Origin of the sequence: Streptomyces sp. NPDC052020, assembly GCF_040680575.1 — a bacterium.
In the GTDB taxonomy this organism is placed as follows: domain Bacteria; phylum Actinomycetota; class Actinomycetes; order Streptomycetales; family Streptomycetaceae; genus Streptomyces.
Genome location: NZ_JBFAWY010000001.1, coordinates 57,672 through 114,281 on the forward strand (window position 1 = coordinate 57,672; position 56,610 = coordinate 114,281).

Sequence of the window (56,610 nt, forward strand, 5' to 3'; positions counted from 1 at the left end):
CCAGCGCGTCAACCTCGACCAGGTGCCGCACGAGATCACCGCCCACTACCCGCGCTCGGGCCGGCGCTTCTTCGACCGCCTGCGGTACGCCACCGCCTACCGCGAGACGGTCGGCATCACCGAGGCGCCGGTCGCCGCCGACGGGGTCCTGGCGGCCACGCCCGCCTACACCCTGGAGGCGCGCAAGCTGTCCCACCCCGTCGAGTCCTACGGCTACCGGCTGATCGAGCCCGACGGGCGCCGCATGCTGCCCGAGCGGCTGGCCGCGCACGGCGTCAAGGGCCCGGACGTGGGCCGCCTCCAGCGCGAGGGGTCGCTCGGCGGCGTGCGGCTGGAGGACGTCAGCGAGGTGCGGCGCGGCCAGCGGTTCGCGTTCGTCATGGACACCCGGCTGTGCGACGGCGTGCACGCGCTGGCCGAGGGCTGCGACCTGCTCGTCATCGAGTCGACCTTCCTCGACGAGGACGAGCCGCTCGCGGTCGAGCACGGGCACCTGACCGCCGGGCAGGCCGCGCGGGCCGCCCGGGACGCCGGGGTGCGGCACCTCGTGCTGACCCACTTCAGCCAGCGCTACACGGACCCCGAGGAGTTCGAGCGGCAGGCGCGGGCGGCCGGATACGAGGGCGAGCTGACGGTGGCCCGCGATCTGCTGCGGGTACCGGTTCCGAAACGTCGGTGAAACGGCCGTACCATGCTCTGATGCCCCTGCCCAAAGCTGAACTGCACCTGCATATCGAAGGCACGCTGGAGCCCGAGCTGGCCTTCGAGCTGGCCGCGCGCAACGGCGTGCCGCTGCCGTACGCCACCACGGACGACCTCCGCGAGGCGTACCGGTTCCAGGACCTCCAGTCCTTCCTGAACCTGTACTACGAGCTGATGGCCGTCCTGCGCACCGAGCGGGACTTCGAGGAGCTCGCCGACGCCTACCTGGCCCGCGCCGCCGCGCAGGGCGTGCGGCACGCGGAGATCTTCTTCGACCCGCAGGCCCATCTCTCCCGCGGGGTCGCCATGGGCACCGTCGTCGAGGGGCTGTGGCGGGCGCTGGGCCGCGGCGAGGACAGGCACGGCGTCTCCACCCGGCTGATCCTGTGCTTCCTGCGCGACGAGTCCGCCGAGTCGGCCCTGGAGACGCTCCGGGCCGCCACGCCGTACCTGGACCGGATCACCGGCGTCGGCCTGGACTCCGCCGAGGTGGGGCATCCGCCGGCGAAGTTCCGCGAGGTCTACGAGGCCGCCGCCGCCCTCGGTCTGCGCCGGGTCGCGCACGCCGGTGAGGAGGGCCCGCCGGAGTACATCACCGAGGCCCTGGACGTCCTGGGTGTCGAGCGGGTCGACCACGGCCTGCGCTGCATGGAGGACCCGGCCCTGGTCGAGCGGCTGGTGCGGGACCGGATCCCGCTGACGCTGTGCCCGCTGTCGAACGTCCGGCTGCGCACCGTCGCCGCCCTCGCCGACCACCCGCTGCCCGCCATGCTGGACGCCGGGCTGCTGTGCACGGTCAACTCCGACGACCCGGCCTACTTCGGCGGCTACGCGGGCGACAACTTCGACGCCGTGCGCCAGACGCTGGGCCTGGACGAGAAGTGGCTGCGCGAGCTGGCCCGCAACTCCTTCCTCGCCGCCTTCCTGGAGGACGACGAGGAGCGGCGGGAGCGGTACCTCGCCGAGGTGGAGGCGTACGACTTCGACGCCCGGCGCTGAGGCGCTAACCGATGCCGGACCCCGGCGTGGCCGCCGCCTGCCGGGGTCCCGCCGTGTCGTAGGCGCGCTGGGCGGGCACGGCCGGGGCGTCGACGGTGATCTCCACCACCGGCTGCTCCCGGGCGCCGATCTCGGGGACCGCCCCGGCGGGCGTGCCGGGGGAGGCGGCGACCACCGCCGCCGCCGTCCCGCCGCGGCGGCGGACGGCGCCGGGCAGCGGCGGGCGCCCGCCGGTGTGCAGGGCGACGGCGGTCATCGGCACGGCGACCAGCAGCAGACCGGCGCCGAGCACCGCGCCCATCACCGGGAACCCGGCCTGCGCGGAGAGCACGCTGCCGGTCAGCGGCCCCGCCGCCGTCCCCAGCGAGGACGCCGAGCCGACCAGTACCGCCCACCGGCCGCGCGGGTCGAGCGAGGCGGCGAGGCCGATCAGGTACGACAGCACGATCGGGTACAGCGTGTTCCAGGCGATCTCCCCGGCCGCGAAGGTGCCCAGCCCCTGCGCGGAGGCGCTCAGCGCGATGCAGCCCGCGATGAGGACCGTGCCCGCCCCGATGGGCAGCGCCCGTCCCAGCCGCGCCCCGAGCGCCCCGGCCGCCAGCACGCCGAGCAGGCCCGCGCCCAGCGCCACGGCGAACACCACGCCGATGGCGGCCTCGCTCAGGTGCGCCTGGGACAGGCCGATCCGGCCGCTGACGCCCCACAGGGAGTTCTGCGCGAGCGACCACAGCGGCATGACGGCGACGAGGAGCAGTCCGGAGCGGCGGTGGGGCAGCGGGGCCTCGGCGGCGCGCGACCGGGCGGCGCCGGTGCCGGAGGGCAGCCAGCCCGTGGCGGGCCACACGGCCAGCGCGGTCAGGGCGAGCGCGGCCAGCGGCAGGCCGTGGCCGGGGCCGAGGTGCGGGACCGTCAGGTAGACGGCACCGGCGAGGCCGGAGACGCTCAGCAGCCCCAGGGTGGAGGCCCGGTGCGGGTCCCGCTGGGCGGCGATCCGGGTGGCGGCGACCGTGGTGGCCGTACCCGATCCGAAGCCGCCGACGACCGCGCCGGCGACGACGGCCGGGACGGCGGTGGTGAGCGCGGCGCCGCCGTAGCCGAGGACGGCGAGGACGAGGCCCGTCCGGGCCAGGGCGCGGGCGCCGACGCGTTCGACGCGGGAGGCGAGCAGGAAGCCCGCCGTCGCCGAGCTCAGCAGCAGCGCGCTGCCGACGGCGCCCGCCTGCGTGGCGGAGAGCGGAAGCCCGGAGTCGAGCCGGCCGACGGTGGTCGGCAGCAGATACGGGGCGAGGTACCCGGCCGTGAACAGGGCGACGAGGGGCCAGGGGGTGGTGCGGGGGGCGAACACGGGCGTTCCCAGGGCATGCGAAAGAAGCGGTTCGAGGGGGGAAGGGGCGCCGACCGTCGACGGACAGGAACGCGCGGCCAATTTGTATCAAGCGGCGACAGGGCGCGGGGGCGCGGGGGGTGTGATGGGCGCCACGGCAGCGTTTGGTGGCGCGGGCAACCGGGTAAGAGGGTGCGCCGCCGGTGCCGCGGGGCGGGGCGAGCCCGCCGCCGCCCGTGGACCGAAGGCCCGGCGGGCCCATTGACGGCCCCCGTCCGCCTCCCTAGCCTCCATCTGCATACGTGGACACCATCCATAGGCAGAGACGGGGAGACGGGGAGATGGGGATGAGGGCCGTGGACCGGACGCCGGCGCGGGAGAGGACGGGCGGCCCCGAGGCCCCGCCCGCCGCCGGACCCCACCGCGCGGGAGCCGCCCGGTGAACCTCACCGTCGAGAGCGTCCGCCTGACGCCGGTCCTGGTCGCCGATCCGCCGCTGTTGAACACCCAGGGCGTCCACCAGCCCTACACGCCCCGGCTGATCGTCGAGGTGGTGACCGCCGACGGGATCACCGGCGTCGGCGAGACCTACGGCGACACCAAGTACCTGGAGCTGGCCCGCCCCCTCGCGGAAAAGGTGACGGGACGCCGGGTCAGCGACCTGAACGGCCTCTTCCGGGACGCCGACGAGGTGGCCGTCGACGCCTCCCGGGTCCTGGGCCAGGCCGACGTCGGCGGCCTGCGCGGCGTCCAGACCGCCGACAAGCTGCGCCTGTCCGTCGTCTCCGCCTTCGAGGTCGCCTGCCTCGACGCCCTCGGCAAGGCCCTCGGACTGCCCGTGCACGCCCTGCTCGGCGGCAAGGTGCGCGACGCGGTCGAGTACAGCGCGTACCTGTTCTACAAGTGGGCCGGCCACCCGGCGGGCGTGCCGTCCGAACGGGACGACTGGGGCGCCGCCCTGGACCCGGCCGGCGTGGTGGAGCAGGCCCGGATCTTCACCGAGCGGTACGGCTTCACCTCCTTCAAGCTCAAGGGCGGTGTCTTCCCGCCCGAGGAGGAGATCGCCGCGATCCGCGCCCTCGCCGGCGCCTTTCCCGGTCACCCCCTGCGCCTGGACCCCAACGGCGCCTGGTCGGTGGAGACCTCCCTGAGGGTCGCGGCGGAACTCGGCGACGTCCTGGAGTACCTGGAGGACCCCGCGCTCGGCACCCCCGCCATGGCCGAGATCGCCGCCCGCGCCGGCGTGCCGCTCGCCACCAACATGTGCGTGACGACCTTCGCCGAGATCCCGGAGGCGTTCACCCGCGGCGCCGTCCAGGTCGTCCTCTCCGACCACCACTACTGGGGCGGCCTGCGCAACACCCAGCAGCTCGCCGCGATCTGCCGCGCCTTCGGCGTCGGGGTGTCCATGCACTCCAACACCCACCTCGGCATCAGCCTCGCCGCCATGACCCACGTCGCCGCGACCGTCCCGGACCTCCACCACGCCTGCGACTCCCACTACCCCTGGCAGTCGGAGGACGTCCTCACCGAGCGGCTGGTCTTCCGGGGCGGACGCGTCGCCGTCTCCGACGCCCCCGGGCTCGGCGTCGAACTCGACCGCGACCGGCTCGCCTTCCTGCACCGGCGCTGGCTCGACGACGACGGCGCGCTGCGGGACCGCGACGACGCGGCCGCGATGCGCGCCGCCGACCCGGCCTGGGCCACTCCTTCCGTCCCCCGCTGGTGACCCGCCGGCCGCCGGGGCGCGCGGGCGGGACCGGCGGCGGCACCCGGTGACGTGACCGGAGCGCGAGGGCGACTCCACCGCGCTGTCAGTACGGTGGTGCACACTGGCTGGACCCGCATCTCCTCAGGGAGCGCACCGTGACAGCGTCCGCCGTGTCCACCGCGTCCGATGTTTCCGCGACGACGTCCGCCATGTCCGCCATCTCTTCCGTGACCGCCCTACCGACCGCCCCCAGGGCCTCCGGCCTGCCCGCCGGGCCGGGATCGCACGGCCACGCCCAGGTCGACCCCCTGGGCGCCCTGCGCACCCCGGCCGACCCCACCTGGGACGTGTACCTGACCGGCACCGTCTTCCTCGACATCATCTTCACCGGGCTCGACTCCGCCCCCGTGCGCGGGACCGAGTCCTGGGCCCGGGGGATGGGGTCCAGCCCGGGCGGCGTGGCGAACATGGCGACCGCGCTGGCCCGCCTCGGCCTGCGCACCTCGCTCGCCGCGGCCTTCGGCGACGACCACTACGGCGACTACTGCTGGGACGCGCTCGAACAGGGCGAGGGCATCGACCTGAGCCCGTCGCGCACCGTGCCCGGCTGGCACTCGCCGGTCACGGTCTCCATGGCCTACGAGGGAGAGCGCACGATGATCTCCCACGGCCACGAGCCGCCGCCGGAGGAGCCCGCGCCCGACTGCCTCCCGCGCGCGCGTGCCGCCGTCGCCTCGCTGACCCCCGGCCGGCCGGCCCCCTGGATCGCGCGGGCCGCGGCCCGGGGCACCCGCGTCTTCGCCGACGTCGGCTGGGACGAGACCGGCGCCTGGGACCTGGCGGGCCTGGCCGACCTCGCCCACTGCGAGGCGTTCCTGCCCAACGCCGAGGAGGCCATGCGCTACACCGGCGCCCGCTGCCCCCGGGCCGCAGCGCACGCCCTGACCGAGCACGTACCGGTCGCGGTGGTCACCCTCGGCGCGGAGGGCGCGTACGCCGTGGACCGGCGCACCGGCGAGAGCGCCGAGGTGCCCGCCATCGCCGTCGAGGCGCTGGACCCCACCGGCGCCGGTGACGTCTTCGTCGCCGGGTTCGTCACCGGCTCGCTGGCCGGCTGGCGGCTCGCCGACCGGCTCGCCTTCGCCGGCCTGACCGCCGCCCTCTCCGTCCAGGAGTTCGGCGGCTCCCTGTCGGCGCCCGGCTGGACCGAGATCGCCGCCTGGTGGCGCGAGGTCCAGTCCGTCGACAGCCAGGACCCGGCGGCGCTGCGCCGGTACGCGTTCCTGGCGGACCTGGTCCCCGGCGAACTGGTCCGCCCGTGGCCCCTGCGCCGCGCGGTCCCCACCATCGGCTTCCGCTGCCCGGCCTGACCCCGCGCCGCCCCGCCCGCCGCCGGTTCCTCCGGCGGCGGGCGCCCCGGCGCCGGACCGGCGCCCGCGCGGCCCGCCGCGTCCCCGCCGGCTTGCGGGCCCTCGGCGGGGGACGGGCCCGCGGGTGCCTGCCGCGCGCTCTTCGGCGGCCCCGGCGGACCGCCCGCCCCGGCGGGCTCAGCCCTGGCCGGCGCCGGCCGCACCGGCGGCCGGGCGAGGGCGGCCGGACGGCCTGGCGAAAAGCCCTTCGGTGTTGTCACCCGCCCGTCGTACCCTGGGAATCGCGAGGCCGCCCTCAGCCGTGCGGCCGTGACGAGGAGGAACCGCAGGCCTTAAGCGCCGGCCCATGACTCAGACACCCACAGCTCACACCCCCGCGCAGGGGCAGGCGAAAGTGCAGTTCACCGTCCCCGCCCAGCACCCCATGGTGACCGTGCTGGGATCCGGTGACTCGCTTCTGCGCGTGATCGAGAAGGCTTTCCCGGCGGCCGACATCCACGTCCGGGGCAACGAGATCAGCGCGATCGGCGACCCCGCGGAAGTCGCCCTCGTTTCGCGCGTGTTCGACGAGATGATGCTCGTGCTCCGCACCGGGCAGCCGATGACGGAGGACGCTGTGGAACGCTCGATCGCCATGCTCAAGGCGAGCGAGACCGGGGAGGGCGACGGCCAGGAGACCCCGGCCCAGGTACTCACCCAGAACATCCTGTCCTCACGCGGCCGTACGATCCGGCCCAAGACGCTCAACCAGAAGCGGTACGTCGACGCCATCGACAAGCACACGATCGTCTTCGGCATCGGCCCGGCCGGTACCGGCAAGACGTACCTGGCGATGGCCAAGGCGGTGCAGGCCCTCCAGTCCAAGCAGGTCAACCGCATCATCCTGACCCGCCCGGCGGTCGAGGCGGGCGAACGCCTCGGCTTCCTGCCCGGCACCCTGTACGAGAAGATCGACCCGTATCTGCGCCCCCTGTACGACGCGCTGCACGACATGCTCGACCCGGACTCGATCCCGCGGCTGATGGCGGCGGGAACGATCGAGGTCGCGCCGCTGGCGTATATGCGCGGCCGTACCCTGAACGACGCCTTCATCATCCTCGACGAGGCCCAGAACACCAGCCCCGAGCAGATGAAGATGTTCCTCACCCGCCTCGGCTTCGACTCGAAGATCGTGATCACGGGTGACGTGACGCAGGTCGACCTGCCCAACGGGCAGAAGTCCGGCCTGCGACAGGTCCAGGAGATCCTGGAGGGCGTCGAGGACGTCCACTTCTCCCGGCTGTCGTCCCACGACGTCGTACGGCACAAGCTGGTGGGCCGTATCGTCGACGCGTACGAGAAGTACGACAGCGAGTTCGGCACCGAGAACGGCGGGCACAAGAAGCGTGGTACGCCCGGCGCCAAGGGATCCAAGGGGAAGTAGACCAGCACGACCATGTCGATCGACGTCAACAACGAATCCGGAACCGAGGTCGACGAGCAGGCGATCCTCGACATCGCCCGCTACGCGCTCACGCGGATGCGCATCCACCCGCTCTCCGAGCTCTCGGTGATCGTCGTGGACGCCGACGCCATGGAGCAGCTCCACATCCAGTGGATGGACCTGCCGGGGCCCACGGACGTCATGTCCTTCCCGATGGACGAACTGCGTCCGCCGTCGAAGGACGACGACGAGCCCCCGCAGGGCCTGCTCGGCGACATCGTGCTGTGCCCCGAGGTCGCCGCCCGGCAGGGCGCCGAGGCGCCCACGCGGCACACCATGGACGAGGAGCTCCAGCTGCTCACCGTCCACGGTGTGCTGCACCTGCTCGGCTACGACCACGAGGAGCCGGACGAGAAGGCCGAGATGTTCGGCCTCCAGGCGGCCATCGTGGACGGCTGGCGTGCGGAGAGGGGCCTGACCGGCCCGTCCCCGGCCCCGACCGTGTCATGAGCCTCGGGCTCGTCTCCGGCGCCGTCGCCCTCGTCGTCGTCGCCTGGCTCGCCGCCTGCGCGGAGGCGGGCCTGGCCCGCGTCTCCAGCTTCCGGGCCGAGGAGGCCGTACGGTCGGGGCGGCGCGGCGCCGCCAAGCTGGCCCAGGTCGCCGCGGACCCGACCCGCTACCTGAACGTGGCGCTGCTGGTCCGCGTCGCCTGCGAGATGGCCGCCGCGGCCCTCGTCACCCACGCCTGCCTGAAGGAGTTCGCCGGCACCGGCCAGGCGCTGGTGGTCGCCATCGCGGTCATGGTGCTGGTGTCGTACGTCGCCGTCGGGGTCTCCCCGCGCACCATCGGCCGCCAGCACCCGCTGAACACGGCGACCGTGGCGGCGTACGTCCTGGTGCCGCTGGCGCGGATCATGGGCCCGGTCCCGTCGCTGCTGATCCTCATCGGCAACGCGCTCACCCCCGGCAAGGGCTTCCGCCGCGGGCCGTTCGCCTCCGAGGCGGAGCTGCGCGCGCTGGTGGACCTGGCCGAGAAGGAGTCGCTGATCGAGGCCGACGAGCGCCGCATGGTGCACTCGGTGTTCGAACTGGGCGACACCCTGGTGCGCGAGGTGATGGTGCCGCGCACCGACCTCGTCGTCATCGAGCGCTACAAGACCATCCGCCAGGCCCTCACCCTCGCCCTGCGTTCCGGCTTCTCCCGGATTCCGGTCACCGGTGACAGCGAGGACGACATCGTCGGGATCGTCTACCTGAAGGATCTCGTCCGCAAGACGCACATCAGCCGCGACGCCGAATCGGAGCTGGTCTCCACGGCGATGCGCCCGGCGTTCTTCGTGCCCGACACCAAGAACGCGGGCGACCTGCTGCGCGAGATGCAGAAGGAGCGCAACCACGTCGCCGTCGTCGTCGACGAGTACGGCGGCACGGCGGGCATCGTCACCATCGAGGACATCCTGGAGGAGATCGTCGGCGAGATCACCGACGAGTACGACCGGGAGCTGCCGCCCGTGGAGGACCTCGGCGGAGGCCGCTACCGGGTCACCGCCCGCCTCGGCATCGGCGACCTCGGCGAGCTGTACGGCCTGGAGTCCTACGACGACGAGGACGTGGAGACGGTCGGCGGCCTGCTCGCCAAGGCGCTCGGCCGGGTCCCGATCGCCGGCGCCTCGTCCGTCGTCGAACTCCCCGACGGGCGCGGACTGCGCCTGACGGCGGAGGCCGCCGCCGGCCGCCGCAACAAGATCGTGACGGTGCTGGCGGAGCCGGCCGCCCCGGAGGACTTCGCGCCGGACGAGGAGGAGCGGGCGGGATGACCCCGGGGGAGCTGCGCGCGCTGTGCCTGTCCTTCAACGCGGCGGTGGAGGACTTCCCGTTCGACCCGGAGCTCTCCGTCTTCAAGGTCGGGGGCAGGCTGTTCGCCCTGACCAGCCTCGACGCGCGGCCCCTGAAGGTCAACCTCAAGTGCGACCCCGAGGACGCGATCCGGCTGCGCGCCGAGCACCCCGGCCTGATCGTCCCCGGCTGGCACATGAACAAGCGCCACTGGAACACGGTGACGGCCGGCGGCGGCCTGCCGGACGGCCTGGTGCGGGAGCTCGTCGAGGACTCCTACGACCTGGTGGTGGCGGGGCTGCCGCGCGCGGAGCGGCTGCGGCTCGACCGTCCCTGAGGGAGCCGGTCACGGGTACGGCCCGGTCCGGCGCGGTGTGCGCCGGGCCGGGCCGTACCCGTGACCGGGTCAGCGGGCGCGGCGGCCCAGGCCCACCGCCACCAGCAGCGCCGCCGCCAGCACGATCGCCGTGTCCAGGACGATCACCGTGCGCACGCCGGACAGCAGGTCCGCGGAGGTCGTGGCGAGGACGCCCAGCAGCGGGATGCCGACGGTGACGCCGACCTGCTGGGTGGAGGTGACCAGGCCGGTCGCCAGGCCCTGCTCCTCGTCGGGGACGCCGGAGGTGACGGTCAGGCCGTAGGAGACGATCGCGCCCAGGTGGAACATGCTGGCCAGCGACACGGCGGCGGTGGCGAGCCACACCGACGGGCCGCCCTCGCCGAGACCGAGCAGGGCGGCGGTCAGCACGCCCTGCCCGGCGAGGGAGCCGACCAGTGTGCGGCGGGCGCCGATGCGGCCGATGACCTTCGGCGCGACGGCGCCGGCCACCACCGACAGCACGCCCTGCACGCCGAAGACCAGGCCGGTGGCGAAGGCCGACAGACGCAGGATCTCCTGGAGGTAGAGGGTCAGCGCGAAGACGACCGTCGACATCATCGAGAAGGTGACCAGGCCGCCGAGGTTGCCCCACGCCACCGTGCGGCGGCGCAGCATCGGCAGGGAGACCAGCGGCGCCTGGCTGCGGGCCTCGACGACCGCGAAGGCGGCGAGGAGCAGGACGCCCGCGACCAGGGTGACGAGGACGTCGGCGCGGCCGAAGCCGTGCTCGGCGGCGGTGGACAGGGCGTAGATCAGGGCGAGCAGGCCGCCGGTGACGGTGATCGCGCCGGGGACGTCCAGGCGCGGGCGGTCGGGGGTGCGGGACTCGGGCAGCAGGCCGGGGGCCAGCGGCAGCACGATCAGCGCGAACAGGGCGAGCAGGCCCATCGTGGAGCGCCAGCCGAGGGTGTCGGTGAGGACGCCGCCGGCCACCATGCCGACGGTGAAGCCGAGGGAGAGCAGCGTGCCGGAGATGCCCAGGGCCCGGTCCCGGGCGGGCCCCTCGGGGAAGGTCGTCGTCAGCAGGGACATGCCGGTCGGTACGATCGCCGCCGCGCCCACGCCCTGGAGGGCACGGGCGGCGAGGAACGACGCCGGGTCCCAGGCGAACGTCGCCAGCACCGATGCCGCGCCGAAGAGGGCGAGGCCGGACAGGAACAGCCTGCGGCGGCCGTACAGGTCCCCCATGCGTCCGAAGAGCAGCAGGAAGCCGCCGGACGGCAGCGCGAACGCGGTCACCGCCCACTGGAGGGCGGAGTGGCCGAGGCCCAGATCGGCGCCGAGGACGGGCAGGGCCACGTTCAGGACGGAGAAGTCGAGGGCGACCATGAACTGGGCCGCGCACAGCACGAACAGGACGAGCTTGTCGCGGGGCGACAGCGGGGCGGCCGGGGCCGGCTTCTTCCGCGTGGGGCTGGGGGTCGGGGTGGAGGTGTCGATCGCCATGGGCATGATGCTCCCGGCGCCGGAATAGCCGTGGGGAGCGGCCAGTTGTGCTGGTGGTGCCACCACCAGGCACGCCGCCGGGCGGGCCGAGAACAGGGGGAGTACGTGCCGGACGTGATCGAGACCGAGGCGGGCCGGAGGCACCGGCGGCGCGAGCTGCGGGAGTTCCTGATGAGCCGCCGGGCCCGGGTGTCACCGGCCGAGGCGGGCCTGCCGGAGGGCGGGGGGCGGCGCCGGACGCCGGGGCTGCGCCGCGAGGAGGTCGCCGTGCTGGCCGGGGTGGGCGCCTCCTGGTACCAGTGGCTGGAGCAGGGCCGGGACATCTCGGTCTCCCCGCAGGTCCTCGACGCCGTCGCCCGGGTGCTGCGGCTGAGCGACGCCGAGCGCCGCCACCTGTACGTCCTGGCCGGGCTGAACCCGCCCCCGCCCGAGGTGGAGCCGGCCCGGCGGGACATGTGCGACGGGCTGCAACGGCTCCTGGACGCCTGGATGCCCTACCCGGCGCACATCATGGACCGCTACTACAACTTCGTGATGTACAACGACGCGGCGGTGACGGTCCTCGGCATGCGCTCCGACGTCACGCACAACTGCCTCCTGGACTTCTTCACCGACCCGCTCTACCGCTCCCGCTCCCGGAACTGGGAGCACAACGCCCGCTCCGTCGTCGCCCAGTTCCGCGCCGCCTGCTCGGCCTGCCCCGGCGACGAGGGGTTCCAGGAGGTGCTGGCGCGGGCGCGGGCGGCCAGCGAGGAGTTCACGCGGCTGTGGGAGGAGCGGGACATCGAGGACCCGGGGCAGATCCGCAAGGAGCTGGACCACCCGCTGGTCGGGCTGCTGTGCGTGGAGGCGACGGCGCTGAAGGTGCCCGTCCGGCCGGACCTGACGATCGTGCTGCACACCCCGCTGGACGAGGCGAACACGGCGGCGAAGCTGGAGTGGCTGGCCTCCCCGGAGGGGCGGCGCGGGGCGATGTACCCCGTGGCGGGATGAGCGGCGGGCCGCTCCGTATGCTCACCTCATGACCGACACCAGCGCGCTCGACCCCGAGGACCGCAAGATCGTCACCCTGGCCCGTTCCGCCCGGGCCCGCAACGGTGTGCCCGAGGGGGCCGCCGTACGGGACGAGACCGGACGGACGTATGTCGCCGGCACCGTCGCCCTGGAATCGTTGCGGCTCAGCGCCCTGCGTACGGCGGTGGCGATGGCGGTGGCGTCCGGGGCGAAGTCGCTGGAGGCGGCGGCCGTGGTGACCGAGGCGGAGTCCGCGCCGGCCGAGGACCTGGCGGCGGTACGGGACCTGGGCGGGCCCGGGACGCCGGTGCTCGTCGCCGCGCCGGACGGCACGGTGCGGGCCACGGTGGACGCCGGCTGAGGAACGCGGCGGCCCCCCGGGTCCCGTCGCGGCGGGGCCCGGGGCCGGTACGGGGGCGCGGTGGTACGGCGGTGCCCTGTGGATCAGGGACAATGGGCGCCATGAGCGTTCGCAGTCAGTCACCCGAGCCGTCGGAAACGTCCGAGGATGGGGGCACGTCCCACGCCCGTCAGGCAGTGGGGGACCACCGGGCGGGCTTCGCCTGTTTCGTGGGCCGTCCCAACGCCGGGAAGTCCACCCTCACGAACGCTCTGGTCGGCCAGAAGGTGGCGATCACCTCGAACCGGCCGCAGACCACCCGGCACACCGTGCGCGGCATCGTGCACCGCCCGGACGCGCAGCTCATCCTGGTGGACACCCCGGGGCTGCACAAGCCGCGCACGCTGCTGGGCGAGCGGCTGAACGACGTCGTGCGCACCACGTGGGCCGAGGTCGACGTGATCGGCTTCTGCCTGCCGGCCAACGAGAAGATCGGCCCCGGCGACCGGTTCATCGCCAAGGAGCTGGCGGGGATCAAGAAGACCCCGAAGGTCGCGATCGTCACCAAGACCGACCTGGTGGACTCCAAGACGCTGGCCGAGCAGCTCATCGCCATCGACCAGCTCGGCCGGGAGCTCGGCATCACCTGGGCGGAGATCGTCCCGGTCTCGGCGACCGCGAACAAGCAGGTCGACCTGCTCGCCGACCTGCTCATCCCGCTGCTGCCGGAGGGGCCCGCGCTCTACCCGGAGGGCGACCTCACCGACGAGCCCGAGCAGGTCATGGTGGCCGAGCTGATCCGGGAGGCCGCGCTGGAGGGCGTGCGCGACGAACTGCCGCACTCCATCGCCGTCGTTGTGGAGGAGATGCTCCCGCGCGAGGACCGCCCCGCCGACAAGCCCCTGCTCGACATCCACGCCAACGTCTTCATCGAGCGGCCCAGCCAGAAGGGCATCATCATCGGCCCCAAGGGGCGGCGCCTGAAGGAGGTCGGCATCAAGTCCCGCAAGCAGATCGAGGCGCTGCTGGGCACGCCGGTCTTCCTGGACCTGCACGTGAAGGTGGCCAAGGACTGGCAGCGGGACCCCAAGCAGCTGCGCCGGCTGGGCTTCTGAGCCACGGGAGCCGCGCCCCGGGCCCGGCTCCCGCACGCCGCGCGGAAGCCGGGGGAGCCGGGGTCAGTCAGGCGCCCTCCTTCAGCACTCTGGAGACCAGCGTGCGCTGTTCCTCCGTCAGTCCGGGATCGGCGGCGTACACCGTGGTGCCGTCCACCGTGATCTCGTAGCCGAACCCGTCCGGCACGCCGACGGGCGGGGCGCCCCGGCCGGCCGCGAGCGCCCGCTCGGCCAGGGCGTGCCACTCGGCGGCGTCGGGGCGCTCCGCGGTGTCCACCTCCGCGTGGCGCTCGATGCCCGCGAAGCCCCCGGTGCGCGTCACCTGAATCCTCATGGGTCGTGTCTAGTACGGAACTACGCCGTCCGCACCCCGACGTGCTCCCACGCCTTGCTCACCGCGTCCAGCTCCTCGCCCTCCCCGTACCGCTCCCGGGCGGCCTTCACGGTCAGCGCGGCGAAGTCCCTGAACCGCGCGTCCTGCTCCAGCTCGCCGCCGGTCAGCACGTCGTACCAGATCTGCCCGGCCCGCTCCCAGGCGTTGCCGCCGAGCACGACGGCCGCCCGGTAGAAGGCGTGGTTGGGGATGCCCGAGTTGATGTGGACGCCGCCGTTGTCGCGGCTGGTGTGGACGTAGTCGTCCATCGTCGCGGGCTGCGGGTCCTTGCCGAGGACGTCGTCGTCGTAGGCCGTGCCGGGCTCCTTCATCGAGCGCAGCGCCTTTCCGGTGACGCGCGGGGCGAGGAGTTCGGCGCCGATCAGCCAGTCGGCCTCGGTGGCGCTCTGGCCGAGGGAGTACTGCTTGACGAGGGAGCCGAAGACGTCCGACACCGACTCGTTGAGGGCGCCGGACTGGCCGTAGTACGTCAGGTTGGCGGTGTACTGGGTGACGCCGTGGGCGAGTTCGTGGCCGATGACGTCGATGGACCGGGTGAAGTCCAGGAAGATCTCCCCGTCCCCGTCGCCGAAGACCATCTGCTCGCCGTCCCAGAAGGCGTTGTTGTACTCGCGGTCGTAGTGGACCGTCGCGTCGAGGGCGAGGCCGGAGCCGTCGATGGAGTCGCGCCGGTACGCCGCCAGGAACAGCTCGAAGGTGGCGCCGAGGCCCGTGTAGGCGCGGTTGACGGTGGCGTCCGCGCTGGGCTCGTCGCCCTCGCCGCGCACCTTGGTGCCGGGCAGGTCGGTGCCGTTCCGGGCGTCGTAGATCGTGCGGTGCGGCTTGCCGGCCGCGGCGCCGGCGCGCGGTGCCACGGCCGCGGCGCCGGCGACCGCGGTCAGGTGGCGCCGGGTGCGGGCCGAGGCGTCGCGCTGGAGGGTGCGGCGGGCGGGATCGGCCAGGCGCGGGTCCTCGTGCTGCGCGAGCTTGTCCAGGACGTGTGGCGGGACGATGGTGCAGAAGACGGGCTGGAAGCCCCCGAAGCTGGTCATGTTCGCACCATCGCACCGTGTGACAGTGTTGTCACCCATTGCAACTTTTTGTAACCATGATTGGTGAAATGCCATGAAGAGAGGGGCCGCTGAGCGCGGAGAAGTGGTATGCGGCACTCTTTGTCCCCGTTGTCTCCCGGGTCCCGCATACTGATACGGACCCGCGCATCCGGTGGGGCTCGGCTAGGCTGCGGAGCATCATGCGTTTCGGGCTGCTTCTCCTTAGCTGCCGCGGCGAGGGCCTGTAACCGAGGCCGGCACCCTCCCCGCGGAGCTTGGCGTTGCGTCGTCGGCCGTCCATCGGACACGCGGACACCGCGGACATCCTGAGGAGCCCACGCGATCATGGTCAATCGCCAGCAGCCCAGTTCCATGCCGATCCACAAGTACCGCGGCTACGAGCAGGTCGACCTCCCCGACCGCACCTGGCCCGACCGGCGCGTCACCGCCGCCCCCCGCTGGCTCTCCACCGACCTGCGCGATGGCAACCAGGCCCTGATCGACCCCATGTCGCCCGCCCGCAAGCGCGCGATGTTCGATCTGCTGGTCAAGATGGGCTACAAGGAGATCGAGGTCGGCTTCCCGGCCTCCGGCCAGACCGACTACGACTTCGTACGGTCCATCATCGAGGACCCCGGCGCCATCCCGGACGACGTGACGATCTCCGTGCTGACCCAGGCCCGGGAGGACCTGATCGAGCGCACGGTGGAGTCCCTGAGGGGCGCCAAGCGCGCCACCGTCCACCTGTACAACGCCACCGCCCCGGTCTTCCGGCGGGTCGTCTTCCGCGGCTCGAAGGACGACATCAAGCAGATCGCCGTGGACGGCACGCGGCTGGTGATGGAGTACGCCGAGAAACTGCTGGGCCCCGAGACGGAGTTCGGGTACCAGTACAGCCCCGAGATCTTCACCGACACCGAGCTGGACTTCGCCCTGGAGGTCTGCGAGGCGGTCATGGACGTCTGGCAGCCCGGCCCGGGCCGCGAGATCATCCTCAACCTGCCCGCCACGGTGGAGCGTTCGACGCCGTCCACGCACGCCGACCGCTTCGAGTGGATGCACCGCAACCTGTCCCGGCGCGAGTACGTCTGCCTCTCCGCGCACCCGCACAACGACCGCGGCACGGCGGTCGCGGCGGCCGAGCTGGCGCTGATGGCCGGGGCCGACCGCGTGGAGGGCTGCCTGTTCGGGCAGGGCGAGCGCACCGGCAACGTCGACCTGGTCACCCTGGGCATGAACCTGTTCTCCCAGGGCGTCGACCCGCAGATCGACTTCTCCGGCATCGACGAGATCCGCCGTACGTGGGAGTACTGCAACCAGATGGAGGTCCACCCGCGCCACCCGTACGTGGGCGACCTGGTCTACACGTCCTTCTCCGGCTCCCACCAGGACGCCATCAAGAAGGGCTTCGACGCGCTGGAGGCCGACGCCAAGGCGCGGGGCAAGACGGTCGACGACATCGAGTGGGCCGTGCCGTACCTGCCCATCGACCCCAAGGACGTCGGCCGGTCCTACGAGGCCGTCATCCGCGTCAACTCGCAGTCCGGCAAGGGCGGTATCGCCTACGTCCTGAAGAACGACCACAAGCTGGACCTGCCGCGCCGGATGCAGATCGAGTTCTCCCGGATCATCCAGGCGAAGACCGACGCCGAGGGCGGCGAGATCACCCCGAAGGACATCTGGGCGGTCTTCCAGGACGAGTACCTGCCCAACCCGGCCAACCCCTGGGGCCGCATCCAGGTCAAGAACGGCCAGACGACGACCGACCGGGACGGCGTGGACACGCTCACCGTGGAGGCGACCGTCGACGGCGTGGACACGGTGCTGACCGGCTCCGGCAACGGCCCGATCTCCGCCTTCTTCGACGCCCTCCAGGCCGTCGGCATCGACGTACGCCTGCTGGACTACCAGGAGCACACGATGAGCGAGGGCGCCCTGGCGCAGGCCGCCTCGTACATCGAGTGCGCCATCGGCGACAAGGTTCTGTGGGGCATCGGAATCGACGCGAACACCACGCGCGCCTCGCTGAAGGCGGTCGTCTCGGCCGTCAACCGGGCGGCGCGCTGACCAGCCGTATCGGTGGTTTGCGGTCCCGTCCGCCCGGAAACGGCGGGCGGGGCCGCGTCATATACCGGCCATCCGCGCCGCGAGGTCACGGAGAGGTCTCGTCCGGGGTACTGACTCCACGTCGGCGATGTGGCTAACATCACGCCATCGCGGCGAGGGTGCCGCGGGGTTACGGAGGTGCGACGTGCTGCCTGGACAGGGACGAGACGGCCGAGCTTCCCGGTATGCCCGCATCCTGGGCACCCGTACCGCGTGGACGCCCATGGGGGACGGTGAGTTCTTCTGCCCCGGCTGCGGGGGCGACCGCAACTACCAGCGCCTCACCGGCCGCCGCCGCTTCACGCTGCTCGGCGTGCCGGTGGTGCCGCGCGGCGAGACCGGACCGGTCGTCGAGTGCGCGGCCTGCGAGGCGCGCTTCGGCACCGAGGTCCTGGACCACCCGACGACCACCCGCTTCTCCGCGATGCTCCGCGACGCCGTCCACACCGTCGCCCTGGCCGTCCTCGCCGCGGGCGGCGCCGGTTCCCGCACGGCGCTGCACACGGCGGCCGTGGCGGTGCGCGCGGCCGGTTTCGAGGACTGCACCGAGGAGCGGCTGCACGCCCTCGTCGAGGCGCTGGAGGCGGACACCGGGCGGTTCTACGAGGAGCCGTGCGTGCCCGGCCTGGCGATAGAGCTGCACGAGGCGCTGGACCCGCTCGCCCCGCACCTCGCCCCCGCCGGCCGGGCCTCGATCCTGCTCACCGGCGCGCGCGTCGCCCTGGCCGACGGCCCCTACACGGCCGCCGAGCGGGACGTCCTGGCGACGGTGGGCGCGGCCCTGACGATCCCCGCCGAGGACGTGACCCGGCTCCTGACGGAGGCGCGTACGCCGTCTTAGGCGAGTCACCGCACCGGCTCCGGGTCAGTCGCAGCGCACGTCCCGGGCGGGCCGCTGGCCGGTGGCCAGGAAGCGGGAGACCACGCGGTCGCCGCACGCGGTGCCGTTGGCCAGGTAGGCGTCGTGGCCGGTCGCGTCGTTGGTGACCATGACCGCGCGCCGGCCGAGCGCCTCGCGGAGCTTCAGGGCCCCGGCGAGCGGGGTGGCCACGTCCCGGGCGTTCTGGACCAGGAGGATGTTGGACGGCCCGCGGCCGGTGATCCGCACGGCCGGCTCCCGGGGCGGGTACGGCCAGGCGGCGCACAGCATCGCGCTGCGCGGCATGCCCGCGGTGAGCGGGTACGTCGCCCGGCTCTCGGCGACGTCCTTCTCGTACGCGGCGGCCGAGGCGGGCCAGGCCACGTCGTTGCAGATGGTCCCGGCGCCCACGGCGGTGACGTTCTGGAGCACGGCCTCGGGCGGGGCGGCCGGGGCGGGCGGCACCGTGCCGTCGCGCGCCGCCCGGATCAGCCTGGCCAGGACCGGGTAGCGGCCGGGCTCGTAGAGGCTCTCCAGCATGGTGTGGCGCAGCACGTTGCCGTTCAGTTCGCCCAGGTGGGCGCCGGGCCAGGGGATCGGTTCCCGGTCGAGGCGGGCGGCCAGGCGCAGGACCAGCGGCCGTACGTCGGCCGCCCGCCGGGCCACCCGGTCCGGGTTGCCGGGCGCCGCCGCCCACGCCGCGAAGTCGGGGAAGGTGTCCTCCACGCCGCGCTCGTGCGCGGCGAGCCAGGCACGGGTGACGCGGGCGGGGTCGGGGTCGTTGTTGCTGTCCAGGACCACCCGGTCGGTGCGGTGCGGGAACAGCTCGCCGTAGACGGCTCCGACGTACGTGCCGTACGACACTCCCCACGCGGAGACGCGGCGCTCGCCGAGCGCGGCCCGCACGCGGTCGATGTCGCGGGCCTCGTTGGCCGTGCTCAGGTGCTTGATCAGCTCGCCGCCGTCGCGGACGCAGGCGTCCGCCATGCGGCGGGCGTCGGCGAGGTTTTCGTCGATCGAGCCGTCCGGGGCAGGCCAGGGCCGCAGCCGGAGGGTGGAGAGGTCTTCGGGTCCCAGCCCGCAGGTGACGGAGGTGGAGGGGGCCATCCCGCGCGGGGCGAAGCCGATCAGGTCGTAGGCGTCCCGGACCTCCTGGGGCAGCTTCTGCCCCTTGCCGGACGGGTCGCCCAGGCTGGAGCCGCCCGGCCCGCCGGGGATGAGGAGGAGCGCGCCCCGCCGGGCGGCGGGCTTCTCGCTCGGGATGCGGGAGACGGCGATGTCGATGCGCGGACCGCCCGGGTCGGCGTAGTCCAGGGGGACCCGGACGGTGGCGCACCGCTGCCGGGGGTCCAGCCCGCTTCCCGCGCACGCCGACCAGGCCAGGGACGGCGTGGCGGTAGCGGAAGGGGCGGCGGAGGCGGTCAGCGGGGTGGACAGGCTCAGGAGGGCGGCGGAGGCGGTGGCGAGGGCGGCGGCCGCTCTGGTCTTCTTCATGTCCAGAGCATCGCCGGGCCCCGCCGCCCGCCCCATCCGGCCAACTGCCTTGTACGTACGGGGGCTTACCCCCGCCTCAGGCGACTCCGGCGGGCGCCCGGGTCACGCGGCGGCGAGCCAGAGGTCCGGCCCGAACACCTCGTAGTGGACGGCCGAGGCGGGCACGCCCCGGCGCAGGAGGTCGCCGCGCGCCGCGCGCATGAACGGCAGCGGGCCGCACAGGTACGCGGTCAGGCCCTCGGGCAGGTCGAGCGCGCCGAGGTCGGCCCGGCCGCGCGCCGCCCCGGGCGCGTCCTCGCCCGGCTCCTCGTACCACAGGTGCAGCCGGGCGTCCGGGAGCGCCTGGACGAGACGGCTCAGCTCCTCGCGGTGGGCGTGGTCGGCGGGGGTGCGGTCGGCGTGCGCCACGATCACCGGGCGGCCGGTGCCCGCACCGGCGAGGTGGTGGAGCATCGACAGCATCGGCGTGACGCCGATCCCGGCGGACGCCAGCAGCAGCGGCCCGTCGCCCTCCGGGAGGACGAGGTCGCCGAACGGGGCGGAGACGGTGAGCACCTCGCCGACGCGGGCGTGCTCGTGCAGCCAGGAGGACACCTCGCCCTCGGGGCCCGCCCCGCCGCGCACCCGCTTGACGGTGACGCGCCACTGCCCGGCGTCCGGGGCGCCGGAGAGGCTGTACTGGCGTATCTGGCGGGCGCCGTCCGGCAGCTCGACCCGGACGCTGACGTACTGGCCGGGACGGAATGAGCCGGCGGGGGCGCCGTCGGCGCGGCGCAGGACGAGGGAGAAGGACTCGGGGGTCTCCTCCCGCCGCTCGACGATCTCCATCCGGCGCCAGGTGACGCCGTCGGCGGCACCGGCCTCCTGGTAGTGCCCGGCCTCCAGGGCGATCAGCGCGTTCGCCATCAGCCAGTAGACCTCGTCCCAGGCGGCGGCCACCTCGGGGGTGACGGCGTCACCGAGGACCTCGACGATGGCGGCGAAGAGGTGCTGGTGGACCAGCTTGTACTGGTCGGCGGTGATGCCGAGCGAGGCGTGTTTGTGGGAGATCCGGGCCAGCATGGCGTCCGGCCGCGCCTCGGGGTGCTCCAGCAGCATGGTCGCGAAGGCGGCGATGGAGCCCGCCAGCGCCTTCTGCTGTTCCCCGTTGGCCTGGTTGCCGCGGTTGAACAGGTCCCTGAGCAGCTCCGGGCGGTCCTCGAAGAGCCTGGTGTAGAACAGCTCGGTGATCTCGCCGATGGCGGCGCCGACGGCGGGCAGGGTGGCTCGGACGACCGGGACGGACTGCTCGGAGAGCACGGTGACTCCTTAATTGGTATCCAAGATTCGTATTTAACGGTGTGCCGGGCGGGCCCGGACGGGCGGCCGGTTCAGCCGGGACGGGCGGACAGCCCGAGGAGGACGGGCCCGGTGGGGGAGGCCACCAGATCGTCGACCGTGAGGGGGTCGAGCGCGGAGTAGAACGCCTCCTGCGCGTCGCGCAGCGCCCGGCGCAGCCGGCAGGCCCCGCGCAGCGGGCAGGGGGTCTCGCCTTCGCAGGCGACGACCTCGCCGTCGCCCTCCAGCTCTCTGACCAGCCAGCCGACCGACGCCTGGTGGCCCAGGCGGGTCAGCTCCAGCCCTCCGCCGCGCCCTCTGCGGGCCTCCAGCACGCCGAGGTGCTGAAGCCGGGTGATCGCCTTCGCCATGTGGGTGACGGGTACGCCCATGGCCTCCGCCACCTCGCGGGTGGTGGGGGAGTCTCCCTGTCCGGACACCGCGAGCCGCATCACGGCCCGCAGCGCCAGGTCGGTGAACCTCGTCAAGCGCACGCCGGGACCCTAACAAATGCGCATATCGGAATCGTATTTTCCGGGCGCGGGACCGGTGTGGAGTGGGTCACGGGCCGTCAGCCGACGGCCTGAACCGAACGGACGAACGCCGTCCAGGCCGTCGCCCCGACGACGACCACCGGACCACCGGTCACCTTGCTGTCCCGCACGGGGACGACACCGGGGACTCCGTCGGCTACCTCGACGCAGCTGCCGCCCTCACCGTTGCTGTAAGTGCTCTTGCGCCAGCGGGCGGCGCCGGGGAAGTCGTAGGCGACCTCTACGCAGTCCTCCCCGCCGTTGCCACCGCTGTAGGTGCTCTTGCACCAGCGGGCGTTGGTCAGGTCGTACTTGCGCATCGTTCGTAGTCCTTCGCCGCCGACTCGATCAGGGCCAGGGACGCCTCAAGCGACAACGCGGCGGCCCTCAGCAGATCGTAGGACGACCGGGAGCGCTTCACCACCGTCGGCTCATCCAGCAGCCTTCCTGAAAGCACTGCCTCTGTATAGACGGTGGGCGGCGCGTCGTCGAACTCCATGAGCTTCATCAACTTGCCCATCTCAGGGTGTGCGCCCGCCGAGAAGGGTACGACTTGGAGCACAGCCACGCGCTCGCGCATCAGCGTCGCGATGTGGTCCAGTTGGCGGGCCATGACCTCGGGGCCGCCGACGGGGATGCGCAGCACTGTCTCGTGCAGGATCACCCAATACAAGGGGCGTGCAGCGTCTTTGAGTAGTCGTGCTCGGTCCAGACGACCCTTGATCAGCTCCTCGATGTGCTCCTCGCTGGCGAGCGGATTGTTGGCGAGGAACACGGCCCGGGCGTACTCGCGCGTCTGAAGGAGGCCGGGAACGACCGTCGGCGCGTACTCGCAGATCTCCGTCGCCAGCCGCTCCAGTTCCACCACGTGAGCGAAGTACTCCCGGTACGGCTGGTCCTTGATGAGTTTGCGCCACAGCCGCTCGAAAATACCGTCGGTTTGCAGTACCTCGTCGATCCGCTGGGCGATATCGAGCTGCGGTTTTCGAATTGCCTGCTCGAACTGACCGATATACGCACCGGAGACGAAGACCCGGGCCCCCAGTTCGACCTGGGTGAGCCCCGCGTCCTCGCGGCGCCGCTTGAGTTCCGCTCCGAAGAACTCCCAGGCCGCCTGCCGTGATCCGTGCGAACCGTTGGCCATGGCCAACCCCCTTGAACTGCCGCGAGCTTGTAGAGCGTCGACTGCTAGCGAGTGTAGATCTGGGGCATCATGCTGGAGATACAAAGCGTGAAATGAAAGGAAAGAGGAGCCCGTTGAAAGAGCAACATTCTACGCTCTGCGTCGAAGAAGCCGAGGAGGTACTGGAAGAATTGCGGGCGGCGCTCGCCAAGGCCGGAATTACCCTCCCGTCACTCGGGCTCGACCCCGTGAGTCTCGCGCGGCGGACCCCCTGTCCGCTGGTCGAATTGGGCCGCTGTTCCGTGGAGACCGCACGCCGGCTCGCGGCGGTACTCCGGTGAAGCCGCCCGTCGGGTCGTACGTGGTTGACACCCGTACGGGGCGACTTGGGATCGTGATGGGACACGAAGGGCCGTACGTGCAGTTGCGGCCGTACGGCGGCGGCCGGGAGTGGGACGCCGAGCCGGGTGCCGTGCGGCACGCCACCCAGGCGGAGCGGATCAGCGTGGCGACGGCGTACGCGAACGCGCGCAGCCGGGGCGAAGTCCCTTGAAGGGGCGTCGCCGGGACCCGGGCGGTCAGTCCGTTCCGTGCCGGGTTCCGGCCCACAGCAGGCCCAGTACCCCCGCGACCAGAGCGGCGTAGACCGCGCCGACGACCGCCATGCCCGTGGCCGCCGAGCGGAGCCCGGGTCCCGCCGTCGTGAAGAACAGCGTGCCGAGAACCGCGACCCCGAGGGACGCGGCGAACTGCTGGGCGGTGTTGACCACGCCGGACGCCGCCCCTGCCTCCCCGGGACCGACCCCGGCCAGGGCGAAGCCGATGAGGGGAGGCAGCAGCAGGCCGTTGCCGAGGCTGATCACGGCGAAGGCGGCCACCAGGGCGGCGGTCGCCACCCGTTCGCCGTGGACGGCCAGCTGGGCCACCAAGGCGGCGAGCCCCGCCATCGCCAGCGCTCCCCCGGTCGCGGGCACCACCCTGCCGTGACGGGCCGTGAGCCGCCCGCTGAGCAGCGAGGCGGCGCTGAAGAGCGCGGCGGCGGGCAGGAAGACGAGGGCCGCGGTGACGGGGTCCTGGCCCAGCCCGGCCTGGAGAAGGAGGGCGAGGGTGAACATGTAGGCGCCGAAGTACGACTGGAAGAGGGCGACCGCGGCCACGCCCGTCACGAACGGGCGGTCGCGGAACAGCGCCGGGTCCAGCACCGGGGCGCCGCCGCGCCGCCGCGACGCCCGCTGCCCGCGCAGGGTGAGCGCGCCCGCCGGGACGGCCGCCGCCAGGCTCGTCCACGTCCACGCCGGCCAGCCCTGCTCCCGGCCCAGCGACAGGGGGGCGAGGAGCAGGCCGAGGGTCAGCGTCACACCGGCCGCGCCCGCCAGGTCGAAACGGGCCGGTGCGCCCTGCGGCGCGGGCGGCGGCAGGAACCATACGGCGAGGGCGGCGGCCACCGCGCCCACCGGCACGTTCACCAGGAAGACCGCCCGCCAGCCCAAACCCAGCACGTCGGCCTGGAGGAGCAGCCCGCCCAGCAGCTGGCCCGCGACGGCGCCGAGGCCGCCGGCCGCGCTGTACCAGGCGGTGGCCCGGCCCCGGTGGGCGGCGGGGAAGCGGGCGGTGACGAGGGAGAGCACCTGGGGCACCAGCACCGCGGCCGCCAGGCCCTGCGCCAGCCGGGCGGCGACCAGCTCGCCCGGCGAGCGGGCGATCCCGCACAGCAGCGAGGCGAGCGTGAAGGCGGCCATGCCGGTGACGAACATCCGCCGGTAGCCGTACCGGTCGCCCAGGCGCCCGCCGGTCACCAGGCCCGCCGCGTAGGCGAAGGCGTAACCGGAGACGACCAGGGCCAGCGCGCCGTCGCCCGCGCCGAGGCCGGTGCGCAGCGCCTCGGTGGCGATGTTGACGACGAACAGGTCGAAGCTGGCCATGAAGGTGCCGCTCAGCGCGACGGCGAGCATGCGCCATTCGCGGGGGCCGGGGGCGGACGGGGGCGCGGACGGGTCCGCGGGCGCGGTCGCGGACGAGGGCGCGGGGGGCCGGTGTGCCGAGGACGTCATGGTGATCATGGCTATCATCGATATTCGATATCCATCAAGTCCACGTCCACGGGGAGGCGCGGGTAACCTGGCGCCCCATGAAGCTGTCCCAAGGCGTCGAGTGGGCCGTCCACTGCTGCGTCCTGCTGGTCCAGGCCGAGGAGGGCGAGGCCGTCTCGCGCACCACCCTCGCCGGGTACTACGGGCTGCCGGTGGCCTATCTCGCCAAGCACCTGAAGTCCCTGGTGCAGGGGGGCGTCCTGGTCGCCAGCTCCGGACCGCGCGGCGGCTTCCGGCTGGCGCGGCCCGCCGCGGAGATCACCGTGCTCGACATCGTGGAGGCGGTCGAGGGCACCGCCCCGCCGTTCGTGTGCACGGAGATCCGGCAGCGCGGTGCCTGCGCCCTCCCGGCCGACCACTGCGCGGACCCGTGCGGGGTGGCGCGGGTGATGTACGACGCCGACCGCGCCTGGCGGGACTCGCTGCGCGGCGTCACCGTGGCCGGCCTCGCCGGGCGGCTCCCGGCGGGACTGCGCGACCGGGCCCGCTCCTGGCTGCGGGACCCCTCCGCGCCCCTGCCCGCCCACCGGTGAGGGTGAGAACGGAAGGGCGGGCGCGGGGAGGCAGAATGGCCGCATGAGTCTGTTCCGCGACGACGGCATCGTGCTGCGCACCCAGAAGCTGGGCGAGGCGGACCGGATCATCACCCTGCTCACCCGCGGTCACGGCCGGGTACGGGCCGTGGCGCGGGGCGTGCGGCGCACCAAGTCCAAGTTCGGCGCCCGCCTGGAACCCTTCTCCCACGTCGACGTGCAGTTCTTCGCGCGGGGGAGCGAACTGGTGGGGCGCGGACTGCCGCTGTGCACCCAGAGCGAGACCATCGCGCCGTACGGCGGCGGCATCGTGACGGACTACGCCCGCTACACCGCCGGGACCGCCATGCTGGAGACCGCCGAGCGGTTCACCGACCACGAGGGCGAGCCGGCGGTCCAGCAGTACCTGCTGCTCGTCGGCGCGCTGCGCACCCTCGCCCGCGGCGAGCACGCCCCGCATCTGGTCCTCGACGCGTTCCTGCTGCGCTCCCTCGCCGTCAACGGTTACGCGCCGAGTTTCGGCGACTGCGCGAAGTGCGGTATGCCGGGCCCCAACCGGTTCTTCTCGGTCGCCTCCGGCGGCTCGGTCTGCGCCGACTGCCGGGTGCCGGGCAGCGTCGTACCCTCGCCGCGGGCCCTGGAACTCCTCGGCGCACTGCTTACGGGAGACTGGGAGACCGCGGACGCGTGCGAGCCGCGGTACGTCCGGGAGGGCAGCGGGCTGGTCTCCGCGTACCTGCACTGGCACCTGGAGCGCGGTCTGCGCTCACTTCGCTACGTCGAGAAGTAAGCCGAGAAGTAAGCCGAGCAAGAGGGAGACGAGAGACACATGGCCGTACGCGGATTCCTGGGGCGCGAGCGCCGGGAGTACAAGGCGCCGGAACCGCACCCGTCCGGCGCGCGGCCCCCGAGGCTCCCCGGTGAGCTGGTCCCGAACCATGTGGCGATCGTCATGGACGGCAACGGGCGCTGGGCGAAGGAGCGCGGGCTGCCGCGCACCGAGGGGCACAAGGTGGGCGCCGAGCGGGTGCTGGACGTGATCCAGGGCGGGATCGAGATCGGCGTGGGCGCCGTCTCCCTGTACGCCTTCTCCACCGAGAACTGGAAGCGCTCGCCGGACGAGGTCCGCTTCCTGATGAACTTCAACCGCGACTTCATCCGCCAGTCCCGCGACCAGCTCGACGAACTGGGCGTGCGGGTGCGCTGGGTGGGGCGGATGCCGAAGCTGTGGCGGTCGGTGGCCAAGGAGCTCCAGATCGCCCAGGAGCAGACCAAGGGCAACGACCGGCTGACGCTGTACTTCTGCATGAACTACGGCGGCCGGGCCGAGATCGCGGACGCGGCGCGGGCGCTGGCCGAGGACGTGAAGGCGGGCCGGCTCGACCCGTCGAAGGTGACCGAGAAGACCTTCGCCAAGTACCTGTACTACCCGGACATGCCGGACGTGGACCTGTTCCTGCGGCCCAGCGGCGAGCAGCGCACCTCCAACTACCTGCTGTGGCAGAGCGCGTACGCGGAGATGGTCTTCCAGGACGTGCTGTGGCCGGACTTCGACCGCCGGGACCTGTGGCGGGCGTGCCTGGAGTTCGCCTCCCGCGACCGGCGCTTCGGCGGGGCCATACCCAACGAGGAGCTGCTCGCCATGGAGGGCCGCACCGGCGAGTGAAGACACCGGCGGTCGCTGTGGTGACCGCGTGGGTCATGGTGTCCGCGAGGGCTGTGGGGGCCGTGGCGCGGCGCAAGCGGCCGTAGCGATTCCGTGGTCAGGTTGTCGGTGACCCGTTGCCCGGCGGGCCTGCCGCCCCGCCGGGCCGCGTCCTCATACTGGCGCGGTGGACAACGTGAAGTTCCTCCCCGGGCCCGCGATACCGGCGTCCGGCGCCGCCGTCTGGCCGCTGCCGGAGGCCGAGCGGTGGCGCGCGGCACGCCTCCCGGCCGTCTTCGCGCCGGTGCCCGCCGGCTGGATCCTGCTGCCCCTGGTGCTGGCCGCCTCCGTGCTGCTGGCCTGGGCGCAGCCGGCGCAGACCCCGGCCGGCACCGTGTGGGACGGCTACGCCGCTACAGTCCTGCTGTTCTGCGTGCCGTGGTGGTACCGCTCCCTGCCCGGCGCGGCGGCGGTCGCCGCCCCGCTGATCTGCCTCCAGGCGGTGGTCGACCTGGCCCTCCTCGGGCCCGGTGACACGCCGGGCCGGGTGGGCGACGGGCTGGTCATCGGCGTGTCCGGCTACGTCTTCGCGGGCGCGGTCGTCCGGCTGCGGTGCCGCCGGGTGCAGCGGGAGATCGCCCTGGCGGTCGCGGGCGAGACCCGCGCGGAGCTGCCGCCCCGGCTCCCGGCCGCCCACCGCCGCCGGGGCCTGCGCCGAATCCTCACCGGCTCCGTGCTCTGCCTGGGCGCCGCCGCGCTCCTCGCCTGGGGCCTGGCCGCCGACCTCGCGGCCCAGGACGGCCCGCGCCCCTACGACGCCTTCGGGCAGCAGTTCTGCGCACTGGTGCTGCTCGTCCCCGGCAGCACCCTGCTGGGGCGGGGCGTGGCCGCCCGCCGCGCCGCCCGGCGCCTGCACCGGGGGCCGCAGCCGGTGCTGCGGATCGGGCTGCGGGACAGCGGCCCGGTCTCCCGTGGCCGGTGCTGGCTGCTGCCGGACGCCCGGACCACGACCGCCGGCCCGCTGATCGCCTGCCGCCGCCGCTACGACGACGTGGTGCCCGAGGTCAGGACGCTGCTGGGGGGCACGGAGGAACGGCTGCGCGTCGCACACCACGACATCAACCCGTACGCCGAGCCGTTCGAGGCGCTGCTGTACGGGGTGCCCGCCGAGGGAGCGGAAGTGGTGCTGGAGTGGGCGGTGTTCGGACCCACCGGGTCCACCCTGGTGACCGAGGTCATGGCGGCCGTGCTGTGGCAGCCCGCGAGCGGGGGCTACCTGGGGAGCTGGGAGCCGGCCGGGACCTCCTACCGGCTGGAGGCACGCGCCGAGGAGGCCCGCCGCCGCAAGGAACGTCAGGCGTCGGGGTCGTCCGGCTCCTCCGGTTCGTCGAGCTCGTCGAGCGGCGCGGGCGGCTGCGGGTCGAGCTGTTCGAGCTGCGGGAGCGGCTGCGGCGGCTGCGGCGGCGGGGGCTGACCCGCGGCCCGGCGGCGGCCCCCGGTCCGCCGGGCCCGCGCCCGGTGCGTTGGCGGCCGGGCCCGCGCCCGGCGCTCAGGCGTCGCCGGAGGCCGCGCACTCCGCGCAGGTGCCGAAGATCTCCACCGTGTGCGCCACGTTCACATAACCGTGCTCGGCGGCGATGGCCTCGGCCCACTTCTCCACGGCCGGGCCCTCGACCTCGACCGCCTTGCCGCACGAGCGGCACACCAGATGGTGGTGGTGGTCGTCGCTGGAGCAGCGGCGGTAGACCGACTCTCCGTCGGCGGTGCGCAGCACGTCGACCTCGCCGGCGTCGGCGAGGGACTGGAGGGTGCGGTAGACCGTGGTGAGCCCCACCGAATCGCCCTTGTGCTTGAGCATGTCGTGGAGCTCCTGCGCGCTGCGGAACTCGTCCACCTCGGCGAGCGCCGCCGCCACGGCGGCACGCTGCCGGGTGGCGCGGCCCTTCACGGGCGGTCCAGCGGTCGTCACCGGTTGCCTCCTCACGTCTGCTCCTTGCCGGGCCATTGTGCCAGCCCGGTCCGGCAGCGGTCAGACGCCGATGCCGCGACCGGCCCCCCGGCTGGCCGGAATCGCGCACTCCACCGGATCGCCGGAGGGCTGCGCGGCGGCGGCCGCCCGCGCGCGTCGCCGGGCCAGCGGCGCCGCCAGCGCCGTCAGCACGATGAACGCGCCGATGGTCAGGAGCACGATCGTCGCGCCGGGCGGCACGTCCTGGTAGTACGAGGTGACGGTGCCGCCGAGGGTCACGGCCACGCCGACCGCGACGGCGATGGCGAAGGTCGCGGCGAAGCTGCGGCTGAGCTGCTGGGCCGCCGCCACGGGGACGACCATCAGGGCCGACACCAGCAGCAGGCCCACCACGCGCATGGCAACGGTGACCGTGACCGCGGCGGTGACCGCCGTCAGCAGGTTCAGCGCGCGCACCGGCAGCCCGGTGACCCGCGCGAACTCCTCGTCCTGGCTGACCGCGAAGAGCTGGCGGCGCAGGCCCACGGTGACCAGGACCACGAAGGCGGCCAGGGCGCCGATCGCCGTCACATCGGACTCGGAGACCGTCGACAGAGAGCCGAACAGGTACGAGGTGAGGTTCGCGTTCGACCCGGTGGGGGCGAGGTTGATGAACATCACGCCGCCGGCCATGCCGCCGTAGAACAGCATGGCGAGGGCGATGTCACCGCGCGTCTTGCCGTACCAGCGGATCAGTTCCATCAGGACCGCGCCCAGCACGGAGACCAGGGTCGCCATCCACACCGGGGACCAGGACAGCAGGAAGCCGAGGCCGACGCCGGTCATCGCCACGTGGCCGATGCCGTCGCCCATCAGGGCCTGGCGGCGCTGCACGAGGTAGATGCCGACGGCGGGGGCGGTGATGCCGACCAGCACGGCCGCGATGAGCGCCCGCTGCATGAAGGCGTAGTTCAGGATTTCCATGGTGGGGCTTCTCAGCTCAGCAGTCCGGTGCGGACCGGTTCGGCGCCCGCCGGCGCGTGCGGGTGGACGTGGTCGTGGCCGGGCAGCGCGTGCTGGCCGACGGCCTTGGGGGGCGGTCCGTCGTGCAGCACGCAGCCGTCGCGCAGGACGACCGCCCGGTCGATCAGCGGCTCCAGCGGGCCCAGCTCGTGCAGGACCAGCAGGACGGTGGCGCCCCGCGCCACCTGCTCGCGCAGCGTCGCCGCCAGCACCTCCTGGCTGGCCAGGTCGACACCGGCCATCGGCTCGTCCATGATCAGCAGCTCGGGTCCGGCGACGAGCGCGCGGGCGATGAGCACGCGCTGGTGCTGGCCGCCGGAGAGGGCGTTGACCGAGTCCTTGGCCCGGTCGGCCATGCCGACGAGATCCAGGGCACGGTGGACGGCCTCGCGGTCGGCCTTGCGGAAGACGCCGAAGCGGGAGCGGGACAGCCGTCCGGAGGAGACGACCTCCGCCACCGTCGCGGGCACGCCGCCCGCCGCCGTGGTGCGCTGCGGGACGTACCCCACCCGCGCCCAGTCGCGGAACCGGTGCCGCTCGGTGCCGAACAGCTCGATCCGCCCGGCGCTGACCGGCACCTGGCCGATGACGCTGCGCACGGCGGTCGACTTGCCCGAGCCGTTCGCGCCGAGCAGCGCGACGACCTCGCCGCGGCGCACGGTGAGGTCGATGCCGCGCAGCACCGGCCGCGAGCCCAGCTCGGCGCGGACGCCGCGCAGGGATATGACGGGCTCTGTGAGGGGCTCGTCGCTCATGCCGCCCTCCGATGGGTCGATCACTTGGCTCCCAGGGCCTGCTGGAGGGCCTTGAGGTTGGCTTCCATGACCTGGAAGTAGTCGTCGCCGCGGGACTTGTCGGTGATGCCCTCGAGCGGGTCGAGGACGTCCGTCTTCAGCCGCGCGTCCTTGGCGAGGGTCTTCGCGGTCTTGTCGCTGACGAGGGTCTCGTAGAAGACGGTCGAGACGCCGTCGGCCTTCGCCATTGTCGCAAGGTCCTTCACGCGGGCGGCGCTGGGCTCGGACTCGGGGTCGAGGCCGCTGATGGCCTCCTCGGTCAGGCCGTAGCGCTCGGCGAGGTAGCCGAAGGCGGCGTGGGTGGTGATGAAGACCTTGGTGTCGGTGTCCTTCAGCCCGGTCTCGAACTTCGTGTTCAGCTCGCCGAGCCGCTTCACCAGGGCCTCGGTGTTCTTCTTGTAGTCGGCGGCGTGGTCCGGGTCGGCCTTCTCGAACGCCTTGCCGACGCCCTCGGCGACCTCGGCGTACTTCACCGGGTCCAGCCAGACGTGGGGGTCCTTGCCGCCCTCGCCCTCGTGGCTGTGGCTGTGGCCGTGCTCGTCGGCGTGCTCGTCGGCGTGTTCCTCGGCGTGCTCCCCGGCGTGCTCGCCGACCTCGGTGCCGTGCTCCTCCAGCGAGGTGAGCGAGGCGGCGTCGATCTTCGTCTTGATCCCGGACTGAGTGATCGCCTCGTCGACGGAGGGCTGGAGGCCCTTGAGGTAGAGCGCCGCGTCGGACTCCTGGAGCTGCGCGGTCTGCTTGGCGCTGATCTCCAGGTCGTGCGGCTCCTGGCCGGGCTCGGTGAGGCTGGTGACCTTCACGTGGTCGCCGCCGATCTGCTCGGCGAGGAAGGCCATGGGGTAGAACGACGCGACGACGTCGAACTTGTCCGTGTTGCCCGCTGCCGCGGTGTCGGAGGAGCAGGCGGTCAGGGTGCCCAGGCCGAGCGCGGCGGTCGCCGCGAGCGCGATCCCGGGTATCCCGGTCATGCGGTGTCGTCGTACGTTCATGACACTCATTTTCATCAAATATGGAAACGGTTGTCAACAAACGTCCCTGAGGGCCCCCGGGCGGCCCTCAGGGGCCCCGAGCTGCGCCCCTTACCCGGCACCGATTTGATTGAGGGGGAGTGCCCGCCGGTACCCTGAGGCATTCGCTCTGAAGCGTCTCGCTTCAACGCCCGTCGTCGTAATGAAGAGAGCACCGTGGCCGCCGACAAGATCGACACCATCGTCAGCCTGAGCAAGCGCCGTGGCTTCGTATTCCCGTGCAGTGAGATCTACGGCGGTCAGCGCGCCGCCTGGGACTACGGTCCGCTGGGTGTCGAGCTCAAGGAGAACCTCAAGCGCCAGTGGTGGCGCTACATGGTGACGTCGCGCGAGGACGTCGTCGGTATCGACTCGTCCGTGATCCTCGCCCCCGAGGTGTGGGTCGCCTCCGGCCACGTCGCCACCTTCACCGACCCGCTCACCGAGTGCACCTCCTGCCACAAGCGGTTCCGCGCCGACCACCTGGAAGAGGCGTACGAGGAGAAGAAGGGCCGGGCCCCGGAGAACGGCCTCGCCGACATCAACTGCCCGAACTGCGGCACCAAGGGCCAGTTCACCGAGCCCAAGCAGTTCTCGGGTCTGCTCTCCACCCACCTCGGCCCGACCCAGGACTCCGGCTCGGTCGCCTACCTGCGCCCCGAGACCGCGCAGGGCATCTTCACCAACTTCGCCCAGGTGCAGACCACCTCGCGCCGCAAGCCGCCGTTCGGCATCGCCCAGATGGGCAAGTCCTTCCGCAACGAGATCACGCCGGGCAACTTCATCTTCCGCACCCGCGAGTTCGAGCAGATGGAGATGGAGTTCTTCGTCAAGCCGGGCGAGGACGAGCAGTGGCAGGAATACTGGATGGAGCAGCGCTGGAACTGGTACACCGGCCTGGGTCTCCGTGAGGAGAACATGCGCTGGTACGAGCACCCGAAGGAGAAGCTCTCCCACTACTCCAAGCGCACCGCCGACATCGAGTACCGCTTCAACTTCGGCGGCAGCGAGTGGGGCGAGCTGGAGGGCGTCGCCAACCGCACCGACTACGACCTCTCGGCCCACGCCAAGGCCTCCGGCCAGGACCTGTCCTACTTCGACCAGGAGGCCGGCGAGCGCTGGACGCCGTACGTCATCGAGCCCGCGGCCGGTGTCGGCCGCGCGATGCTGGCGTTCCTGCTCGACGCCTACGTCGAGGACGAGGCCCCCAACGCCAAGGGCAAGATGGAGAAGCGCACCGTGCTGCGCCTCGACCACCGCCTGGCCCCGGTCAAGGTCGCGGTGCTCCCGCTCTCCCGCAACCCGGAGCTGTCCCCGAAGGCCAAGGGCCTGGCCCAGACGCTGCGCCAGCACTGGAACATTGAGTTCGACGACGCCGGCGCCATCGGCCGCCGCTACCGCCGCCAGGACGAGATCGGCACGCCGTTCTGCGTCACCGTCGACTTCGACACGCTGGAGGACAACGCGGTGACGGTCCGCGAGCGCGACTCGATGAAGCAGGAGCGCGTGTCGCTGGACCAGATCGAGGGCTACCTGGCCGCCCGTCTGATCGGCTGCTAGCCCGCTCCGCCGGGGGCGCGTCCCCCGGCCTTCGGGCCCTGCCTTCCGAACGCCGGGCGGGCTGACCCATCGGTCAGCCCGCCCGGCGTTCGGCGTTCGGCGGTGCGCGGCCCGGCTTCGGCGAGCACAGACGGGTCTTGCACGGCCCCGCCCATGCCCGAAAGGGGGCGCGAGGCATGAGCGGGGCCGGTGGCGACGCCTCACCGCTGTGCCAGGTCAGCGGCGCCCGAAGGGGCGGACCGGAGGGCGAGTCCGAGCGCGACCGCTCGTACTCGGGGCTGGTCCGGTCGGGGACGTCGCCGTCCGACGCGCCGGGGGAGGTCGTCCCTCAGCGCGCCGGGGTCATTCGTTCCGGGTCACGCGGGCGTGGTCGGTCACCACGCGCCGGAACAGGTCGTGCCCGGTGCGGCCGGTGTGGCGCAGGCACCAGTCCTGGGCCGCGTCCTGGGTTCCCGCGGGCCGGACGTCTCCTCGCACTCGCCGGGGTTCGTCGCGCAGAAGGCTTCGTAGACGACGCCGCCTTCCGGCACGTGCCGGATCGTGTGCGAGACGAATCGGAGCACCGAGCGGGTCACCGGCGCACCTCTTGGCCGGCGCCGGGCGTGGTGTCCTGGTCTTCGTCGTCCTCTGCGTTGGCAGCCAGGCGTTCGCCGCGCGACTCAGCGACGCGGAGGGCGTCGAACAAGCACTCCGCCAGCCTTATGGCCGTGAAGCGCAGCTCCGACCTGCTTGCGCCCGGGTCAGCCAGCATCTGCCGGCCCGCCGCGTGGACTTCGCGCCCGATGCCAAGCTGGGTCTCTTCCATCTCGTCGGCGAGTCGGCTCAGGATGCTGTTCGGGTTGTCGGTGCTGAGGTACGCGGGCTTGCCGTCCTCGGACCACGGCAGCAGGCGGGGGCGGCTCATACGACCACCCCCGGCAGATCGACGCCCTGCGGCGCCACGACCAGCCCGGCACGGCGCCGGAGTCGGCGTTCGCGTTCTACGCGGCGCTCGTGGGCGAGGACGTAGGGCCGGACCAGAACGGCGGCCGGGTCCTCCGCGGGCGCGTGCTGGGCCGTAGGGTCGGTCGCGTGGGCATCCTGGGGGCGGGTGGATGCTCCCAAGGCGGACGGCGCCCGCCGTCTCCCGGTCGCGGGAAGAATCATCCCAAAGAGTTTCTGGATACTCTTGCGCATGTCGGCGCTCCTAGTCAGCGTCGAACGCGCCCCGGGGCCTGGCCGCCGCCGGGGCACCTTCTTGTCTTCAGACGTCCCTCACCTCGGGCGCGGCACATCGCGCCTGCGTGACGGGCTCTGATGCCCGTTCGGTCCGACCAGGGGGAAACAGATCGACCCGACGGCGCCCGCAGGTGAATACGGAGTGGTGGTCGCCGTGATCAGCCGGGCGATCGGGAAGGAGCGTCGCCGGGGCCGCGTCTGACGGCCTGAAGAGACCGGCTGCCGCGTCATAGAGCGCGCGGCGCCGCTGGCGGTCTTGTGCGGTCCGAACGGCCAACGTCTCCCCCTGCTTCGTCACGCGAAAAGGAACACGTTGACCGTACGGATGCGACCAAACGACGTGCCATTCAAGGAGGCTGGTAGTTCCGTGAGACTCAACTGGGAACTACGACCAGCCGTGATAGTTAGCCGACAACGCCCAGGTAGGACGCCATTTCACGCATGTCACTCGTGAGGGTGCGCTTGCGGCGCCGAAGGATCTCCTCCATGGTCTCGACAGCCATGGCTTGATGCTTAATCCACTCTGGGGAGCTTCGCCGCACTTCCTTCAGCTCGTCCATGGCAAGGGTGAGGTCGCGGGTGCGGGCATGGGCGCGGGCGACGTCCAACCGGTGCCGATTCCAGTTGTCGTCGCTCGGGCGGCCGAGCCGCTTCCATGCTTTCGGCGACAGGGTGTTGTCCTCGGTCGACAGCCGGATCACCGTCCGGGAGTCTCCAAGGATCATGGCGTCCTCGACCTGCTTCATGCCGACGGTGACCGGACCGAAGGTTGTCCAGTGCCGGAAGTACGAGCCTGTGTGCTCCTGGCCGACGGCCGCAGCCGCCGCGCTGGCGACGCGGCGATACTCACGTGCCTCGCTCGGCCGGTTATTCCGCATGGCAGCCGCAGAGGCACGCAGCATCAGCCATCCCCAGGCGGCACATTCGTCAGGGCTGGCTTTGGAAAGAGCGGGCTCGATCTGATCGGCCGTGGCCGCGGCCAACTGCTCGGCTTCATCGAACCGGCCTTGGCGCAGGAGCAACCAGCACATGCCGACGACTCCGGAGGCGGCGGTCAGTCGGTCACCCGCGTCTCGTGCGTCGGTCACGGCCCGGGACAGGGCCGTGTAAGCCAAGTCGTACTGGCGTACCTGGGTCAGGTACCGGCCTGCGAGTTGCATCGCTTCAGCACGAGCGAGCAGCGCCTGACGGTGCTCTTCGCCGCTGTCGAAGTAAGCGACGGCGTCGTTGGCATCCCGGACGAGCGCGGGCAGTTGAGAGGCGACGCTGCGGTAGCTGTCGCTGTGGTACAGCATGGCGCCGTCGTAGACAGTCCGGCGGAAGCTGCGCAGGTTAGGTTCGTCTTCGGTGGGCCGTGCCGTGTCGGTGAGGCCGACTGGCGGTGTGAGTGCCGTCCGTAGATCGCGCAGGTTCAGCCGATTCGGGTCATCGCGCCGCACCGGTTCCGGCTCATCCGAGGCCATGAGCACAGACGTCCTGACCCCCAACGCCCGCGCGACCGTATGAAGGGTCTCCATGCGGACGGTTCTGCCCTGTTCGAGATTCCGGACTGTCCCGATCGACAATCCCGAGTGCTCTGACAGGTCCTCCTGGCTCCATCCCTTCCGGCGCCGGTGCTTCTTGACGTTGTCGGCCGTCTCCGTCATCAGTCACCACCCCTTCGTGACCACGGTACGCCCCTGGGGGGAGGTACCCGCAGGAAGTAGTGTTCGGAGACACAGGGCCGTTTGAACGCGGAAACGGCCCCCGCCCCGTGGTCGCACAGACCAGGGCGCGAGGGCCGGGGGGATCCGGTGCCGAGGGGCTCGTCCCGGGCCGGGGGCGTGGTGGGCGTCGGGTGGTCAGGTGACCGTGCGGGGCAGGCGGAGGCTCAGGAGGCAGGTCAGGGTTACCGCCGCCAGTTGGGCCGACAGGGTCATCAGGAGGGCGTCGCGCATGCCGAGGGCGGGGGTCAGGGAGAGGAACAGGGTGCCGAGGGTGGCCACGCCCAGGGCCAGGGAGGACTGCTGGACGGTGGTCATGACGCCGCCGCCGACGCCCGCGCGGGCGGGCGGGACCTCCGACAGGACGACCCGGAAGACCACCGGGAGCTGGAGCGCCTGGCCGGCGCCCGCCAGCGCCCCGCCCGGCAGCAGTTCGACGACGCCGAGGTCCGGCCAGGAACGCCAGGCGGCCAGGGCGATGAGGACCAGGCCCGCGCCCTGGAGCACAGCGCCCGCCGGGACCACGCGGGTACCGTACCGGGCGACCAGCCGCGGGCCCGCCAGCGAGAACGCGAAGAACACCACCGCCAGCGGGGCCAGCGCCAGCCCCGCCGCGACCGGGCCGAGGCCCGCGCCCCGCTGCAACGCCACCGCGATCACGAACATGAACCCGCTGAAGCCGGTGGAGAACGGCACGATCAGCAGCAGGCCGCGCCGGAACGACGGCAGTGCGAACAGGCTGGGCGGCACCAGCGGCGTACGGCCCTTGCGGTCCGCCGCCCGCTCCACGGCGTAGAACGCCGCCGCCACCGGCACGAACGCCGCCAGGGACAGCCACGTCCACAGCGGCCAGCCCGCCGCCCGGCCCTCGGTCAGCGGCACCAGCAGGGTCAGCAGCGCCACGGCCAGCAAGACCGTGCCGGGGCCGTCGACCGGCTCCGGGCGCGGGGAGCGGGTCTCCGGCACCGCGCGGGCGGCGGCCACCAGGCCCACCAGCACCACCGGCACGTTCACCAGGAAGACGGAGCGCCAGCCGGTGCCCGCGAGGTCCGCGGCCACCAGGACGCCGCCCAGGACCTGCCCGGCCACCATCGCCAGGCCGGCCGTCGCCCCGTACAGGCCCATGGCCCGCGCGCGCCGGGGCCCGGACGTGGTCGCCTGGATGGTGGCCAGGACCTGCGGCAGCATCGCGGCGGACGCCGCGCCCTGCGCGACGCGCGCCGCGACCAGTGACCAGGCGTCGGGGGCCAGCCCGCACGCCAGCGAGGTCAGCCCGAAGGCCGCCATGCCGCCCAGGAAGAGCCGCCGCCGGCCGAACAGGTCACCGAGCCGTCCGCCGAGGACGAGCAGGACGGCGTACGACACCCCGTACCCGGCGACCACGAGTTCCAGGACCGCCTCGCTCGCCGAGAGGCCGGTGCCGATGGCGGGCAGGGCGACGTTGACGATGAAGAAGTCGACGAGGGGCAGCGCCGCGCCGAGCAGAACCGTGAACAGGCCGAGGCCGCCGAGGACCGGGGGCGCGGCCGGGCCGCCGGAGCGGACGCTGCGAGGAATGATGGTTTCGGTCACGGACACGAGGCTGCGGCCCCGCTGAGAGGGGTACCAGAGTGTCCTGATCCTGGTAGCGGGAGCACCTGGCAACAGGCTGCGGGCGCGGGCAGGCTGGAGCCATGACGACCACGGTTCACGAGACGGCGGCGGGTGGGGCGCGGCAGGCGTCCATGGCGGTGCGGCGGCACGAGCTCGCCGCCTTCCTGCGCAGCCGCCGCGAGCGCATCGCGCCCGAGCGGGTGGGACTGCCCCGCGGGCCGCGGCGCCGCACACCGGGTCTGCGGCGCGAGGAGGTCGCCCAGCTCTCCTCCGTCGGCGTCACCTGGTACACCTGGCTGGAGCAGGCCCGCGACATCCACGTCTCCGTGCAGGTCCTCGACGCCCTCGCCCGCGCCCTGCTGCTCGACGCCACCGAGCGCGCCCACCTCTTCCAGCTCGCCGGGGCCGTCGACCCGACGCCCGGCACCGCCTGCCCCGCGCTCACCCCGGCGCTGCGGGGCGTGCTGGAGCAGCTGGAGCCGTACCCGGCGTGCTTGCAGAACAGCCGGTACGACATCCTCGCCCACAACCGCACCTACGGGCTGCTGCTGTGCGACCTGGACGCGGTGGCGCCCGAGGACCGCAACTGCCTGATCCTCTCCTACACCAACGAGGAGTGGCGCTCCTCGATCGTGCACCTGGAGGAGGCGCAGCGGGTGATGGCCGCCCGCTTCCGCACCGCCATGGCCAGGCATCTGGGCGAGCCCGCCTGGAAGACGCTGCTCAAGCGGCTGCGCGACCAGTCGCCCGAGTTCCGCGCGGTCTGGGAGCGGCACGAGGTCGTCGCCCACCGCGGCAAGCGCAAGGAGTTCCGCAACCGGTACGTCGGCCGCCTCACGGTCGACCACACCGACCTGTGGCTCGGCCCGGAGACCGGCCCGCGCATGGTGACGTACGTACCGGCCGACGACGTGACGCGGGAACGGCTGGAGAAGCTGCACGCGATCGCGCTGGAACGGGCCACATCACCGGGATGACCGCCCGAAGTGCGGGAACACGGGTCATATCGGAAGGTGATGTTCCCACAGGGCGAGGACTGTCATGGCTGAGCAGAAGACGGCGCACAAGCCGGCGCGGACGCTCCCCCAGCCGCTCCACGCCGCCGCCTCGGTGCTGCGGAAGGTGCCCGGCGCCGGGACGGTCGGCAAGGTGGCGGAGGGGACGCTGGACAAGATCGGGGCCGTGTCGCCGCGCGGACGGCGGGTGGCCGTGTACACCGGGGCCGGAGTGCTCGGCGCCGCCGGGCTGGTGGAGTGGCCGGTGGCGGCCGCCGGAGCGGCGGTCGCCTGGCTGACGCAGCCGCGGCCGGAGAAGCCGGCGCAGGCCGGGACGGCGGACGAAAGAGGGTCGGAGGGCGCGGCCTCCGCCTCCGGCGGGGAGGCGGTGAAGAGCGCCGCCAAGCGCACCGCCAAGACCACGGCCCGCTCCACCGCCGCGGCGGGCGGCGCGGTCCGCGGCGCCGCCCGGAGCGCGGCCAGGAGCGCGGCCGCGAGGAGCGCCGCCAAGAACACCGGGACCGCCGCCCCGCGCCGCACCCACGGCGCCGCCCGCACCACCGTGGCCTCCGCCCGGCCCGGCACGGGCGGCACGCACTCCCGTACCCGCACGACAGGCTGAGAGGAACCGATGGGCGCTGGACTTCTGACGCGTTCGCAGGGCGCCGCGGCCGCGATCGCCCTGGCCGGCCCCCGGCTGCTCGCACGCGGTGCCGCCCCCGCCGTGGGCGTGGCGGCCGGCGCCATGGCCGGGACGGCACGGGCCGGTGTACGCGGCGCCGACTTCGCCGCGCGGGCGGCCCGGGTCGCCCGCGCCGCGCTGCCCGGCGGCCGCCGCGACTGGCGGGCCGGGGCCCGCGCCCACCTCGCGCTGGTACCGGCCGCCCGGGACAAGGTCCGGCAGGCGGGCGGGACCGCCCGCGTGGCCCGGCGGGTGGCGGCGGCGCTGGCCGAGCACCCGGACGTGGCCCTCGCCTACTGGGACCCCGGCCTGTCCCGGCTGGTGGTCACCGCGACCGAGGAAGCGCTCACCGACACGGTGGTGGACCGGGCGACCCAGCTCGCCCAGAGCCACGGCCTGGCCCGCGCCGACGACCTCGTGGAGGAGCCCGCCCACCCCGGCGACCCGGCCTCCGTGCGGGTCGCCGCCACGACCCTCGGCGCCGACGTGCTCGGCATCGCCGCCGGGATGACCGCCTCGGCGCTGCGCCTGCCCCCCACCCCCCGCCTGGTCACCGCCGTCTCCACGCTGCTGCGCGAGAACCCGACGTTCCGCTCCTGGCTGCGCGCCCGCCTCGGCGACTCCCGCATGGAAGTCGCCCTCGCCGTCGCCAACGCCGCCGTGCACGGCGCCGGCCAGAGCCCGACCTCCCTGATACTCGACGGGGTGCTGCGCGCCTGCCAGCTCGCGGAGGCGGTGGCCCGGACGGCCACCTTCGAGGCCGTACACGACCGGCTGTGCGGGCCGGGCCGCGACAGCCTGCCCGCCGACGCCTCCCTGCGCCCGCCGCTGCGCACCTCCCCGGCCCAGGAGTACGCCGCCCACGCCTCCACCGGCAGCGTGGCGGGCGCGGCGGCCACCCTGCTCGTCAAGCACGAGCTGGCCGAGGCCGCGGAAGCGGTGCTCGCCGGCTCGCCCAAGGCCGCCCGCTACGGGCCCGCCGTCTTCCACGCCGTGCTCAGCGGCGCGCTCTCCCGCACCGGCGTCCTGGTGCGCGGCCCCGAGCGGCTGCGGCAGCTGGAGATGGCCGGCACCGTCGTCCTGCATCCCAGCGCGCTGCGCACCCCGGACGCCGGGGCCGACCCGTGGACGGAGGCCGTGCTGGACGCGGCACGCCGCGCCGGACTGCGCGTGGTGATGGTGGAGGACCCGGCCCTGGCCGACTTCACCGGCCTGGCCGACCAGGTCGTCGGCGCCGGGCGCCCGTGGAGCGAGGTCGTGGACGAACTGCGCGGCGAGAGCGGCGTCATCACCGTCGTACGGCCCCGCCCCGGCGACGGCGCGGAGGTGGCCGCCGGACTGCTGCGCGGCGACGTGGCCGTCGCCCTCGCCGACGACCACGGCCCGGTCGCCTGGGGCGCGGACGTGCTGTGCACCAACGGCCTGTCCGACGTGTGGCGGCTGCTGCGGGCGGTGCCCGCGGCGCGCGGCGTGGGGCGCCGCTCGCAGGTGCTGGCCCGCTCCGGCGCCGCCCTGTCCGGGCTGCTGGTCGCCGTCGGCGAGGCCCGCAAAGGCGCCGGCGGCCCGCTGCCCGGCCTGCGGCACGCGCCGGTCGACGCGGCCGCGGCGGCGGCCCTGCTGTCCGGGGCCCGCGCGGCGCTCGGCGTGGCGACGGCCCACGCCCCGCACCCCCGGGCGCGGGTGGCCTGGCACGAACTGGACCCCGAGGACGTACGCGAGCGGCTGGAGCGGGAGAAGGAACCCGAGCCGTCCGCCGTCGAGCGGGCGACCGCCCGGGCGCGGGCCGCCGTCGACCGGGCGAGCCGCACCCCGGCGCTGGTCCCGGTGCGGTGGACGGTGCAGCTCGCCCGCGCGGTCCGCAACGAACTGGACGATCCGCTCACCCCGGTGCTGGCGGTCGGCTCGGCCGCCGAGGCGATCCTCGGCTCGGTCATGGACGCCCTGCTCGTCGTCGGCGCCCTCGACCTGAACGCGCTGGTCGGCGGCTTCCAGCGGCTGCGCGCGGAGCGGGCGCTGGCCGGGCTGCTCGCCCAGCAGAAGCAGAAGGCGCGGGTCGCTGAGGAGGAGAGCCGCGACGCGGCGGCCGAGGCCCGGCTCGTCGACGCCGCCAAGCTCTCCCCGGGCCACATCATCGAACTCAAGGCGGACGACGTGGTGCCCGCCGACGCCCGCCTGCTGTGGGAGGACGGGCTGGAGGTGGACGAGTCGGCGCTCACCGGCGAGTCCCTGCCGGTGGACAAGTGCGTGGACCCCACGCCGCGCGTCCCCGTCGCCGAACGGCACTGCATGGTCTTCGAGGGCACCACCGTGGTCGCCGGGCGCGCCCAGGCCGTCGTCGTCGACACCGGCGAACGCACCGAGGCCGCCCGCGCCGTCGCGCTGGCCGCCCGCACGCCGTCCGCCGCCGGTGTCCAGGCCCGGCTCCAGGAGCTCACCCGCAAGGCGCTGCCGCTCACCCTGGCCGGCGGGGCCGCCGTGACGGGGATCTCCCTGCTGCGGGGCACCCCGATCCGGCAGGCGGTCAGCGGCGGGGTGTCGGTGGCGGTGGCCGCCGTGCCCGAGGGGCTGCCGCTGGTGGCGACGGTCGCCCAGCTCGCCGCGGCCCGCAGGCTCGGCCGCCGCGGCGTCCTGGTGCGCACCCCGCGCACCCTGGAGGCGCTGGGCCGGATGGACACCGTCTGCTTCGACAAGACGGGCACGCTCACCGAGAACCGGCTGCGGCTGGTGAAGGCGTCCGACGCGGGCGGCACCGTGTACAAGCTGGGCGAGCCGGACGCCGCCGGGACGGTACGGACCGCCGCCCGCGCCTGCCCCCGGCTGAACGGCGACGGCGCCCGTCCCACCCACGCCACCGACGAGGCGGTGCTGGACGCCGCCGGGGACGACCCGGAGTGGGAGCAGATCGAGGGCCTGCCCTTCGAGACCTCCCGCGGCTACGCCGCCGCCGTCGGCCGCGCCGGGGACGGCTCGCCCGTCCTGGTGGTCAAGGGCGCCCCGGAGACCGTGCTGCCCGTCTGCTCCGACCTGCCCTCGCACGCCTCGGACACGGCGCACGAGCTGGCCGCCGACGGACTGCGCGTCCTGGCGGTGGCGCACCGCCCGCTGGCCGACGGCGAGAACGCGGCCGACCTCCTCGAACGCCCGCTGGAGGAGCTGCGCCCGCACTTCACCGGGCTGCTCGCGCTGGCCGACGTGGCCCGCGAGACCTCCCCGGCCCTGGTCCGCGGGCTGCGCGAGGCGGGGGTGCGGCCGGTGGTGCTGACCGGCGACCACCCGCAGACCGCCCGCGCCATCGCCACCGACCTCGGCTGGCCCGAGGACGCCACCGTCGTCACCGGCGACGAACTGGCCGCCGCGGACCGGCGGGAGAGGTCCCGGATGCTGCGGGACGCCGACGTCGTGGCCCGTGTCGCGCCCGAGCAGAAGCTCCAGGTCGTCGAGTCGCTGCGGGACGCCGGGCGGGTGGTCGGCATGGTCGGCGACGGCGCCAACGACGCCGCCGCGATCCGCGCCGCCGACATCGGCGTCGGCATCAACGCCCGCGGCTCGGCCGCCGCCCGCAACGCCGCCGACCTCGTCGTCACCGGTGACGACCTGCTCGTCCTCGTCGAGGCCGTCCACGAGGGCCGGGCCCTGTGGCACAGCGTCGCGGACGCCATCGCCATCCTCATCGGCGGCAACGCGGGCGAGGTCGGCTTCGGCATCCTCGGCACCGTGCTCGGCGGCTCCGCGCCGCTGTCGACCCGCCAGATGCTGCTGGTGAACCTGTTCACGGACCTGTTCCCGGCGATGGCGGTGGCGGTGACCCCCCAGGAGGAGGCGGAGGAGGACGAGGCCGGCTCCACCGACGCGCCCCTGGGCACGGCGGTCCTGGGCGAGCCGCTGATCCGGAAGATCCGGCACCGCGCCCTGACCACGGCCCTCGGCGCGACTGCCGCCTGGCTCCTGGGCCGGTTCACGCCCGGTACCGCCCGCCGGTCGACGACGATGGCCCTGTGCGCCGTGGTCGGCACCCAGCTCGCCCAGACCCTGTCCGACCGGCGCGGCAGCCGTCTGGTGCAGGTCACGTCGCTGGGCTCGGCCGCCGCCCTCGTCGCCTTGGTGCAGACCCCGGCCGCCAGCCGCCTCTTCGGCTGCACCCCGCTGGGCCCGGTGGCCTGGGCGGGCGTGGCCGCGGCGATCGTCCTGGCCCTGGCGGGGCAGCGGGCGGTGCCGAGGCTGGAGGAGGCCGTGATGAAGCGCTGGCCGCAGGTCGCGGAGAAGCTGCCGGTGCCGGTGGGGTGAGCCTTTTGGGGCGGCGGCGGGGACCGGGGACGCCCCCGTCAGACCCCCGCCGCCTCCCCGGCACCCGCCGGACGGAGCCGCCGCGCGGTGCGCTCGGCGGTGCGGCGGGCCCAGGCGCCCGTGGTCAGGGCACCGAGGGCCAGCACCGCGACGCCGCAGAAGGTGAGGATCCACCAGCCGGGACGGGCGGCGGCGACGAACGCGTCCCGGTACGGCGCGGAGCCCACGCCCGCCGCGAGCACCGCGCCGATCACCGCGACGCCGAGGGTGGAACCGAGCTGGCGGCTGGTGGAGGCGATGGCGGCGGCGACCCCGGCCTGGGCGCGGGGCATGCCGGAGACGGCGGTGTTGGTGATCGGCGCGTTGACGAAGCCGAAGCCGACGCCGAACAGCAGATAGCCCAGGAACAGCGTCACATCGGACGTCTCGGCCTCGAAGAGCGCGAACAGCAGCCCGCTCGCCGTCATCGCGCAGCCCGCGACCAGCAGCGAGGCGCGCGGCCCCCGGGCGCCGACCAGACGGCCCGACAGCGGGGCGCACAGGAAGGTCGGCACGGCCATCGGCAGCATCCACAGACCCGCGTGCAGGGCGCTCAGCCCGCGCACGTTCTGGAGATACAGCGTCGACAGGAACAGGAAGCCGCCCAGCGCGGCGAACCCGCACACGGCGATCACGGTGGCCCCGCTGAACGGCGCCGAGCGGAAGAAGCGCAGGTCGATCAGGGGCTCCGGGCGGCGCGGCTCATACCGCAGCAGCCCGGCGAGCGCGGCCAGCGCCACCACGGCGAAGGGCAGCACCGTCACCGGTCCCGCGTTCGGCAGCTCGATGATGGCGTAGGTCAGCGCGCCGAACAGCACGATGACCAGCAGCTGGCCCACCGGGTCGGGGCGGCGGGCGCGCGGGGCGCGGGACTCGGGGACACAGCGCAGGGTGAGCAGCAGGGCCGCGAGACCCACCGGCAGGTTGATCCAGAAGATCGCGCGCCAGCCGACCGACTCCACGAGCAGGCCGCCCACCAGCGGCCCGGCGGCCATGGAGATGCCGACCACCGCTCCCCACACGCCGATCGCGCGGGCCCGCTCACGGCGCTCGGTGAAGGTGTTGGTGATGATCGACATGGCGACGGGGTTGAGCATGGAGCCGCCCACCGCCTGGACCATCCGGAACGCGACCAGCCACGGCAGACCGGGCGCGAGGGAGCACAGCACCGAGCCGAGCGTGAAGACCACCAGGCCCGCCATGAAGACCCGCTTGCGCCCGATCCGGTCGGCCGTGGAGCCCGCCAGCATCAGCAGCGCGGCCAGCACCAGCGTGTAGGCGTCGATCGCCCACTGGAGCCCGGACGTGGTGGCCGCCAGGTCGCGCTGCATGGACGGCAGGGCCACGTTGAGCACGGTGTTGTCGAGGCTCACGATCAGCAGGCTCATGCAGCAGATGGCGAGCACGAGCAGGCGTCGGCGGTGGCTGAGCTCGGGCATGCGCACCATCGTACGCTCATTTCGATAGTGCGGTTAACTAATGAAGAGTACACGGGTATGGGGAGAGGGGGCGGGGGAGCCGTGCCCCGGGCACACCTCGGCGTACGCGACAATGGAGGAATGTCCACGCCCACCTTGCCTACGACGACCTCGACGTTGCGGGTCGGTCCGCACGCCGTCCAGCCGCCTGTCGTGCTCGCCCCCATGGCGGGCATCACCAACGCGCCCTTCCGCACGCTGTGCCGGGAGTTCAGCGGCGGCAAGGGCCTGTTCGTCAGCGAGATGATCACGACCCGGGCGCTGGTCGAGCGCAACGACAAGACCATGCAGCTGATCAAGTTCGACGCGAGCGAGCGCCCGCGCTCGATCCAGCTCTACGGCGTCGACCCGGTCACCGTCGGCAAGGCAGTCCGCATGATCGCGGAGGAGGACCTCGCCGACCACATCGACCTGAACTTCGGCTGCCCGGTCCCGAAGGTGACCCGCAAGGGCGGCGGCTCCGCCCTCCCCTACAAGCGGAACCTGCTGCGCGCGATCCTGCGCGAGGCCGTCGCCGGGGCCGGCGACCTGCCGGTGACGATGAAGATGCGCAAGGGCATCGACGACGACCACCTCACCTACCTCGACGCCGGGCGCATCGCCGTCGAGGAGGGCGTGACCGCCATCGCCCTGCACGGCCGCACCGCCGCCCAGCACTACGGCGGCACCGCGGACTGGGACGCCATCGCCCGCCTGAAGGAGCACGTGCCGGAGATCCCGGTGCTCGGCAACGGGGACATCTGGTCGGCCGAGGACGCCCTGAGGATGGTGCGCGAGACCGGCTGCGACGGCGTCGTGGTCGGACGCGGCTGCCTCGGGCGGCCCTGGCTCTTCGCGGACCTGGTGGCCGCCTTCGAGGGCCGCGCGGACGACTTCGTCCGGCCGACCCTGCGCGAGGTCGCCGACGTCATGGTCCGGCACGCGACCCTGCTCGGCGAGTGGCTCGGCGACGAGCAGCGCGGCGTGGTCGACTTCCGCAAGCACGTCGCCTGGTACCTCAAGGGCTTCGCGGTCGGCTCCGAGATGCGCAAGCGCCTGGCCATCACCTCGTCCCTGGAGGAGCTGCGGGCCGGGCTGGACGAGCTGGACCTCGACCAGCCCTGGCCGGCCGGCGCCGACGGCCCGCGCGGCCGCACCTCCGGCAACAACCGCGTGGTCCTGCCGGACGGCTGGCTGAAGGACCCCTACGACTGCGCGGGCGTCGGCGAGGACGCGGAGCTGGACACCTCCGGCGGCTGACCGGCCCCGCGGGCTGCCCGCCCGCTCAGGCACCGCCGACCGCGGTGAGCAGGGCCAGCGGGGCCGCCGCCGAGCGGGACTCCCGGACACAGGCGTGGGGATACGGCACCGGCTCCGGATGGCTGTCGCGGCCGTACCCGGCGAGCACCTCCGGCAGCCGGTGACCGGCCGCGGTCGCCGCCGCGACCAGGCCGTGCGCGACCGTGCGGGCCTCGTCGTGCAGGCCGTAGCGGGCCAGGCCCAGCGCGATCAGCGCGTTGTCGTGCGGCCACACCGAGCCGCGGTGGTACGACAGTGGGTGGTACGCGGGCTGCCCGGCCGCCAGCGTCCGTACGCCCCAGCCGGAGAAGAAGTCCCCTTCCAGCAGGCGCCGCCCGACCAGCTCGCCGTACTCCTTGTCCAGCAGCCCCGACCACAGCAGATGCCCGGCGTCGGAGGCCAGCGCGTCGACCTGCCGGCCCTCGCCGTCCAGCGCGAGCGCGGGGAAGGAGTGCCGCGGCATCCAGAAGTCCCGCTGGAACCGGTCGCGCAGATCGCCGGCCGCCTGCTCCAGCAGCTCCGCGTACACCCGGTCGGCCCACACCGTGCGCGCCAGGTGCGCGGTGCGGCGCAGGGCGTCGTAGGCGTACCCCTGGGCGCCCGCCGCCGTCACCGCCCCGCTCGGCCGGGTGCCGTCGGCGGAGCAGATCGCGCCGGGGGAGTCCTTCCAGTTCTGGTTGGCGAGGCCGCCCCGGTCGGCGCGGTAGACCAGATAGCCCCGCGAGGCCAGCCCGCCGTGGTCCAGCATCCAGCCGACCGCCGCCCGGGCGTGCGGCTGGAGACGGCGGGCCAGCTCCGTGTCGCCGGTCTGCTCGACGTACGCGCCGAGCAGGACGAGGAAGAGGGGAGTGGCGTCGACGGAGCCGTAGTACCGCCCGTAGGGGACCTGGCCGAAGTGGGCCAGCTCGCCGTGCCGGACCTCGTGCACGATCTTGCCGGGCTGGGTGACGGCGTCCGCGCCGGTGTCCGCCGCCTGGGTCGCCGCCAGCGCCAGCAGCGTGGCGGCGGCCGGCCGGGAGCAGTAGGGGAGGACGAACAGGGACGTCAGCAGGGCGTCCCGGCCCAGCAGGGTCAGGAACCAGGGCGCCCCGCCGGCCGGCACGCGCAGCTCCTCGCCGTCCGGGCCGGCCGCCGGGACCTGGAGGGCGGCCAGGTCGGTCAGCCCCCGCGCGCAGGCCGCGGCGAGCTCCGGCCAGCCGGTCGGGAAGGCCACGCCCTCGGCGAACGCGCCCTCCTCGGCCAGCAGCCGCTCGCTCACCGCGGCCGGGGAGCGGGGCACCCGCAGCGCCCGCTTCTCGCCGTGCGGCCGGGCCATCACCCGCAGGACCAGCTCCACCGAGCCGTGCGGGGGCAGTTCGAGCGCCCACACCAGACGGCGGGCGCCGGTGCCGGTCTCCTCCACGGCGTCCGGGGCGGGGTCGGCCGTCACCGTCGTACAGGACCGCCAGGTGCCGCGCCGGTAGGCGAACTCCACGCCGTGCCCGAGTACCTCGCGGGAGCGCTGGGCACCGGGCTTGGCGTAGGTGCGGTGGTCGGCGCGCAGCTCGAACTGGTCGGCGAAGTCGGCGTCGGCGGTCAGGGCGAGGCGTACGGACGTCGGTACCGGGCGGTTGCTGGTCACCCGCAGCGACTCCACGAAGGACCCGTCGCCGACGGCCTGTTCACGGAAGACCGTGCACGCCGGCGGCTCGTCGCGCCCGCCGCGCGGCACCAGCACGCAGCGCGCGGTGTCCCCGCCCGCGACGGGCGTCAGGGCCTCGGGCACGGCGCCGTCGACGGTGAGCTGCCACCGGCTCAGATGGCGCGCGTCCCGCACGAACAGCCCGTCCGGGACGCTGCCGCCCCGCACCCCGCTGATGTCCCCGCGGTCGCCGACGGCGGCGAACGTCCCGCCGTAGACGAGCAGTTGATACCGGTCGGTCATCGCCCGGCCCCCTCCCTTGTCGCTCCGGCCGACGGCGTCACCCGGGATCGGCGGCCGGGGCGGGCCGGGCGGGCGCGGCGACCCCGCGCGGGCCCGGAACCCCGCCCCGTGCTCCGGGGAACGCCGCGGCGCGGCGCAGCCGCCTCTCCGCCGCGCCCGCCGCCCCGGACCGCCGCGCCTGCGCCCCGCGCTGCCCCGGACGGCCCCGTCGCGGCGCGCCGCACCACGGGGCCGGGACCGGGCGCGCCGGGCCGCCGCGCGTAGGGTGCGGCGGACACGGAGGGCGCGGGAGGGAGGGACGGGAACTGGGCGACACAGGGGGCGGAGGGGCGGGGCGCGGTGCGCGGGATCCGCCCGCCGGTCCGCGGGGCGTCGGCCCCGGGCTCACGTCGGGTCGTGCGATCCACTCAGGGCTCCCCGAAAGACGTCCGGCCGACCGGTTTGGCAGTGGCCACCGTAGAGTTACGTCCATTTAACACGCAAAACTCACTATGTATTGCAGAGTTGGGAAACACAAGGGGGTGCGCATGACCGGACGGCCCGGCAGAGCGGACAGGGGGACCAGGGCGGGCGGCCAGGCGAGCGCCGGCGAGCTGCTGGAACTGGTGCGCAGCGGCCGCGCCACCACGCGCGGGGCGCTCCAGCAGGCCACGGGCCTGTCCCGGGCCACCGTGGGCCAGCGCCTGGACCGCCTCTTCCGGGCGGGCTGGCTGCGCGAGGGCGCCGGCGGTCCCGTGGACTCCCCGCACGGCGGACGGCCCTCCATCACCCTGGAGTTCGACGACGGGCACGCCGTCGTCCTCGCCGCCGACCTCGATACCCGGCACGCCCGTGCCGCCGTCCTGACCCTGACCGGGGAGATCCTCGCCGAGCGCGCCGGGACGCTGGTGATCGAGGACGGCCCGGAGGCCGTCCTCGGCGAACTGGGGCGCTGGTTCGGGGAGCTGCTGGAGGAGTCCGGCCGCCGGGCGGAAGAGGTCTGCGGGGTGGGCCTGGCGGTGCCCGGACCCGTCGACCACGCCACCGGCCGGGTGGTCCAGCCGCCGATCATGCCGGGCTGGGACGGGTACGACATACGGGGCCGCCTGGGCCGGGCCCTCGCCGAGCACACGGGCGCCGGCCGAATACCCGTCCTGGTCGACAACGACGCCAACCTCATGGCGTACGGCGAGCAGCGCACCGCCCACCCGGACTGCTCCGCCTTCGTCCTGGTGAAGGTCTCGACCGGCATAGGCGCCGGGGTCGTGGTGGACGGCTCCGTCTACCGGGGCGTCGACGGCGGGGCCGGGGACATCGGGCACATCCGCGTCCCCGAGGGCGCCCAGGCGCTGTGCCGCTGCGGTTCCCACGGCTGTCTGGCCGCGGTCGCCAGCGGGGGCGCGGTCGCCCGGCGGCTGGCGGCGGCCGGCGTCCCGGCGGAGTCCGGCTCGGACGTGCGCGAGCTGCTGGCGGCCGGGCACCCGGAGGCGGCGGCGCTGGCCCGGGAGGCCGGGCGGCTGGTCGGGGACGTGCTGGCGACGGTGGTGACGCTGCTCAACCCCGGGGTGCTGATGATCGCGGGGGATCTGGCGGGGACGCCGTTCGTCACCGGCGTGCGGGAGCTGCTGTACCAGCGGGCGCTGCCGCGGTCCACCGCCCACCTGGACGTGGTCGCCTCCCGGCTCGGCGAGCGGGCCGGGCTGGTCGGGGCGGGGGCGCTGGTGGTGGAGCACCTGTACGCGCCGGAGCGGGTGGAGGAGCGGCTGCGCGCCCTCGGGGTGTGAGGGGGAGGGCCTGTCACAGGGACGTTTCCCCTGTGGGCGTCCGTCCATCGGCCGGTCCGCATGGTGAAATCCCGCCGACTGTGGCAGCGTGATTCTCGCCACCCTTGATAAGGGTTGCGCTCAGATGAGCGGATCATGGACGACTGCACTTCTCAAAGGGTGGCACTCAGTGCCATCCCTTGATCGTTCATCGAACGAAAGCGGGCGCCCCGCATGCCGCTCATCTGAGCGCTCTTGGCGCCTTTTGAGAGGCTGATTCGTTCAAGAAGTGAACACATGGCCACTCGGTCGTTTACCGTGCCATGACTTTCGATCCGCTGGCGGACGGGTGGTTACAGGCGTATGACGCGCAAGTGGACGTACCCATGAGCCTTCGATCTGGGTACATTCCCCGACGTCAGGGCAGCCACCGCGTCCTCGAGGAGTCGAGACCCGTGTCGGAAAACAAAGATCGCCAGGGAGCTGGGCCGGGCGCCAGCGTTGAGGGCGTGAAGTTCGTTTACGACTTCACCGAGGGCAACAAGGACCTCAAGGACCTCCTCGGCGGCAAGGGTGCCAACCTCGCCGAGATGACCAACCTGGGCCTTCCGGTCCCTCCCGGCTTCACCATCACCACCGAGGCCTGCAAGGTCTACCTGGACAGCGGCGAGGAACCGGCGGCACTGCGTGACGAGGTGAGCGCGCACCTCGCCGCCCTCGAGGAGAGGATGGGCAAGAGGCTCGGCCAGTCCGACGACCCGCTCCTCGTCTCCGTCCGCTCCGGCGCCAAGTTCTCCATGCCCGGCATGATGGACACGGTCCTCAACATCGGTCTCTCCGACCAGTCGGTGCGGGGCCTGGCCGCGCAGGCCGGCGACGAGCGGTTCGCCTGGGACTCCTACCGCCGCCTCATCCAGATGTTCGGCAAGACCGTCCTCGGCGTCGACGGCGACCTCTTCGAGGAGGCGCTGGAGAAGGCCAAGCAGGCCAAGAAGGTCACGGTCGACACCGAGCTGGAGGCCGCCGACCTGAAGAAGCTGGTCGCCACCTTCAAGAAGATCGTCAAGAAGGAGGCCGGCCGGGACTTCCCGCAGGACCCGCGCGAGCAGATGGACCTGGCCATCAAGGCGGTCTTCGACTCCTGGAACGGCGAGCGCGCCAAGCTCTACCGCCGCCAGGAGCGCATCCCGCACGACCTCGGCACCGCGGTCAACGTCTGCTCGATGGTCTTCGGCAACCTGGGCCCGGACTCGGGCACCGGCGTGGCGTTCACCCGCGACCCCGCCAGCGGCCACCAGGGCGTCTACGGCGACTACCTCCAGAACGCCCAGGGCGAGGACGTGGTGGCCGGCATCCGCAACACGGTGCCGCTCGCCGAGCTGGAGCGGATCGACAAGAAGTCGTACGACCAGCTCATGCGGATCATGGAGACCCTGGAGAACCACTACAAGGATCTCTGCGACATCGAGTTCACCATCGAGCGCGGCCGGCTGTGGATGCTCCAGACCCGCGTCGGCAAGCGCACCGCGGGCGCGGCCTTCCGCATCGCCACCCAGCTCGTCGACCAGGGCCTGATCGACGAGGCCGAGGCCCTCACCCGCGTCAACGGCGCCCAGCTCGCGCAGCTGATGTTCCCCCGCTTCGACGAGAACGCGAAGGTCGAGCAGGTCGGCCGGGGCATCGCGGCCTCGCCGGGCGCGGCGGTCGGCAAGGCCGTCTTCGACTCGTACACCGCCGTCAAGTGGTCCCGCTCGGGTGAGAAGGTCATCCTCATCCGCCGGGAGACCAACCCCGACGACCTGGACGGCATGATCGCCGCCGAGGGCATCCTGACCTCGCGCGGCGGCAAGACCTCCCACGCGGCCGTGGTCGCGCGCGGCATGGGCAAGACCTGTGTCTGCGGCGCGGAGGAGCTGGAGGTCGACACCAAGCGGCGCCGTATGACCGTCCCCGGCGGGCACGTCGTCGAGGAGGGCGACGTCATCTCCATCGACGGCTCCACCGGCAAGGTCTACCTGGGCGAGGTCCCGGTCGTGCCGTCCCCGGTCGTGGAGTACTTCGAGGGCCGGATGCACGCGGGCGCCGAGGACGCCGACGAACTGGTCGAGGCCGTCCACCGCATCATGGCCTTCGCCGACCGCAAGCGCCGCCTGCGGGTGCGCGCCAACGCCGACAACGCCGAGGACGCGCTGCGCGCCCGCCGCTTCGGCGCCCAGGGCATCGGCCTGTGCCGCACGGAGCACATGTTCCTCGGCGACCGCCGCGAGCTGGTGGAGCGCCTGATCCTCGCCGACACCGAGGCCGAACGCGAGGAGTCCCTGAAGGAACTCCTCCCGCTCCAGAAGCAGGACTTCGTCGAGCTGTTCGAGGCGATGGACGGCCTGCCGGTCACCATCCGCCTCCTCGACCCGCCGCTGCACGAGTTCCTGCCCGACATCACCGAACTGTCGGTGCGCGTGGCCCTCGCCGAGTCCCGCGAGGAGCCGCACGAGAACGAACTGCGCCTGCTCCAGGCGGTGCACCGCCTGCACGAGCAGAACCCGATGCTGGGCCTGCGCGGCGTCCGCCTCGGCCTGGTCATCCCCGGCCTGTTCACCATGCAGGTCCGCGCGATCGCCGAGGCCGCCGCCGCCCGCCGCGCCGCCAAGGGCGACCCGCGCGCCGAGATCATGATCCCGCTCGTCGGCACGGTCCAGGAGCTGGAGATCGTCCGCGAGGAGGCCGACAAGGTCATCGCCGAGGTCGAGGCGGCCTCGGGCGCGAACCTGAAGCTGTCCATCGGCACGATGATCGAGCTGCCGCGCGCCGCGCTGACCGCCGGTCAGATCGCCGAGGCGGCGGAGTTCTTCTCCTTCGGCACCAACGACCTGACCCAGACGGTGTGGGGCTTCAGCCGCGACGACGTCGAGGCGTCGTTCTTCACGGCCTACCTGGAGAAGGGCATCTTCGGCGTCAGCCCCTTCGAGACGATCGACAAGGACGGCGTGGGCTCCCTCGTCGCCGCCGCCGCGAAGGCCGGCCGCGCCACCCGCCCCGGCCTGAAGCTGGGCGTCTGCGGCGAGCACGGCGGCGACCCGGAGTCCGTCCACTTCTTCCACGAGGTGGGCCTCGACTACGTCTCCTGCTCCCCGTTCCGCATCCCGGTGGCCCGCCTGGAGGCCGGCCGCGCGGCGGTCACGTCGCAGGGCAGCGACCACCGCTGACCCCTCCGGGGGACCAAGCCCCGGAGCCGCCGTCTGTCACCCGACCACCCTCACCGATCGGCGGCGGCTCCGGATCACGAAAGAGAGGACGGCACCCCGTGCGGGGGGTGCCGTCCTCTTGGTTCTTCTCGGTGCGGGCGTCCGGTGCGCGGGACCGGTGCGCTCCCCGTCAGGGGATGCAGGTGACCAGGGGAACCTCCGGCGGCACGGTCACCGCGCCGACCGGGTCACCGAGGGTGCTGGTCACGCATTCGAGGGTGAGGACGGGGTCGATGCCCCGCGCGGAGGCGGTGGGGGCGGTGGCCAGGCCGGCGCCGACAGCGGAGACGGCGATCAGCACAAGGGCGGCACAGCGTCGGGGGAGAGACACGGATTTCTCCTCGGGTAATAGGGCTAGCCGACGAACGCCTCATCAACGCGCGTCGGCCGGCGGTGGTTACGGCCGCTCCCGGCCACGGATTCCGCTTTCGTTGCGCGGTGGTGAATCCCCGCGCGCGACGCCGCGGAACGCGCGGGGGCCATGCCGGGAGGCCGGCTCCCCCGCGGCGGTGCCGCGGGCGCCGTGCGGCTGGAGCGGTCGCGTACGGCCGCACGTCACGGGTTGTCCATGACCCGTCAACCATGCCGCCCTAGGGTCCGTGATCGCGCGACCCCGCCGGCGCCCGCCGGCGGGGCGGTCACGGCTTCTCTGGAGTGAGAGTGGAACGTCGTACCCTCCTGCGTGCGGCCGCCCTCGGCGGTTCCGCCGCCCTGGGCGGCACTCTGTGGCGCGGCGCCGCGTACGCCGCCCCGGCCCAGCCCGGCGCCGGCCCCTACGGGCCGCTGGGCGCGCCGGACGCCAACGGGATCAGGTTGCCGAGCGGGTTCACCAGCCGGGTGATCGCCCGGTCCCGGCAGACGGTCCCCGGCACCTCGTACACCTGGCACGACGCCCCCGACGGCGGGGCCTGTTACGCGGACGGCACCGGCTGGATCTACGTGTCCAACTCGGAGATCAACCCGGGCGGCGGGGCGGGCGCCGTGCGGTTCTCCTCGACGGGCGCGATCACCGGCGCGTACCGGATACTCTCCGGCACCCGCACCAACTGCGCGGGCGGCAAGACCCCGTGGAACACCTGGCTGTCGTGCGAGGAGGTGGACCGGGGGTACGTCTACGAGACCGACCCGTGGGGGGCCAGGACGGCGGTGCGGCGGGACGCCATGGGCCGCTTCAAGCACGAGGCCGCGGCGGCCGACCCGGTCCGCAAGGTTGTCTACATGACGGAGGACGTCACCGACGGCTGCTTCTACCGCTTCCGGCCCACGACCTGGGGCGATCTGTCCTCCGGGACCCTGGAGGTGCTGGTCGCGGGCAGCGGGACCAGCGGCCCCGTGAGCTGGGCCCGGGTGCCCGACCCGACCGGGGCCACCGCCACCCGCGGCCAGGTCCCCGGCGCCAAGCGCTTCAACGGCGGCGAGGGCTGCTACTACGCGGATGACACCTGCTGGTTCACCACCAAGGGCGACAACCGCGTGTGGCAGTACAACGCCGCCGCCCAGACCATCGAGCTGGCCTACGACGACTCGCTGGTCCCCTCCGGCACGGCCCCGCTGACCGGCGTCGACAACGTCACCGGCTCCGCCTCCGGCGACCTGTTCGTGGCGGAGGACGGCGGGAACATGGAGATCTGCGTGATCACGCCGGACGACGTGGTCGCCCCCTTCCTGCGCGTCGACGGCCAGTCGGGCTCGGAGATCACCGGCCCGGCGTTCTCCCCGGACGGCTCCCGGCTGTACTTCTCCAGCCAGCGGGGGACCAGCGGGAGCTCGTCGGGCGGGATCACCTACGAGGTGAGGGGGCCGTTCCGGTCGTAACGGCCCCGCGCCTTCAGGCGAGCGGCGGTCAGGCCGCCGCGCCGCCGTCCACCACCAGGTCCGCGCCCACGACCGACGCCGCGTCGTCCGACGCCAGGTAGAGGACCGCCGCGGCCACCTCGTCGAGCGTGGAGACCCGGCCCAGCGGGGTCTCGGTCCGCATACGCTCGGCGCGGTCGGCCTCCGTCTCGCCGGGCATGAGCGACATGGCGGTCTCGGTCGGGCCCGGGCTGACCGCGTTGATGCGGACGCCGTCCGCGATGTGGTCCAGGGCCGCGCCCCGGGTCAGGGCGGCCACGGCCGCCTTGCTGGCGACATAGCCGGTGGCCCCGGGCAGGCGCCGGTGCGCGCCCAGGTTGGAGGCGATGTTGACGATGGCGCCGCCGCCGGGCTGGGTGCGCATCTGGCGCACCTCGGCCCGCAGGGCGAGGAACACGCCGGTCACGTTGGTGTCGAACAACCGGCGCCAGGCGTCCTCGTCGACGTCCGCGACCGGTCCGCGGCCGTCGAAGACGCCCGCGTTGTTCACCGCCACGTCGAGCGAACCGAAGCGGTCCACGGCGGTGGCGACGAGCGCCTCCACGTCGTCGGCGCGGCTGACGTCGGCGGTGACGGCGAGCGCCTTGCCGCCCGCCGCCTCGATGAGGGCCACGGTCTCGTCGAGCGGCTCGCGCCGCCGCCCGGCGACGACGACGTTCGCCCCCTCGGCGGCGAGCGCGCGGGCGAGGGCCCGGCCGATGCCGGAGCCGGCGCCGGTGACGAGGGCGGTCCTGCCGGTGAAGCGGCTGGTCATGATCTCCCCTATTCTTGACCGAACGGTTCAGTATGAGGGCGTGAAAAACGCCCGTGCGGTGCCGTGGTTTCAGTCGAGCAGCGCCAGGGCCTGCTCCGCCGCCTCCCGCACCCGCGCCGGGTCCGCCGACGCCTTGCCGACGACCCGCAGGCCCTGCATCAGGACCAGCAGCATCCGGGCCAGGGCGAGCGGATCGCGGTCCTCGGGCAGCTCGCCCTGTGCCTGGGCGCGGACCAGGGCCGAGTGCAGCAGCGTCTCGACGCTGTCCCAGCTCTGCTGGACGCGGCGGGCGACGGCCGGGTCGTGCGGCGCCAGTTCGGAGGCCGTGTTGGTGACGAAGCAGCCGGACGTGCGGCTCGGCTCGGCCGCCGCCTCGTCGGCGAAGCGCCGTACGGCCCGCCGTACGGCGGGCAGGGCGGGGCCGGGCTGCGACAGCTCCCGCAGCACCCGCGGGCCGTGCGTCCGCTGGTACCGTTCCAGCGCCTTCAGATACAGCTCGCGCTTGTTGCCGAAGGTCGCGTAGATGCTGGCGCGTCCGACGCCGAGGTGCTCCACGAGGTCGGACATGGACGTCGCCTCGTAGCCGCGCCGCCAGAACAGCTCCAGGGCTGACTGCAGCGCGGCGTCCGGGTCGAATTCCTTGGTCCTGGCCACACAGGGCAGCCTAGGGGTATCTGAAACGAACGGTCAAGAATTATCGGGTGGTTG

50 protein-coding genes and 1 pseudogene (1 of these 51 cut by a window edge) are annotated in these 56,610 nt (G+C 73.4%); 27 read left to right on the top strand and 24 right to left on the bottom strand.

All coding sequences use genetic code 11. The annotated features are described in order from the left end of the window. Together AB0L74_RS00255 and AB0L74_RS00260 are read left to right on the top strand one after the other, a co-directional pair. Positions 1-679: the 3' portion of a ribonuclease Z gene (locus AB0L74_RS00255; protein ID WP_365643631.1), read on the top strand. Its footprint begins 227 nt before the window's first position; 679 of the gene's 906 nt are visible here — the last part of the coding sequence; its start codon lies beyond the left edge, outside the window; the stop codon is at positions 677-679. Between the two features lie 20 nt (positions 680-699). Continuing rightward, positions 700-1,701, top strand: coding sequence for an adenosine deaminase (locus AB0L74_RS00260; protein WP_365643633.1), 1,002 nt, complete (start codon positions 700-702; stop codon positions 1,699-1,701). Positions 1,702-1,705: 4 nt separating this feature from the next. Here AB0L74_RS00260 and AB0L74_RS00265 read toward each other — a convergent pair whose 3' ends face one another. After that, a complete protein-coding gene (locus tag AB0L74_RS00265; RefSeq protein ID WP_365643636.1) occupies positions 1,706-3,046 on the bottom strand; it encodes an MFS transporter in 1,341 nt (446 codons plus the stop codon). Positions 3,047-3,464: 418 nt separating this feature from the next. Between AB0L74_RS00265 and AB0L74_RS00270 the strand changes: the two genes are divergently transcribed. From AB0L74_RS00270 to AB0L74_RS00295, 6 genes are all read left to right on the top strand, one after another. Further along, on the top strand, positions 3,465-4,754 hold the full coding sequence (locus AB0L74_RS00270) for a glucarate dehydratase family protein (protein WP_365643639.1): 1,290 nt from the start codon (positions 3,465-3,467) through the stop codon (positions 4,752-4,754). Between the two features lie 245 nt (positions 4,755-4,999). Further along, on the top strand, positions 5,000-6,106 hold the full coding sequence (locus AB0L74_RS00275; RefSeq protein WP_365644461.1) for a PfkB family carbohydrate kinase: 1,107 nt from the start codon (positions 5,000-5,002) through the stop codon (positions 6,104-6,106). 346 nt (positions 6,107-6,452) lie between these two features. Further along, complete coding sequence (locus AB0L74_RS00280) at positions 6,453-7,529, top strand: PhoH family protein (RefSeq protein WP_365643641.1); 1,077 nt, start codon at positions 6,453-6,455, stop codon at positions 7,527-7,529. A gap of 12 nt (positions 7,530-7,541) precedes the next feature. After that, positions 7,542-8,039 carry an rRNA maturation RNase YbeY gene (ybeY, locus tag AB0L74_RS00285; protein ID WP_365643644.1) on the top strand — a complete coding sequence of 166 codons (498 nt, stop codon included), beginning with the start codon at positions 7,542-7,544 and terminating at the stop codon, positions 8,037-8,039. Next, positions 8,036-9,346 carry a hemolysin family protein gene (locus AB0L74_RS00290; RefSeq protein ID WP_365643646.1) on the top strand — a complete coding sequence of 437 codons (1,311 nt, stop codon included), beginning with the start codon at positions 8,036-8,038 and terminating at the stop codon, positions 9,344-9,346. Before ybeY ends, AB0L74_RS00290 begins: the two co-directional genes overlap by 4 nt. Continuing rightward, positions 9,343-9,702 (top strand): MmcQ/YjbR family DNA-binding protein, encoded by a 360-nt coding sequence (locus tag AB0L74_RS00295; protein ID WP_365643649.1) that lies wholly within the window; start codon positions 9,343-9,345, stop codon positions 9,700-9,702. The genes AB0L74_RS00290 and AB0L74_RS00295 overlap by 4 nt, the downstream gene beginning before the upstream one ends. Positions 9,703-9,774: 72 nt before the next feature. Here the strand turns inward: AB0L74_RS00295 and AB0L74_RS00300 are convergent. After that, a pseudogene (locus AB0L74_RS00300) lies at positions 9,775-11,190 on the bottom strand (MFS transporter); the annotation flags it as partial. Positions 11,191-11,295: 105 nt separating this feature from the next. Here AB0L74_RS00300 and AB0L74_RS00305 point away from each other — a divergent pair. From AB0L74_RS00305 to era, 3 genes are all read left to right on the top strand, one after another. Further along, positions 11,296-12,183: a helix-turn-helix transcriptional regulator gene (locus AB0L74_RS00305; protein ID WP_365643652.1), complete on the top strand. Its 888-nt coding sequence runs from the start codon at positions 11,296-11,298 to the stop codon at positions 12,181-12,183. 28 nt (positions 12,184-12,211) lie between these two features. Then, complete coding sequence (locus AB0L74_RS00310) at positions 12,212-12,565, top strand: cytidine deaminase (RefSeq protein WP_365643655.1); 354 nt, start codon at positions 12,212-12,214, stop codon at positions 12,563-12,565. A gap of 101 nt (positions 12,566-12,666) precedes the next feature. Then, the gene (gene era, locus AB0L74_RS00315; protein WP_365643658.1) at positions 12,667-13,659 is read left to right on the top strand and encodes a GTPase Era; all 993 of its coding nucleotides are present in this window, start codon (positions 12,667-12,669) and stop codon (positions 13,657-13,659) included. Between the two features lie 67 nt (positions 13,660-13,726). Here era and AB0L74_RS00320 read toward each other — a convergent pair whose 3' ends face one another. Both AB0L74_RS00320 and AB0L74_RS00325 read right to left on the bottom strand, forming a co-directional pair. After that, a complete protein-coding gene (locus AB0L74_RS00320) occupies positions 13,727-13,993 on the bottom strand; it encodes a protealysin inhibitor emfourin (protein ID WP_365643661.1) in 267 nt (88 codons plus the stop codon). Between the two features lie 20 nt (positions 13,994-14,013). Beyond that, positions 14,014-15,084, bottom strand: a complete 1,071-nt coding sequence (locus AB0L74_RS00325) for a M4 family metallopeptidase (protein WP_365643664.1) — start codon at positions 15,082-15,084, stop codon at positions 14,014-14,016. Positions 15,085-15,429: 345 nt separating this feature from the next. Here AB0L74_RS00325 and leuA point away from each other — a divergent pair, with 345 nt between their 5' ends. Both leuA and AB0L74_RS00335 read left to right on the top strand, forming a co-directional pair. After that, positions 15,430-17,151, top strand: a complete 1,722-nt coding sequence (leuA, locus tag AB0L74_RS00330; protein ID WP_365643667.1) for a 2-isopropylmalate synthase — start codon at positions 15,430-15,432, stop codon at positions 17,149-17,151. Between the two features lie 184 nt (positions 17,152-17,335). Beyond that, positions 17,336-18,031 (top strand): TerB family tellurite resistance protein, encoded by a 696-nt coding sequence (locus AB0L74_RS00335; RefSeq protein WP_365643670.1) that lies wholly within the window; start codon positions 17,336-17,338, stop codon positions 18,029-18,031. 24 nt (positions 18,032-18,055) lie between these two features. Here the strand turns inward: AB0L74_RS00335 and AB0L74_RS00340 are convergent, their stop codons facing one another. The 5 genes from AB0L74_RS00340 to AB0L74_RS00360 form a co-directional block, all read right to left on the bottom strand. Continuing rightward, on the bottom strand, positions 18,056-19,543 hold the full coding sequence (locus AB0L74_RS00340) for an alpha/beta fold hydrolase (protein WP_365643673.1): 1,488 nt from the start codon (positions 19,541-19,543) through the stop codon (positions 18,056-18,058). A gap of 102 nt (positions 19,544-19,645) precedes the next feature. Beyond that, a complete protein-coding gene (locus tag AB0L74_RS00345) occupies positions 19,646-20,842 on the bottom strand; it encodes a globin domain-containing protein (protein WP_365643676.1) in 1,197 nt (398 codons plus the stop codon). Between the two features lie 71 nt (positions 20,843-20,913). Continuing rightward, a complete protein-coding gene (gene nsrR, locus AB0L74_RS00350; RefSeq protein ID WP_365643679.1) occupies positions 20,914-21,354 on the bottom strand; it encodes a nitric oxide-sensing transcriptional repressor NsrR in 441 nt (146 codons plus the stop codon). A gap of 77 nt (positions 21,355-21,431) precedes the next feature. Further along, positions 21,432-21,713: a DUF397 domain-containing protein gene (locus tag AB0L74_RS00355; RefSeq protein ID WP_365643682.1), complete on the bottom strand. Its 282-nt coding sequence runs from the start codon at positions 21,711-21,713 to the stop codon at positions 21,432-21,434. After that, positions 21,695-22,537, bottom strand: a complete 843-nt coding sequence (locus AB0L74_RS00360; RefSeq protein WP_365643685.1) for a helix-turn-helix transcriptional regulator — start codon at positions 22,535-22,537, stop codon at positions 21,695-21,697. The genes AB0L74_RS00355 and AB0L74_RS00360 overlap by 19 nt, the downstream gene beginning before the upstream one ends. 113 nt (positions 22,538-22,650) lie before the next feature. Between AB0L74_RS00360 and AB0L74_RS00365 the strand changes: the two genes are divergently transcribed. After that, positions 22,651-22,857 carry a hypothetical protein gene (locus AB0L74_RS00365; protein WP_365643688.1) on the top strand — a complete coding sequence of 69 codons (207 nt, stop codon included), beginning with the start codon at positions 22,651-22,653 and terminating at the stop codon, positions 22,855-22,857. Then, positions 22,854-23,069, top strand: coding sequence for a hypothetical protein (locus AB0L74_RS00370; RefSeq protein ID WP_365643691.1), 216 nt, complete (start codon positions 22,854-22,856; stop codon positions 23,067-23,069). The genes AB0L74_RS00365 and AB0L74_RS00370 overlap by 4 nt, the downstream gene beginning before the upstream one ends. Positions 23,070-23,094: 25 nt before the next feature. On the opposite strand, the gene AB0L74_RS00375 is transcribed toward AB0L74_RS00370, so the two are convergent. After that, positions 23,095-24,576 carry an MFS transporter gene (locus AB0L74_RS00375; RefSeq protein ID WP_365643694.1) on the bottom strand — a complete coding sequence of 494 codons (1,482 nt, stop codon included), beginning with the start codon at positions 24,574-24,576 and terminating at the stop codon, positions 23,095-23,097. Positions 24,577-24,644: 68 nt separating this feature from the next. Between AB0L74_RS00375 and AB0L74_RS00380 the strand changes: the two genes are divergently transcribed. The 4 genes from AB0L74_RS00380 to AB0L74_RS00395 all read left to right on the top strand — a co-directional run bounded on the left by AB0L74_RS00380 (position 24,645) and on the right by AB0L74_RS00395 (position 28,258). Then, positions 24,645-25,139 carry an Rrf2 family transcriptional regulator gene (locus AB0L74_RS00380; RefSeq protein WP_365643697.1) on the top strand — a complete coding sequence of 165 codons (495 nt, stop codon included), beginning with the start codon at positions 24,645-24,647 and terminating at the stop codon, positions 25,137-25,139. A 43-nt stretch (positions 25,140-25,182) separates the two neighbouring features. Next, entirely contained in the window at positions 25,183-25,929 is a 747-nt protein-coding gene (gene recO, locus AB0L74_RS00385; RefSeq protein WP_365643700.1) for a DNA repair protein RecO, read from the top strand. Positions 25,930-25,968: 39 nt separating this feature from the next. Next, entirely contained in the window at positions 25,969-26,805 is an 837-nt protein-coding gene (locus AB0L74_RS00390; RefSeq protein ID WP_365643703.1) for an isoprenyl transferase, read from the top strand. Between the two features lie 166 nt (positions 26,806-26,971). Then, entirely contained in the window at positions 26,972-28,258 is a 1,287-nt protein-coding gene (locus AB0L74_RS00395) for a hypothetical protein (protein ID WP_365643706.1), read from the top strand. 75 nt (positions 28,259-28,333) lie between these two features. Here the strand turns inward: AB0L74_RS00395 and AB0L74_RS00400 are convergent, their stop codons facing one another. Genes AB0L74_RS00400 through AB0L74_RS00415 form a run of 4 tightly spaced genes read right to left on the bottom strand, consistent with a single transcriptional unit; the run spans position 28,334 to position 31,538 of the window. Then, complete coding sequence (locus AB0L74_RS00400) at positions 28,334-28,753, bottom strand: transcriptional repressor (protein WP_365643709.1); 420 nt, start codon at positions 28,751-28,753, stop codon at positions 28,334-28,336. A gap of 60 nt (positions 28,754-28,813) precedes the next feature. Continuing rightward, positions 28,814-29,716 carry a metal ABC transporter permease gene (locus tag AB0L74_RS00405; protein ID WP_365643712.1) on the bottom strand — a complete coding sequence of 301 codons (903 nt, stop codon included), beginning with the start codon at positions 29,714-29,716 and terminating at the stop codon, positions 28,814-28,816. Positions 29,717-29,727: 11 nt separating this feature from the next. Beyond that, the gene (locus AB0L74_RS00410; RefSeq protein WP_365643715.1) at positions 29,728-30,510 is read right to left on the bottom strand and encodes a metal ABC transporter ATP-binding protein; all 783 of its coding nucleotides are present in this window, start codon (positions 30,508-30,510) and stop codon (positions 29,728-29,730) included. A 20-nt stretch (positions 30,511-30,530) separates the two neighbouring features. Beyond that, positions 30,531-31,538, bottom strand: a complete 1,008-nt coding sequence (locus AB0L74_RS00415) for a zinc ABC transporter substrate-binding protein (RefSeq protein ID WP_365643718.1) — start codon at positions 31,536-31,538, stop codon at positions 30,531-30,533. A 195-nt stretch (positions 31,539-31,733) separates the two neighbouring features. Here AB0L74_RS00415 and AB0L74_RS00420 point away from each other — a divergent pair, with 195 nt between their 5' ends. Beyond that, complete coding sequence (locus tag AB0L74_RS00420; protein ID WP_365643721.1) at positions 31,734-33,116, top strand: glycine--tRNA ligase; 1,383 nt, start codon at positions 31,734-31,736, stop codon at positions 33,114-33,116. A 342-nt stretch (positions 33,117-33,458) separates the two neighbouring features. On the opposite strand, the gene AB0L74_RS00425 is transcribed toward AB0L74_RS00420, so the two are convergent. The 5 genes from AB0L74_RS00425 to AB0L74_RS00445 all read right to left on the bottom strand — a co-directional run bounded on the left by AB0L74_RS00425 (position 33,459) and on the right by AB0L74_RS00445 (position 37,609). Next, on the bottom strand, positions 33,459-33,593 hold the full coding sequence (locus tag AB0L74_RS00425) for a hypothetical protein (RefSeq protein WP_365643724.1): 135 nt from the start codon (positions 33,591-33,593) through the stop codon (positions 33,459-33,461). Between the two features lie 94 nt (positions 33,594-33,687). Then, on the bottom strand, positions 33,688-34,020 hold the full coding sequence (locus AB0L74_RS00430; protein ID WP_365643727.1) for a hypothetical protein: 333 nt from the start codon (positions 34,018-34,020) through the stop codon (positions 33,688-33,690). Beyond that, positions 34,017-34,220: a hypothetical protein gene (locus tag AB0L74_RS00435; RefSeq protein ID WP_365643730.1), complete on the bottom strand. Its 204-nt coding sequence runs from the start codon at positions 34,218-34,220 to the stop codon at positions 34,017-34,019. The genes AB0L74_RS00430 and AB0L74_RS00435 overlap by 4 nt, the downstream gene beginning before the upstream one ends. Positions 34,221-34,738: 518 nt before the next feature. Next, positions 34,739-35,980: a helix-turn-helix domain-containing protein gene (locus AB0L74_RS00440; RefSeq protein ID WP_365643733.1), complete on the bottom strand. Its 1,242-nt coding sequence runs from the start codon at positions 35,978-35,980 to the stop codon at positions 34,739-34,741. A gap of 195 nt (positions 35,981-36,175) precedes the next feature. Next, a complete protein-coding gene (locus AB0L74_RS00445) occupies positions 36,176-37,609 on the bottom strand; it encodes an MFS transporter (RefSeq protein ID WP_365643736.1) in 1,434 nt (477 codons plus the stop codon). Positions 37,610-37,710: 101 nt separating this feature from the next. On the opposite strand from AB0L74_RS00445, the gene AB0L74_RS00450 reads away from it, so the two are divergent. The 3 genes from AB0L74_RS00450 to AB0L74_RS00460 all read left to right on the top strand — a co-directional run bounded on the left by AB0L74_RS00450 (position 37,711) and on the right by AB0L74_RS00460 (position 43,591). After that, positions 37,711-38,607 carry a helix-turn-helix transcriptional regulator gene (locus tag AB0L74_RS00450; protein ID WP_365643739.1) on the top strand — a complete coding sequence of 299 codons (897 nt, stop codon included), beginning with the start codon at positions 37,711-37,713 and terminating at the stop codon, positions 38,605-38,607. A gap of 64 nt (positions 38,608-38,671) precedes the next feature. Next, positions 38,672-39,247 (top strand): hypothetical protein, encoded by a 576-nt coding sequence (locus AB0L74_RS00455; protein ID WP_365643742.1) that lies wholly within the window; start codon positions 38,672-38,674, stop codon positions 39,245-39,247. Positions 39,248-39,256: 9 nt separating this feature from the next. After that, a complete protein-coding gene (locus AB0L74_RS00460; protein ID WP_365643745.1) occupies positions 39,257-43,591 on the top strand; it encodes a cation-translocating P-type ATPase in 4,335 nt (1,444 codons plus the stop codon). A gap of 38 nt (positions 43,592-43,629) precedes the next feature. Here AB0L74_RS00460 and AB0L74_RS00465 read toward each other — a convergent pair whose 3' ends face one another. After that, positions 43,630-45,069, bottom strand: coding sequence for an MFS transporter (locus AB0L74_RS00465; protein ID WP_365643748.1), 1,440 nt, complete (start codon positions 45,067-45,069; stop codon positions 43,630-43,632). A gap of 120 nt (positions 45,070-45,189) precedes the next feature. Here AB0L74_RS00465 and dusB point away from each other — a divergent pair, with 120 nt between their 5' ends. Further along, positions 45,190-46,347, top strand: a complete 1,158-nt coding sequence (gene dusB, locus AB0L74_RS00470; protein WP_365643751.1) for a tRNA dihydrouridine synthase DusB — start codon at positions 45,190-45,192, stop codon at positions 46,345-46,347. A gap of 25 nt (positions 46,348-46,372) precedes the next feature. Here the strand turns inward: dusB and AB0L74_RS00475 are convergent, their stop codons facing one another. After that, positions 46,373-48,310 (bottom strand): glycogen debranching N-terminal domain-containing protein, encoded by a 1,938-nt coding sequence (locus tag AB0L74_RS00475; RefSeq protein WP_365643754.1) that lies wholly within the window; start codon positions 48,308-48,310, stop codon positions 46,373-46,375. Between the two features lie 527 nt (positions 48,311-48,837). Here AB0L74_RS00475 and AB0L74_RS00480 point away from each other — a divergent pair. Both AB0L74_RS00480 and ppdK read left to right on the top strand, forming a co-directional pair. Further along, positions 48,838-50,073 (top strand): ROK family protein, encoded by a 1,236-nt coding sequence (locus AB0L74_RS00480; RefSeq protein ID WP_365643757.1) that lies wholly within the window; start codon positions 48,838-48,840, stop codon positions 50,071-50,073. 488 nt (positions 50,074-50,561) lie between these two features. After that, positions 50,562-53,255 (top strand): pyruvate, phosphate dikinase, encoded by a 2,694-nt coding sequence (gene ppdK / locus AB0L74_RS00485; protein WP_365643759.1) that lies wholly within the window; start codon positions 50,562-50,564, stop codon positions 53,253-53,255. Positions 53,256-53,424: 169 nt separating this feature from the next. Here ppdK and AB0L74_RS00490 read toward each other — a convergent pair whose 3' ends face one another. Beyond that, complete coding sequence (locus AB0L74_RS00490; protein WP_365643761.1) at positions 53,425-53,625, bottom strand: hypothetical protein; 201 nt, start codon at positions 53,623-53,625, stop codon at positions 53,425-53,427. Between the two features lie 329 nt (positions 53,626-53,954). Here AB0L74_RS00490 and AB0L74_RS00495 point away from each other — a divergent pair, with 329 nt between their 5' ends. Further along, positions 53,955-55,109, top strand: coding sequence for an alkaline phosphatase PhoX (locus AB0L74_RS00495; protein ID WP_365643764.1), 1,155 nt, complete (start codon positions 53,955-53,957; stop codon positions 55,107-55,109). A 28-nt stretch (positions 55,110-55,137) separates the two neighbouring features. On the opposite strand, the gene AB0L74_RS00500 is transcribed toward AB0L74_RS00495, so the two are convergent. Continuing rightward, entirely contained in the window at positions 55,138-55,902 is a 765-nt protein-coding gene (locus AB0L74_RS00500) for a glucose 1-dehydrogenase (RefSeq protein WP_365643767.1), read from the bottom strand. A gap of 69 nt (positions 55,903-55,971) precedes the next feature. Then, the gene (locus tag AB0L74_RS00505; protein ID WP_365643770.1) at positions 55,972-56,556 is read right to left on the bottom strand and encodes a TetR/AcrR family transcriptional regulator; all 585 of its coding nucleotides are present in this window, start codon (positions 56,554-56,556) and stop codon (positions 55,972-55,974) included. Positions 56,557-56,610 lie beyond the last annotated feature (54 nt).

Excerpts from the sequence above, each read along its gene's own strand:
- AB0L74_RS00465 (WP_365643748.1), bottom strand. The coding sequence starts at position 45,069 with ATGCCCGAGCTCAGCCACCGCCGACGCCTGCTCGTGCTCGCCATCTGC.
- AB0L74_RS00415 (WP_365643718.1), bottom strand. The coding sequence starts at position 31,538 with ATGAACGTACGACGACACCGCATGACCGGGATACCCGGGATCGCGCTC.
- AB0L74_RS00440 (WP_365643733.1), bottom strand. The coding sequence starts at position 35,980 with ATGACGGAGACGGCCGACAACGTCAAGAAGCACCGGCGCCGGAAGGGA.
- era (WP_365643658.1), top strand. The coding sequence starts at position 12,667 with ATGAGCGTTCGCAGTCAGTCACCCGAGCCGTCGGAAACGTCCGAGGAT.
- AB0L74_RS00260 (WP_365643633.1), top strand. The coding sequence starts at position 700 with ATGCCCCTGCCCAAAGCTGAACTGCACCTGCATATCGAAGGCACGCTG.
- AB0L74_RS00450 (WP_365643739.1), top strand. The coding sequence starts at position 37,711 with ATGACGACCACGGTTCACGAGACGGCGGCGGGTGGGGCGCGGCAGGCG.
- AB0L74_RS00360 (WP_365643685.1), bottom strand. The coding sequence starts at position 22,537 with ATGGCCAACGGTTCGCACGGATCACGGCAGGCGGCCTGGGAGTTCTTC.
- AB0L74_RS00410 (WP_365643715.1), bottom strand. The coding sequence starts at position 30,510 with ATGAGCGACGAGCCCCTCACAGAGCCCGTCATATCCCTGCGCGGCGTC.
- AB0L74_RS00475 (WP_365643754.1), bottom strand. The coding sequence starts at position 48,310 with ATGACCGACCGGTATCAACTGCTCGTCTACGGCGGGACGTTCGCCGCC.
- AB0L74_RS00340 (WP_365643673.1), bottom strand. The coding sequence starts at position 19,543 with ATGAAGAAGACCAGAGCGGCCGCCGCCCTCGCCACCGCCTCCGCCGCC.
- AB0L74_RS00355 (WP_365643682.1), bottom strand. The coding sequence starts at position 21,713 with ATGCGCAAGTACGACCTGACCAACGCCCGCTGGTGCAAGAGCACCTAC.
- AB0L74_RS00430 (WP_365643727.1), bottom strand. The coding sequence starts at position 34,020 with ATGAGCCGCCCCCGCCTGCTGCCGTGGTCCGAGGACGGCAAGCCCGCG.
- AB0L74_RS00325 (WP_365643664.1), bottom strand. The coding sequence starts at position 15,084 with ATGACCAGCTTCGGGGGCTTCCAGCCCGTCTTCTGCACCATCGTCCCG.
- AB0L74_RS00455 (WP_365643742.1), top strand. The coding sequence starts at position 38,672 with ATGGCTGAGCAGAAGACGGCGCACAAGCCGGCGCGGACGCTCCCCCAG.
- AB0L74_RS00320 (WP_365643661.1), bottom strand. The coding sequence starts at position 13,993 with ATGAGGATTCAGGTGACGCGCACCGGGGGCTTCGCGGGCATCGAGCGC.
- AB0L74_RS00480 (WP_365643757.1), top strand. The coding sequence starts at position 48,838 with ATGACCGGACGGCCCGGCAGAGCGGACAGGGGGACCAGGGCGGGCGGC.
- dusB (WP_365643751.1), top strand. The coding sequence starts at position 45,190 with ATGTCCACGCCCACCTTGCCTACGACGACCTCGACGTTGCGGGTCGGT.
- AB0L74_RS00405 (WP_365643712.1), bottom strand. The coding sequence starts at position 29,716 with ATGGAAATCCTGAACTACGCCTTCATGCAGCGGGCGCTCATCGCGGCC.
- AB0L74_RS00295 (WP_365643649.1), top strand. The coding sequence starts at position 9,343 with ATGACCCCGGGGGAGCTGCGCGCGCTGTGCCTGTCCTTCAACGCGGCG.
- AB0L74_RS00460 (WP_365643745.1), top strand. The coding sequence starts at position 39,257 with ATGGGCGCTGGACTTCTGACGCGTTCGCAGGGCGCCGCGGCCGCGATC.
- AB0L74_RS00310 (WP_365643655.1), top strand. The coding sequence starts at position 12,212 with ATGACCGACACCAGCGCGCTCGACCCCGAGGACCGCAAGATCGTCACC.
- ybeY (WP_365643644.1), top strand. The coding sequence starts at position 7,542 with ATGTCGATCGACGTCAACAACGAATCCGGAACCGAGGTCGACGAGCAG.
- recO (WP_365643700.1), top strand. The coding sequence starts at position 25,183 with ATGAGTCTGTTCCGCGACGACGGCATCGTGCTGCGCACCCAGAAGCTG.
- AB0L74_RS00280 (WP_365643641.1), top strand. The coding sequence starts at position 6,453 with ATGACTCAGACACCCACAGCTCACACCCCCGCGCAGGGGCAGGCGAAA.
- AB0L74_RS00500 (WP_365643767.1), bottom strand. The coding sequence starts at position 55,902 with ATGACCAGCCGCTTCACCGGCAGGACCGCCCTCGTCACCGGCGCCGGC.
- AB0L74_RS00380 (WP_365643697.1), top strand. The coding sequence starts at position 24,645 with ATGAAGCTGTCCCAAGGCGTCGAGTGGGCCGTCCACTGCTGCGTCCTG.
- AB0L74_RS00390 (WP_365643703.1), top strand. The coding sequence starts at position 25,969 with ATGGCCGTACGCGGATTCCTGGGGCGCGAGCGCCGGGAGTACAAGGCG.
- AB0L74_RS00375 (WP_365643694.1), bottom strand. The coding sequence starts at position 24,576 with ATGATCACCATGACGTCCTCGGCACACCGGCCCCCCGCGCCCTCGTCC.
- leuA (WP_365643667.1), top strand. The coding sequence starts at position 15,430 with ATGGTCAATCGCCAGCAGCCCAGTTCCATGCCGATCCACAAGTACCGC.
- AB0L74_RS00290 (WP_365643646.1), top strand. The coding sequence starts at position 8,036 with ATGAGCCTCGGGCTCGTCTCCGGCGCCGTCGCCCTCGTCGTCGTCGCC.